Source organism: Coprococcus sp. AM11-30B, assembly GCF_027674365.1.
In the GTDB taxonomy this organism is placed as follows: Bacteria; Bacillota; Clostridia; order Lachnospirales; family Lachnospiraceae; genus Allocoprococcus; species Allocoprococcus comes.
In genome coordinates, this window is record NZ_JAQDVB010000010.1 from 1 (window position 1) to 54606 (window position 54606).

Here is a 54606-nt window from a genome sequence, read left to right on the forward strand (position 1 = left end):
AGATGGATAATTCCTTACTGGATGTAAGGGGATTATCCATAAATATATTGTAGTAGAATGAGGGAAAAGGAAAATGGATAAAGAGAAAAATACAGAAGCAGTGAGTGAGGAAAATATTTACTGTCTGAATGGAAGAGTGCCGGTAAAAAAGGCGATTCCGTTCGGACTCCAGCATGTTCTGGCAATGTTTGTGTCGAATCTGGCACCGGTGCTGATCGTGTGCAGTGCGGCATTTGTGAGAGGATCGGAGAATCACTTAAGTGCTGCGGAAATTACGCAGCTTCTGCAGTGTGCGATGTTTGCAGCGGGGATCGGGACCTGTCTGCAGCTTTACCCGGTATGGAAGATTGGCTCCAGGCTTCCGATCGTTATGGGAGTCAGTTTTACCTTTCTTGGCAGTCTGCTGATGATCTGTACCAATCCGGAACTTGGATATGAAGGAATGGTTGGTGCGGTGATCGCCGGAGGTATTTTTGAGGGACTGGTAGGAATGAGTGCCAAATATTGGAAACGGTTCCTGACGCCGGTAGTATCGGCATGTGTGGTGATTGCGATTGGGCTTTCCCTTTTGTCGGTAGGAATGGATTCCTGGGGCGGTGGAAACAGGGCAGAAGATTTTGGGGCGTGGTATCATCTTCTGGTCGGATTTTTCACACTGGTTGTGTGTCTGGCTGCCCGCTATCTGTTAAAAGGTGTATACAAGAACCTGAACGTACTGGTTGGTCTGTGGGTATCTTCTGTCCATTGTATTTACTGTGGCGGGGATTGCACCGATGGTCGATTTTTCAGGAATTACAAAGACGATCGAGCAGGTCGGTGTATTCAGCCTTCCAAAGCTTGTATTTTTTACTTCCCATAAACCGGTTTTTGATCTGGGAGCATTCTTTACTATTGCAATTGTCTTTCTGGTATCGGCAGCAGAGACAACAGGTGCAACTACTGCAGTGTGTACCGGTGCGTTGGGGCGGGATATCAAGATGGAGGAACTGCAGGGGTCTCTTGCTGTGGATGGATTCTCCAGTGCGATTTCAGGATGCTTTGGCTGTCTGCCGCTTACTTCTTTCAGTCAGAATATCGGGCTCGTCACTATGACAGGAGTTATCAATCGTTTTACTATTCTGATGGGGGCTTTGATTTTGATCCTTGCTTCTCTGTTCCCGCCGCTTGGAGCTTTTTTCAATTCGCTTCCGCAGGCGGTACTTGGAGGATGTACGGTTATGATGTTCGGATCGATCATGTATGAAGGGATCAAGATGCTCAAAGAGTGTGTGTTTAATGACAGAACCATGATCATCGTTTCGCTGGCATTCTGTATCGGTGTCGGACTGACACAGACTTCCGGAAATTTCTTTTCTGCATTTCCGAAGGAGGTAGGAGATATTTTTAATGGAAATGCAGTTGCAGGGGTGTTTGTGGTGTCATTGATCCTCAGTCTCTGCCTTCCGAAGAAAAAAACAACAGATTTGTAAAATGTGCTAAAAATAAATCAATCAGAAGGAAGAGAGGAACGAGGATGAGACCAAAAAGAAAGATCGAAGCGCAGGCGTCTGAACAATTATAATCGAAAATTGTTGAGCAAATAAGGGACTGGCGGCACGATAAAAAGTGTCGCTAGTTCTTTTTTAGTGTTTCGCTGCGAGGGATAGTACCTCCAGACTGGTTTCTCTGGTAGAAAAATCGATGATGACTTGACCGGATCCGCACCGAATGTTCAGTAAGCTATGATTCCAATTGTAAGAATTAAAAAAGCATGCTATACTTACGGCAGATGAAAAACTGACAGGATAAGACAACAAAGGAGAGGCACATGAATTCTAATTTTGAATATTATAAAGTTTTTTATTATGTGGCGAAGTATGAGAACCTTACAAAGGCATCCAGCGTTCTGAAGACGAGCCAGCCGGCGGTGACGAGAACGATACACAACCTGGAAAATGAACTGGGATGCCGGTTATTTACCAGAAGCAAATCCGGCATGAAGCTGACACCGGAGGGAAGAACCTTTTACAGCTATGTATCGGCAGGGTGTGCCCAGTTTTTTAAAGGGGAAAATGATCTGAGCAATCTGATCAGTCTGGAGAACGGGACAATCTATATCAGTGCGACTGAGACAGCCTTACACTGCTTCCTGTTCCGGGCAATGGGAGAATTCAACAGCATTTATCCGAACGTACATTTCAAAATCTTAAATAACAGTACCATGGACTCGGTCAACGCGGTAAAAGAAGGAAAGGTAGACCTTGCATTTGTGTCAACGGATCTGCAAGTAAATAAGCCGCTCAGGATGAAGAAACTGCGGGAGTACCATGAGGTGCTGATCGGCGGCAGTCGTTACATAGAATTAAAAGGAAGAAAGATTTCATTGGAGGAGCTTTCGGCTTATCCTTGGATCAGCCTGACTTCGGAGGCACTGACAAGAAAATTCCTGAATAATTATTTTGCAGATCATGGTCTGCAGTTTTTGCCGGATATGGAGCTTGCGACGACAGACCTGATCTTGCCGGCAGTCCGTCACAATCTTGGAATTGGATTTGTCCCGGAAGAATTTGCCGAAGAAGAGAAGAAGGCGGAAAATGTATTTGAAATCGAAGTGGAAGAGAAGCTTCCGACCAGAAATATTATTCTGATCTATGATACTGAGTATCCTCAGAGTATTGCATCGAAGGAGTTTCAGAAGTTTCTGAGCAGTCAGAAGAACTAAAGAAGAAATAGATTTTCAAAGTGGATTGTACAAATCGGTATCCTTTGTAGCCGGGATGTGTATCTGCAAAGAAAAATATAAGGAGAATGCCCCGGAATTTTTTATGTGTGGATCATAAAGTTCCGGAGCATTTTTATATTTGTAAGTATAAAGTTATAAAGTAGAATTTTGGATTAGAAAACGATTGATATTATTTATGCCATTCCCAGTTTCTGATTTCTTCCAGATCCTGTCCGTATTCAGCGATGTACTGCTTGTGCTCAACCAGTTTGTCGTTCATCTTCTGAATCAGGAATGATCCCTTATTGCCAAGCTGTGGCAGATGCATGATTGCATCTTTTACAAGGTTGAAACGGTCGATCTGGTTCTGTACACGCATGTCAAATGGAGTAGTGATCGTACCTTCTTCCTGATATCCATGAACAGAAATGTTGTGGTTGTGACGTTCGTATGTCAGCTCATGAATCAGTGTCGGATATCCGTGGAATGCAAAGATAACCGGTTTATCTTTTGTGAAGATTGCATCGTATTCTGCATCACTTAATCCGTGTGGATGTTTGTGGTCTGATTCCAGTTTGAACAGGTCAACTACATTGACAACGCGGATCTTGAGCTCTGGCATTTCATCACGAAGGATAGTAACAGCAGCCATAACTTCAAGAGTAGGAGTGTCACCGCAGCAAGCCATAACAACATCTGGTTCTTCACCGCAGTCATTACTTGCCCATTCCCAGATACCGATACCCTGTGTACAATGCTTTACAGCCTGTTCCATAGTCAGCCACTGGCAGCTTGGATGTTTAGACGCTACGATTGCATTGACATAGTTCTTACTCTTGATGCAGTGGTCGAAGCATGAGAGTAAGCAGTTTGTATCCGGTGGTAAATACATGCGGACAACGTCTGCCTTTTTATTGGCAATGTGATCCAGAAATCCTGGATCCTGATGTGTAAATCCGTTATGATCCTGTTGCCATACATTAGATGTCAGGATAAAGTTCAGCGAAGCAATCGGCTGTCTCCATGAAAGCTGGTTGCAGACCTTCAGCCATTTTGCATGCTGTGCTGCCATAGAGTCAACGATACGGATGAATGCTTCATAGCTTGCAAAGAATCCATGACGTCCTGTCAGAAGATATCCTTCCAGCCATCCTTCACACATATGTTCACTTAACATACCGTCCATGATACGTCCGTCTCTTGCAAGGCAGTCATCAGTGTCAAGCAAGTCTGCCTGCCAGTCACGTTTCTGTTCTTCAAATACTTTGTACAGACGGTTGGACATACTTTCATCTGGTCCGAAGATACGGAAGTTCTTACTGTCTTCATTTAATTTGAAGATGTCGCGGATGTATCCGCCAAGTTCGATCATATCCTGAGCTTTTGTCTTGCCAGGTTCTACTTCGATTCCGTATGAGCGGAAATCCGGAAGACGAAGGTCTTTCAGAAGAAGTCCGCCATTTGCATGCGGGTTTGCACCAAGACGGGCATCTCCCTTTGGAGCAAGTTCTGCAAGTTCCGGAATCAGATGTCCTTTTTCATCGAAGAGTTCTTCTGCATGGTAGCTTTCCAACCATTCTTTCAGAAGGTCAAGATGTTCTGGTGATTCCATAGAAAGCGGTACCTGATGTGCACGGAAAGATCCTTCAATCTGAAGTCCGTCAACAACCTTTGGTCCTGTCCATCCCTTTGGAGTACGAAGAACGATCATTGGCCAGAACGGACGGGTAGGATCATTGTTTTCACGGGCATTTTTCTGGATTGCTTTGATTTCTTCGATGCAGGCATCCATAGTCTCAGCCATTTTTCTGTGCATAGTCATCGGATCGTCACCTTCTACGAAGTAAGGTTTCCATCCGCAGCCCTTGAAGAAGTTTTCCACTTCCTCATGAGAAATACGTGAGAAAATGGTCGGGTTACTGATCTTGTATCCGTTCAGATGAAGGATTGGAAGAACAGCACCGTCTGTGATCGGGTTCAGGAATTTGTTGGACTGCCATGAAGTAGCAAGCGGTCCTGTTTCAGCTTCACCGTCACCGACAACAACTGTAGCGATAAGATCTGGGTTGTCCAGAACAGCACCAAAGCCGTGAGCAATTGAATATCCAAGTTCTCCACCCTCATTGATAGAACCTGGTGTTTCAGGAGCACAGTGACTCGGAACTCCGCATGGGAATGAGAACTGCTTGAACATTTTCTTCATGCCTTCCTCATCCTGGCTGATGTTTGGATAAACTTCACTATAGGAACCTTCCAGGTAAGTGTTGGCGATCAGGAAGTTTCCGCCATGTCCCGGACCGGAAAGAAGAATCATATCCAGATCATAACGTTTGATGACACGGTTGCAGTGTACATAGATGAAGTTTTGTCCAGGTACGGTTCCCCAGTGTCCGACGATTTTTTTCTTGATCTGATCCATGGTCAATGGCTTTTTCAGAAGCGGATTATCAAGAAGGTATAACTGACCGGCTGACAGGTAGTTGGCAGCACGCCAGTAGGCATTCATTTTGTTGAGCAGTTCATCAGATAATGGCTGCTTTTCAAGACATAATTTATTGTCTTCCATTTTAGTACCTCTCTCTTTCTCTAATTCATTTTTGTTATTTTTTTAACTGGGTTCATCATATCATGAGTAAAAGATAACGTAAAATAGCAATAATGAATTATATTCATATCAAAATGTTATGGATAGGAAGAGGGGAGTTCCTTAATTTCGTAATAGGTGGTAGACATTGTGAAAAAATTGAAGTATAATTACGAATAGCTGTTTTTATGTAAGATTTTTGAATAAAGCGTTTAAAATGTAATGTTTTGACGGAGAAAAACAGTGTATATAATGTAGATTGACAGTTTTTTAGTGAGGGAGAATTTATTATGAAGACTACTCTGATTATTATGGCAGCAGGAATCGGTTCAAGATTTGGAACAGGAATCAAGCAGCTCGCCAAGATGTCTCCGAATGGGGAGATCATTATGGATTACTCTATTTATGATGCAAAAGAAGCTGGTTTTGACAAGGTTGTATTTATTATCAGAAAAGATATTGAAGAAGAATTCCGTTCTGTAATCGGAAATCGTATCGGAGATCAGATCGAGGTGGAATATGTATATCAGGATCTTGCAGATATTCCAGCTGGTTTTGAAGTTCCGGAGGGACGTACCAAACCTTGGGGAACCGGTCAGGCAGTCCTGTGTTGTAAAGATGTAGTAAAAGAACCGTTTGTGATCATCAATGCAGATGATTATTATGGAAAGGAAGCGTTTAAGCTTCTCCATGATTACTTGATTGCGCACGCAGAGACAGCAGATAAGATGCAGATGGGCATGGCTGGATTTATTCTGAAAAATACGGTCAGTGAGAATGGAACAGTTACCCGTGGCGTATGCGTGGTAGATGAAAATGGAATGCTTGAACAGATTCATGAGACAACCGGAATCAGTATCCAGGCTGACGGGGTTCACTGCGACAGCGAAGAGGTTCAGAAGTGGATCACACCAGATTCTAATGTATCTATGAATATGTGGGCTGGTTATCCGGATTTCATTCAGGTTCTGGATGAGAGATTTGCAGAATTTTTAAAAGATGAAGCAGGAGATCCTTTGAAAAAAGAATATCTTCTTCCAAATATTGTAGGAGATCTTTTAAAAGAAGGAAATGTGGATGTAAAGGTTCTGGAAACACACGATAAATGGATCGGTATTACTTATAAAGAAGATACAGAACTTGCACAGGCCGGATTCAAGAAAATGACAGAGGATGGCGTTTATCCGAAAAAATTGTGGAATTAAACGGATCCTGGAAGTAAAAAACAGAAGAGGAAAGAAAAATATGAATGAATTAAAACAGTTAGAGGCACAGAGAGATGACGAGATCGAGATTGATCTTGGCGAGATCTTTCATTTATTGCTGAATAAATTATGGGTGATTATTCTGTGCTTTATCGTAGGTGGAGTGATTGCGTTTAGTGGGACAAAACTCTTCCTTACTCCGAAATATTCAGCTTCATCAATGATTTATATTTTAACGAAGACAACCAGTGTGACATCTCTTGCAGATATCCAGATGGGATCGCAGCTTACAGCTGATTTTGAAATTCTTGCGACGAGCCGCCCAGTTATAGAAGAGGTGATTGAAAAGTTAAAATTGAAATATTCGTATGATGAGCTTGTGGCAATGATTCAGACAGATAATCAGTCTGATACACGAATTTTGCGCTTTACGGTAATTGATGAGAATGCAAAAGAGGCAAAGGCAATTGCAAATGAACTTGCAGAAGTGACAGCAGAACGAGTAGCGTATGTTATGTCTAGTGATAAACCTAAGATTGTGGAGGAAGCGGTGGTACCTAAAAAAGCTTCATCACCGAATACGATGAAAAATACAATAATGGGAGCGTTGGCGGTTGCATTTTTGGCTATAGGAATTATTGTGATTAAATATTTGGTTAACGATACAGTCCAAAATGAAGATGATATTAAAAAATATCTTGGACTTCATATGCTTGCAGCGATTCCGACAGAAAAGAGGGAATCGATTTGAAAGACAGGACAAGAAAGATTATTGTTGCGGTGTTGCTTGTGATAGCAGTCTGCTGTGCAGGTTATCTGATTTGGTATTACGCCACGGCGGCAAAGACGAAGCAGTCGTATGATGATGCAAAAAAGCTGGCAACGGAAAATGTGAAACCGTCAAAAACAGATAGTGATGACGGAGAGCAGACAAAGCCGGAGATACCGGTTGATTTTACTGTTCTTCAGGAAAAAAATCCGGACATTTACGCATGGATTAAGATTGATGGAACAACCGTTGATTATCCGGTTTGCCAGAATAATGAGGATGATAATTATTATCTATCTCATACCTGGGAACGGGTAGAAGCGGCGGATGGTGCTATTTTTACACAGGCATGCAACAGTAAGAATTTTACAGATTTCAATACGGTTATTTACGGACATCAGATGGGTGAGGGTGTAGATACCATGTTTCATACACTGGATCGTTATCTGGAAGAAGGATATATTGAAAAATATCCAAATGTGATCATTTATACACCAGATCATGTTCTGACTTACCGGATTTTTGCGGCAGTTATTTATGACGACCGTCATCTGATCAACTCTTTCAATTATGTAATGGATGACCAGAGACAGGCTTTCCTGGATTCACTTCAGGATTCCAGAGACCTGAGAAGCCGTTACAGTGATATCGAAAGCGTAGGAACAGAAGACCGGATCCTGTCGCTCAGTACCTGTGTGACGGGAGAATCAAACCATAGACTTCTTGTGGAGGCGGTTCTGACAAATGAAGAATAGAAATCTGGTAATCGTGATACTTGCAGTTATCTGCGCAGGGCTGTTGGCAGGTGTCGTTTATACGGTTACAAAAGGGAAAAGCGGTACGCAGAAAAAACAGGAGGCATCGGCAGAAGCGGGTGCAGACGAAACGGAATCACAGTCCGGAATCATCGAAGAAGACGGAAAGAAATACAAACTCAACCCGGATATCAAGACCGTTCTGTTCATGGGTGTTGACAAGGAAGAAAAAGCAGATCTTGGTAATAACCCGGGAGAAAACGGACAGAGCGACAGCCTGAATCTTCTGGTCCTTAATAAAGAAGAGAAGACGGCACAGATCATTCAGATTTCCAGAGATTCTATGGTGGGAATCGATATTTATGATGTGACAGGTAACAGGCTGATGACGGAAAATGGGCAGATCGCACTTCAGTACGCATATGGGGACGGGGTAGAAGAGAGCTGCCGTCTGACATCCGAGAAGGTATCAGAACTGATGTATGGCGTGAATGTGGATTCTTATTTTTCACTGACGCTGGAGGGGCTGGTTGCAGCAACCGATGCGGTTGGAGGAATTACTCTTACCGTGCCAGAAGATTATACAGCTGTTGATCCTGCATTTGAAAAAGGTGCAGAAGTTACTCTTAATGGGGAACTTGCTGAAAAATATGTCCGTAAAAGAGATATTGAAGTCCTTGACAGTAACAATCAGCGCATGGAACGTCAGTCACAGTTTATGGATGCTCTGATCGAGAAGATGCAGAATATTCAAAGCAAAACAGAGTATCTTTCTCTGTACCAGAAATTGGAGGATTACATGACAACAAATATGACTGCGGATGAGATGGAAGAGCTGGCAGATTATAAGATTGCAGAGGACACCGTGAAAGTTCCGGGTGAGATTATTGAGAAAGACGGACATGCGCAGTATCTGGTAGACAATAAAGAATTAAAAAAAATAATATTAAAAATGTTTTACAAAATAATGTAATTGTAGTATAGTATAGCTTGATATAGCGAATATCAAATAAACTATGTGAGGAGGTCAAAGAAAATGAAGTCAAGAATCTTAAAGACAGTTGGTCTTATTGCAGCTATGGTATCTTGCATTGGAATGACGGCATTTGCAGCACCAAGCCCGGCAGCTTCTACAGTTGTTACAGCTGTAAGCAGCGCGACAGATGCAGACGGTAATGCAGTGAATGTCTCTATCACATCTGAAATCTCGGCAGAATATACACAGGCAGTTGCAGACATTAAGACTGAAGCAAAACTGAAAGAAGTACTTGGGAGCGATTTTAATGCGAATATGACAGTTGCTGATGTTAAGGAAGTTACAGCGCCGGAAGGAGCTAAATTCCCACTTAAGATCACATTCGCAATGAAAGGCGTAACAGCTTCTTCTAAAGTTCAGATCCTGCATTACAATGGATCAGCTTGGGAGAAGATTGACACAACTGTTGCAGATGGAACAGTAACAGGTACATTTAGTTCACTGTCACCGGTTGCATTTGTTGTTGACAAGACAACTCTTACATCCGCTACAGGAACAGCTACTTCACCGGCTACAAGCGCAACAGCTGTATCAGCAGTTGCAGTACTTGGACTGGCAGCAGTAGCAGCAGCATTCGGTCTTAAAAAGAAAGCTGTTAGATAATTTACAAACATATGTTGAAAGCGCTTCTTTATGGCGGTAGTCACCGTGAGGGGCGTTTTCTTTTTGACAGGAGAAATACGTTTTGATGTTAGTAGATATTCATTGTCATATTCTTCCGGGAGTGGATGATGGAGCACCGGATATGGAGACTTCCAGAGCAATGATACGGGATGCCTATGAGCAGGGAGTACGTTATATCATTGCGACTCCGCATTACAGACCAGAGATGTTTGAGCCTTCCATGAAAAAGGTGATCCGGGTATACCATGAACTTCGCGATTATGCTGAAGAAGTTGGAATTGGACTGAGGCTTGGCTGTGAGTATTACCGGAATGAGCAGATGCTCCGGCATCTTGATAAGAAGCTTCGGCCGACGATGCTTGGAAGCAGATATGTTTTGACAGAGTTTTCAACTAATGACAGTTTTGTCACGGTCCGTAATTACATTTATGAGCTGATCACCAAGGGATATCGACCGATCGTTGCACATGTTGAAAGGTATTTTTGCTGTCAGGAACCGGAGAGAATCCAGGAACTGAAAAAACTTGGAGCACAGATTCAGATAAATGCAGATTCCGTATTGGGATATGAAGGACATACGATTAAAAAGTTCTGTGCCGGTCTGATGAAAGATGATCTTGTGGATTTTATAGGATCAGATGCACACAATCTGGAGGGGCGGAAGATGAACCTCGGGAAGTGTGCCGCTTACGTCAGAAAAAAGATGGGACAGGATTATGCGGAAGAGATTTTTATAGATAATCCAAGACGGATATGGAAGAGCAGATAAAGAGATTCAGATAGCCCCGCGTGGGGAAGAAAGCAGGTGTTTTGGTGAAAAAGGTTAATTTATCGATTGAAAAGAAAAGCTACGGGGTGCGTGAATCAATCCGGACATTGCGTACCAATCTGCAGTTTTGCGGAGATGATAAAAGAGTCATTCTTGTAACAAGCTGTGTGCCGGGAGAGGGGAAAAGCTCTGTTTCTGTTGCGCTGGCAGAATCAATTGCAGACATGGGAAAATCTGTTATTCTTGTTGATGCGGATATCAGGAATTCTGTTATGGCATCGAAACTTCAGATTACCGGCGCAGATAAAGGGCTGTCACACTTCCTCTCCGGACAGTGTGTGCTTGCAGATGTGATTATGGCGACAAATATTCCGAAATTTCATATTCTTCTTTCCGGACCGGAGGCTCCGAATCCGACAGAGCTTCTGGAATCCAAACGTTTTACCGGTATGCTGGAGTCCATGAAGAATGTCTATGATTATATTATCATTGACTGTCCGCCGCTTGGTCTTGTTATTGATGCGGCAATCATCGGACATCAGAGTGATGGCGCGATCATTGTTGTCGAAGCAGGTAAGACCAAATACCGTCTGGTGCAGAATGTAAAAGACCAGCTGGAAAATTCGGGAGTGTCCGTTCTTGGTGTTGTCCTTAACAAGGTAGAGCGTAAGAACCAGAAGGGATATTATAACAAATATTATGGCTCACAGAAGTATGAGGGCTATTATGGACACAATGAAGAAACAAAAAATGCATAAAAGTGAAAATAACACTTGCAATTGTTAAAAGTTTCTGTTAAAATGACTATTGTTGTGAGTCTGTAAGATTTGTAAACAGACATTTCAGATCGTTAGGAGGTGCAATCATGGCTAAATGTGCTATTTGTGAAAAGGGTGCTCATTTCGGAAATAACGTAAGTCACTCTCATAGAAGATCATCTAAGATGTGGAAATCTAACGTAAAATCCGTTAGAGTTAAAACGGAAAACGGCGGAACACAGAAAATGTACGTATGTACAAGCTGCCTGAAATCCGGACGCGTTGAAAGAGCTTAATCTGAGCGGAATGATGAGAACCGAAGCTTTTAAGCTTCGGTTTTTTGCGTATACGATGAGCCAAATACGGAGCTGTCCAGATTTGTGCTCGCACAAAAATCTGATTGGATCTGTATTTAGCGAATGTACGACAGTGAACTGTTAAGTGAGCTGCCGTATAATCAGGCAGGTGTCAGCATGCCTGATTATACGGCTGCATTGGTTGTAAAAGCATTGGAAATAGAGTATAATATTTTCAACGTTTAAAAATAGATTTATTGATATGAATTTTGAGAATTGGAGGATGGCATATGAAGGGAAGTATGAGTACTGATTTAGGAATCATCACGATCGATCCGGAAGTGATCGCAAAATATGCAGGATCTGTAGCAGTTGAATGTTTTGGAATTGTCGGTATGGCAGCTGTCAGCATGAAAGATGGTCTGGTAAAACTTTTGAAAAAAGAAAGCCTTACAAAGGGAATCCAGGTCGGAATCTCTGATGAGAATAAGATTACACTTAATTTTCATGTGGTCGTAGCTTACGGAGTAAGTATTTCAGCAGTAACAGACAATCTGATCAGCAACGTGAAGTATAAAGTTGAAGAATTTACAGGTATGAGCGTCGATAAGATCAATATCTATATCGAAGGCGTCCGCGTGATCGATTAATTAAGGAGGAACTTGTTGTGGCAACAAAGAGTATCGATGTAGAACTGCTTGCGAAGATGTTTCTTGCAGGCGCACAGAATATAGAAGCAAAAAAGGAATATATCAATGAACTGAACGTGTTCCCTGTACCGGATGGTGATACAGGAACCAATATGTCTATGACAATTATGGCGGCAGCGAAAGAAGTAACTGCACTGGAAGGCATGGATATGGCTTCTCTTGCGAAGGCAATTTCATCCGGTTCTCTCCGTGGTGCAAGAGGTAACTCCGGTGTTATTCTTTCTCAGCTGCTTCGTGGCTTCACAAAATCCATCAAGACGGAAAGTGAAATTGATGTACCTGCACTTGCAAGAGCAGCTGTACGTGCAAAAGAGACAGCATATAAGGCTGTTATGAAGCCGAAGGAAGGTACGATTCTTACCGTTGCAAAAGGAGTGGCTGAAAAGGCTCAGACACTTGCAGAAGAGACAGATGATCTGGAAGAATTTCTCCCGAAGCTGATTGAAGAGGCAGAGACTGTTCTGGCAAAGACTCCGGATATGCTTCCTGTATTAAAGGAGGCAGGTGTTGTAGATTCCGGCGGACAGGGACTTCTGGAGGTGCTGCGCGGGGCATATGATGCATTCCTCGGCAAAGAGATTGACTATAGTGCACTTGCACCGGCTTCTCCGGCTGTTAATGCAACAAAGGTTGAAAATGAGAGTACAGTGGATATCAAATTTGGTTACTGTACCGAATTTATTATTCTCCTGGACAAAGAATTTACAGAAAAGGATGAAGTAGAATTTAAGGCTTATCTGGAATCGATTGGTGATTCTATCGTATGTGTAGCTGATGAAGACGTTGTTAAGATCCATGTTCATACGAATGATCCGGGACTTGCAATCCAGAAAGCACTTACTTATGGACAGTTATCCCGTATGAAGATTGACAATATGCGTGAAGAGCATCAGGAAAAGTTGATTAAAGATGCGGAAAAGCTTGCAGCAGCCCAGAAAGAGAAAGAAAAAGCCAAAGAGCCGCGTAAAAAAGTCGGATTTATTGCTGTTTCGATCGGAGAAGGATTAAATGAAATCTTCAAAGAACTTGGCGTGGATTATATTATCGAGGGTGGTCAGACCATGAACCCGAGTACGGAGGATATGCTGACAGCGATCGATCATGTAAATGCAGACTATATTTACATTCTTCCGAATAATAAGAATATCGTAATGGCTGCAAATCAGGCGCGTGATCTGACAGAAGACAAGGATATTATCGTAATTCCGACAAAGACCGTTCCGCAGGGAATCACAGCAGTTCTGAATTACAATGCAGAAGAAGATGTGGATACAAATGAAGAGACGATGCTGGAAGCGATCAAATGTGTAAAGACAGGTCAGGTGACTTATGCTGTCCGTGATACCCACATCGATGATAAAGAAATCCATGAAGGTGATATCATGGGAATTGGTGATGCAGGTATCCTTGCAGTTGGCAAGTCTGTCGATGGTACTACAAAGGACATGCTGGCACAGCTGGTAAATGATGATTCTGAACTGATCAGTCTCTATTATGGAGAAGAAGTTTCCGAAGAAGAAGCAGAAAAGCTGACAGCAGAGATTGAAGAATTATATCCGGATATGGACGTAGATGCACACATGGGCGGACAGCCGATTTATTACTATGTGTTGGCGGTAGAATAGGCTTATGAATGAGCAGTCAGAAATCCGTAACCTGAAAGGAATCGGGGCAAAAACCGAGGAACTGTTTCACAAGATGGGAATTTTTACCATCGGCGATCTGCTCCGTTATTATCCCAGAGGATATGATGTATATGAAGAGCCGGTAAGCGTAGGAGAGCTGGAAGAAGGAAAGATCAGCACGGTAAAAGGTGTGATATACGGAAGGGTACAGGTTGGAGGAGGAAAGCGTATGCAGATTACGACAGCATACGTAAAAGATCTGACTGGTACTTTGAAGGTGATCTGGTTTCGTATGCCGTTTCTGCGTAATACATTGAAGCAGGGAATGCCGGTTATCATAAGAGGACGGGTAGTTTCAAAAAAGGATCAGCTGATTATGGAGCATCCAGAGTTATTTTCACCACCGGATAGTTACGATAAAAAGTGTGGAACTCTTCAGCCAATTTATCCGTTAACTGCCGGTATGACGAACAATGCGGTAGCAAAAGCGGTTAAAGGTGCAATGGAATATCTGGATCTCGTCTCTGATGATCTACCGAAAGATCTGCGCCTTCGATATCATCTGGCTGAGTATAACTATGCGATCCGCGGGATACATTTTCCACTGGATAAGGCAGAATTCTACCATGCAAGAGAGAGACTTGTATTTGAAGAATTTTTAGTTTTCGTGCTTGCTCTTCGCAGGACGAGGGAGCGAAATGAGCGTGCCGAAAACGGATTTGTGATAAAAAGGCGGTCGGAAATCGACCGCTTTCTTGCAAATCTGCCATATGAACTGACCGGAGCACAGAAGAGAGTCTGGGAACAGATCCAGGAGGAGATGTGCGGAAAGCTAGTGATGTCACGCCTTATCCAGGGGGATGTTGGCTCTGGTAAGACAATAGTAGCGCTTCTGGCTCTTCTTCTGGCGGCACTGAACGGTTATCAGGGCGCAATGATGGCTCCGACAGAAGTTCTGGCCAAGCAGCATTACGAATCAATCATAGAGATGCTGGAAAAGTATCAGATTCCGGTGAAAACCGAGCTCTTGACCGGGTCGATGACAGCAAAGGAAAAAAGGGAAGCTTATCAGAGGATTGCTGCGGGAGAAGTGCAGATTGTTCTGGGAACCAATGCGCTGATCCAGGAGAAGGTGGAATACCAGAATCTGGCACTTGTTGTTACCGATGAACAGCATCGATTTGGTGTCCGTCAGAGAGAGGCACTTGCCGGGAAAGGACAAATTCCTCATATTCTTGTAATGAGTGCGACACCGATTCCTCGAACACTGGCAATCATTTTATATGGAGATCTGGATATTTCGGTGATTGATGAACTTCCGGCAAACCGTCTGCCAATCAAGAACTGTGTGGTGGATACCAGTTACCGACCGACTGCTTACCGCTTTATGCAGAAGCAGGTCGCCGAAGGAAGACAGTGCTATGTGATTTGTCCGATGGTAGAAGAGAGCGAGGCAATGGATGCAGAGAATGTTCTTGACTATGCGCAGCTTCTGCAAAGTGAGATGGGTGACAAGATCCGGATCGCTGCACTTCATGGGCGGATGAAACAGGCAGAAAAAGACGAGATCATGGGAGCATTTGCAAAGAATGAGATCCAGGTCCTGGTGTCGACAACAGTTATCGAGGTTGGTATCAATGTGCCGAATGCTACGGTGATCATGGTGGAGAATGCTGAGCGTTTTGGGCTGGCACAGCTTCATCAGCTCCGCGGGCGCGTAGGACGTGGCAGATACCAGTCCTATTGTATTTTTATGAGTGGTTCGAAGACGAAAGAGACAAAAAAACGACTTGAGATCCTGAACAAATCCAATGATGGATTTTTTATTGCGAATGAAGATCTGAAGCTTCGGGGACCAGGAGATCTTTTTGGAATCCGTCAAAGCGGATTAATGGATTTCCGGATCGGAGATGTGTTCCAGGATTCGGAGCTTCTGAAAAAAGCAGGAGAAGCATCGGGGGAAATCCTGAGGGAAGATCCACTGTTAGAAGGCGAAAAATATAAACTGCTTGGTGAAAAGCTTGCGGCATACATTTCGGGAAACAATCTGGAAACGACGTTGTAGATAAAAAGATAGTGGGCAAATTGTTCTGCCCACTATCTTTTTATTCATAAAACCAGTAAATAATAAATTTGTTAAGGGATGCTTCTTCACTGTATGAATAAGAAACCTGCCAAAGTCCATACAGCTCACCCAGGTATCCTGCACCTTCTTCCATGAGGGTTTCGTGCATTTCATCCACGATCTCCTGATAGACTGCATCATCTGACATTTTAAATATCGTATAAGCCTCCTGGCTCTCAATCGATCTGTCGATCACTTCTCGCAACATACCAGGCTCATAGGTATCATAATACATGCCGTTTAGCTGATAATAATTCAGATTTTCAGACTGACATGACGGATATACATAGTCCGTGCTGATCATATGTGTTTTTTCTAGCTCTTTTTCACTGCAGCAGAGATAATCGTAAGCAATCAGGTTCGGTATCTGATAGCCATTATCTTCGCCGAGAAAAATCGGATCTCCCCAGGTTGCATCTACATAATAATACTGACCATTGCACTGAACAATATTCCATGCATGGTCTGCGACGCCTCCATTTGGATCTGTAGTCTGTCCGGTTACATAGATACAGTAAATACCCAGTTGTTGCAGCAGATACTGGCAGCTTTTTGCATAGCCGGCACAAACCGATCTTTTTCCGACAAGAGCACTGTAAATATTTTGGTTATCCGGTGCATCAAGATCATAATCTACGTTATCTATGAGATAGGTGTAAATGTATTTTATCTTTTCGTATTCATCTGAAAGGTCTGAAATGCCAGAAAGACAGGCGGTTCTTGCCGATTCAATCTCCTGATTCCGTTGTTCTTTTTCTTCTCCCTCATAAAGATAATTGGGCTCTATTACTACATATCGGCTCTGTCCTTCAGACTGAGAATATTCTGTGGAAGTTGCATTTCCATCACACCAGAAAATTTCCGGTCTGTCATTTAACACATTCTGAAATACTTCATTTGCAGTATTCGCGTTGCTGCAATGCAGATAAATTTCTTTTTTATTTTCCTGGATACCCTGAAGAATTTCCCGGTAAACCGTTTGCTCTTCATCAGAAAGCTGTTCATAGTAGAATTCTCCGGTAACCTCTGCATCCGTAATTTTTTCCTGTTCATAAGGAACTTCTTCCGGCGCGGAACTCTCTGCTTTCGGAGTGGCTGACATTTGTCTGCCGATCAGGATTCCTCCGGATATAAGACAGAGACAGCCAAGTCCCAAAAGAATGAACGAAAAAAATTTCCCTGTTTGATGCATCTTTTTTCGCATAATCTATTTAATTCCTCCAAATACTCATCTGTATGTTTCATCATAACATACCCTTCATTTTTGCACAACACGGACATTTTTTACATATAATGTTTCTGACAGTATAAAAAGCCTTGAGGATATCAGATATGAGATTTTTGAAAGCCATGCAGACTTCTGATCGGGGAAATTTGCAGATACAGATTACTTCGTCTATTGATTCTTTTCCTGTTCCAGATGCGTCAATCCGTATTTCCTATACAGGTATTCCTGAAAACACACTGGAAGAACTGACAACCGATAGCTCCGGACAAAGTGAAACCATTGAGCTTGACGCACCGCCTGTGGAGTATAGCCTGGATGCAACAAATGAAGAACAGCCATATGCGGAATATACCCTGGAAGTAAACGCTCCGGGATTCGAGCCGGTCAACATCGCAGGAACGGAAATACTGGCCGGTGTGACGGCAATTCAGAAGATTCGTCTGCGTCCACTTGTCACGGAAGACCAGACCCCGGAAATCTTTGTGATTCCTGCACATACTCTGTACGGTGTGTATCCGCCGAAAATCCCGGAAAACGAGATCAAGCCGGTAAACGAAACCGGTGAGATTGTACTAAGCAGAGTTGTCGTGCCGGAATACATTGTTGTTCACAATGGCTCACCACGCGATTCTACCGCACAGAATTATTATGTAAAATATAAAGATTATATCAAAAATGTTGCTTCCAGTGAAATCTATGCAACCTGGCCGGAAAATACGATCCGGGCAAATGTACTGGCAATCATGTCTTTTACGCTGAACCGGGTTTACACCGAATGGTCACTTCGTATATGGTCACTCAGGGTTGCAGAAGTATATTTCTTAATGAATTAGTCATTCAGTTGAGAGAATGTGGGACATGTTAGTTTTTCGGGGCATTCATTTTTGTTTGATAGTTGGATAAAGCATCAAAGACTTTGTGATAGATAACCTGATTTGGATAATATCTGTAGTCTGCGAAAACAGAAATTCCTGTTTTGTAGAAATATTCAAGAATGGCAGCAGCACAGCCAGAACTTCTGCTTTCCCCATATTCGCATTGACAGATAATATCCAGTCCGTCATTTTTAGCTTTGAAGATAAATTCTGCTAACTGGTCAGCTTCAGGAAAATAGGTTTCATAGCTCAAGTTGAATTTAGGCAGAACGGATAAATCTATATCATGTACGGCAACGTAAAAAATCCGCTCTGTCTTATTTTTATAATCAACAGGGGTAGAGTTTTTATTGTGATAATTATCGGGTGGGTCAAGAAAACTGATAACTGCTGAATTTTTAGGGAAATCCCCTTTGATAAGCGTTTCAATTGCCTGTCTGGAATAAATACTTACCTGCATGAAAATAACCTCTCTTTCGTGGAATTAACTAGGTGCGACACCATTTATAATGTTAATCTTGTTCTTCAATAATCTTCAAATACTTATATACCGTTGGGAGTGAAAGAGAACAAAGTCGTGCTAACTCAGATTTGTTAATTTTCTTGTTCTTGTATTGAGGGTAATAATGATAAAAAATAGATGGAATATTATCAGTAGTTGTTACGGGTCTTCCGATTGCCTTTCCTTTTGCCTTTGCATTTTCCATTCCGCTTTTTACACGTTGGCTTATCATGTTACGTTCCAGTTCCGCAAATACACCCATCATTTTTAACATTCCCTCAGTCATTGGGTCAAGTTCTTTGCTACAGTCTACTTCAAAAGTTCCAAGAACCAGTTTGATATGATTCTTTTTAACAAATTCTATGATTTCGCATAACTGTAAAGTACTTCTTGTAAATCGGCTGACCTCAGTGGCAATAATTGTATCTCCTGATTGTACGATATTTAAGAGCTTATCTAATTCTGCACGATTGGTTTTCGTTCCACTTTCATACTCTTTGTAGATTGTTTTATCAGTAGCACCTTGTTGTTTTAGTTCTCTTACTTGTCGTTCAATATCCTGTAAATTCTCATTTGTAGAACATCTTGCGTATCCGTATATCATTTGCAATCACTCCTCGAAAGTTCTTTGAATATATATTTCTTCACTATTTCCAGTATCGCTCAAGTAATCGTAACATATTTTCTCTTCCAACAGGGTTCATTGTATGAATGCGAACAGGATAAAAACGACCTGTTTCAGCAAGCCAATCCAATAATTTTATTCCGTCTCCACCGTCATATGCGAAATCGCCTAAATCATGGTCACAGTCAATCAATGAAATGGGTTCGTTTGCATGTTCGATTACTCGTTTTGCATCATTAACGCTTTTACAACAGACATACCCATTAGGTGCAGGGCGTATATCATCTAACCATATTTTCATATTTCCTCCAATCAGCGGTTTTCCCTTATGTGTGTAAATCTTGTACCGGCAACCTCGCAAAATGCCTGAAACCACCAATCAACAGGGTCAGCATAGGAGGATTCTGTTATAGTCTTTCGTAATGTTGTCTGATATTCTATATATTCTGGAAACTCCCATTCTTCAAAAGGTAATACTTTTTCAATATTGTAGTAACCCATATGATAGCGGTTGGTTACATCTTCAAGCGGTGCACATTTCAAATGTAATACATGTTTGTAAGTGTCTCTTCTGTAAGCAGTAGCCATTTGTAATGTATATGTTTCTACTGGTACATGGAAAAATCTTCTTGCAGAATTTATATCCCAGTATCCTGTTTGGAGATTGGATTCAATTACTATCAGATGAATAAGTGTCTGATTGATTAGTCTTTGAGCAATACCATATGACCATTTGCATATTCCAGCGTATATATGAATGAGTGTATTACATAAAGCATAATGTGTTTTATCAAAATCCTGTTGGGTTTCTGATTCAAACAAACGTGGCAGATTTTCAGAAAGAAAAGATTCCGATTTGTACTCGTTTTTGGTATCCTGATTAAACACATTCTTGCCATGAAAGTGTATCTGTCGCCAAAAGTCACGATAAGAACGATTAACTGCATGGAAAATAATTTGCGAATCTGTGAAAGTTTCTTTTATTCCATAATGGTTATAAAGCAAAAATAAGTTCTCATTCATAGAAATCATCTCCTTTGTGTTTTTTCTTTCGACGTCGATTGATTATTTATATTGTAAGATGATACTATGTTACATTCAACCCCTCTGAAATCCGTTAATAATTTCGTAATAATTTGCTGTTCAACCTAAACCATAAAAGAAACGGTGGGTTGAATTTCTTTTATGATATATGCAAAAAATATCCATAATCACATTGGATTACAGATATTTTTTGAATGGAAATAACCATAAAGGAAAAGAGATGTTTTCTTTTATGGGAATATACTATTGTTTTGCTTTTTTAAGTGCCTGCTGTCTTTTTTGATATCTATGCTCGTTAATAAGTATATCTGCTTTCTGCCAGTTATTGATACTTCTTAAAAGTTTATTTCCATGTTCTTGAATATCAAGTACCTGTTCATTAAGATAAGTGGCATAATGCTGATTTTGCAGAACATCGTTCAATATTTGAGTTTGAGTACGCATAGCGTTCAACTGTTGATTTGCAATATCAACTTGCTGTTGTTGATAACGATGCGATACGTCCTGATCATATCTTTCTATTGCAAATTTTAAGTCATAATCAGAAGTTCCCATAAAAGTTGCTAAATATGCAACTGACCCAATCCCACGATATTGTGCAGGAATAATATTTTTCTTATATACTTCCTCTAATGTTTCATGGGTTTGAGTTATCACATTCTTAAGTTTTTCCTTTTTGCTATTATATGTAGCCATGGTATAGGTCTGATAATGATCATAGTCCTTTTTATACTGTTCCAACTTATCATTATAGACGTTGCATTCGCTGTCATATTGTTCATACATTTTCAGATATTCATCATGTACTCGATTGGATTCTGCCAACTGCCTTTTTTTATTTTCAGAATCTATTTCTTTACATTTTTTCTGATAATCAGCAGAATTTCTTATATTTTCAACAGCCTCTTTCTTCTGTTGTTTAACCCATGCACGGTCTTTAGAGAACAACCGAAGTGAGTATACAATACCACAAATGGTTATTACACTTCCTATAAGTTGTAATATAAAGGAATCATTTATTACGCCAATTATTATGCCAATAATGTAAAATGGAAGTCCTTTTTTCCAATTTGACGGTGTTTTTATCTGTGGCGGTTGAATTTGAGGATATTGTATTAGTTGTACTTTCTGTGGTTCCATTTCCATAGGTTCTGTTGGTTTCAAAGGCTGTTTAGGTGCTCTTGGCATATTACGGTTAAGTTCGTTTAACTCACGATTAAGAATTAAGAGTGTATCCTCTAAATAATATGCAGTTGTAAGATTTTCCAATTCTTCTTGTCTTGACATAATTTATTCAATCCCTCCATTAACTCAGTGGAAAATTAAAGTAATTGATAATTTCTCTGGTTTCGTCATTTTCTCCATAAACATTTATAAGCAATTCATATTCAGCCTGAGCAAATGGATATTTGGAAATCATGTCTGCAAGAAGCTGTCCTACTTTATCTTTCGGGAACATAGGATTTTTCAAATTATTTATCATCGTATTATATTCATTGCCAGTTTTAGTATATATTTGTTTTAATATTCCGTTGTCAGCAAGAAACTGAATCATTGAGAAGAATGTGCAAAGATAGTCATTATAAACTTCTTTAAAAAATACATCTTCTTTAAATTTAGAAAAAATTTGTGCTTTTTCTTCATCAGACATTTGTAACTGATGAGAGACAAATTTTCCAAGTGCACTCATTCCAAAGTTAAAAGTTTCTGCTTTTGCGATTCCTTTTGCAGCACCCTTTAATCCAAACCCACCACCTTGTAATCGAACAGAATTGCCTAATTTGTTTCCAAAGGAATCAGCGGATTGTTTCTTTTCTAATGTTATTCCCAACATAGTACTGTATGATGTGACAGCACGATTGTATGTATCTAATTGATAATTATAAAAAGTCTGTTTATCAACATTAAAGACACCAAAAACAAGAAATAGACTGTATGCACGTTCCAACATCGGAGCCAATCCTTCCATGTACATGTCTTCAAAATAATGTAATAGTGTATCATAATCTTTTACACACTGATGATATCTAAATTCAAAGCGATTTGCATAATATTGAGCGGATTGTTTGAATAAATCTTTATACTGGAAACAGGTATCTAATTCTTGTGACACGTTAATTATATTTCCATCCAACTCAAACTGCTTGCTATTTCCTGTAAGAGCAGTCCATTGTTCGGGTTCTTCAACAGTACAAGGTGGATAGCTTTCAAATGGTGGAAAAACTTTTGGCTCTTCGATTTTTTTGATTTCTCCAAAAACTTCTTTTCCAACTAATTTGTTTGCTTCTTTATTTAGTGCGTTCCCCATATCTGCGAATTTGTTAAATCCTTTTTCAAATAAACTTGCCATTTTAAATCGTCCTTTCTGAATTACAAATGTTTCTAATTACGCATATATCACATTTAGGATTCCTTACAGTACAAACTTCTCCATATCCGTTTGCACAATACATCCAGAGGAGATAGTCAACTTCTGCACAATGCTTTCCCATTTGTTCAGCTATTGACTGGATAATATCCATAGCTTCATATATTGGAACAGTTTCATATTTTGAACAGCCTAAGATTTTACTTCCGAGAATTCGTCGGATATGTCTGTCAGGTTTTGCAATATCATACCCAACATTTCTTAAATACTCCGCATTGAGTGCTTCTCCCATTTGATTCATTTTGAAAAAGGATTCTGGAGAAGACAGTTTTTCAATTAACCCTTTCAAAGTAGAATCTTCGGCTATGTATTTTTTATAACAAGAATCAATACTACCATACTGATTTTCAATCTTGGACAATAATGGAATATTGTTTTTAATTAAAGCCTCCATCTGCTTTCTTGTACTTTGTGTTGCTCCACAGATTTCCTTTATTCTTTCAGTAAAGAAATCAGATGAACTGGATAAAATATATTCCATGTTGTAATTATGAAACAGTTCATCTATAGGAGTGATTTTTCCGGTTGAATCATCGATCCCATCAACAACTCTGCCCCATTTAGCACCTGAACTTAACATGGAATAAACCATTCCACGAATATGGTCTTCAATAGTGAAATTTTTCTGATATTCTCGCCTGTCAATCTGCTTCTTGATAAATGAATGTTCCCATAGCTTTGTTTCAGGCAATTTATTATTCAAATAGCTTTCTATTGTATCAACGGCATGAACTATCATTTGATTACTGTAAGACATTGCAATCCTCCTTTCTCTGTATATGTATAAGCTAAGTTTAAAACGCATTATGAGTATTGTCAACTCTATTTGCGTATTATAAGAAATAGAAAGAGTTCTTCATATAGTATTGGAATATGGAGGAAGAATACTATGAGTTTTGGAGATAACCTACGTGCTTTAATTGAAGAAAGAGACATTACCCAAAAAGAACTTGCAAAGAAATTAAACATTGCACCATCTACATTGGGGAGTTATGTCCAGAATGTGCGTGAACCTGATTTTGCCACATTGAAAATGTTTGCAAATTTTTTTGATGTTTCTACAGATTATCTGTTAGACCATTCAGTAAAAGAATGTTCTACCCGTCAGGAAAATGAGCTGTTGCGAGTATTCCGTTCTTTAAGCGAAGAACAACAGTATATCTGCATTGAACAGAGCAAAGTATTTATGTTGGTAAATCAAAAAAGAAAATAAGAAATATAGAAATCATGATACAGTTTAAATGATGTATAGGTTTTTGGAGAGGACAAAGGTCTTCTCCATTTCTTTTACCAGTCTATTGGTAAAATGGTGCAATGAACCAGTCAGCCACCTTAGATGTCAGATTTTCATAAATTTTCTGAAATACCTTCTATTTATATGATTGAGAATATAATCAATTTACATCAGGAAAGGAAGATGTTATTTATGAAAAGAGTCAAATCCAGGATTTATTCAACTCAGGAACTAGACAAAAGAAAAAAAGCTATATTTTCTACACAAGATATAGAACAGATTTTAGGGATTCTTTATGATACGACAGGGCATGATATGAGCTTTGAGAAACAAGAGGATGGAACGATGTCTGTAACCATTGATGGAACTGTGTATTCTGTTGATACGGTGCAATAAATAATGAGTGGTATGTTAATCAGATATCAGGCGGAGAGATTTTTGCTCTCCGCTTTTTTAGGGGGAAATTATATGCATTAGATAACAAAATTTGCAAAATCAATGGTAATTCTTTCTCTCACTATGGCTATTTTCCCATTCTGCCGTTTGTTAGTCTAATTTGTTTTATTATTTCTTTTCGTGGATTTTTTCTAGGCTTGCAGTTTAACATATTGTCAAATAGTTCATCGAAACTGATGGAATCCGTAAAAGCGTTGATATAGTTACAGTAATTTTCAATGTAATGCGATGGTTCATTTGGTTTCTCATGTGTTACTGTCTGAAAATGTTCATAAACCATTCGAGCATAAATTGCATTATAGCTTTCAATTCCACGAAATTTTGTGATATATCCGTCTATTTGGGAATTAACGGTATAAAGTCCACATGCACGTTTTAGAATACTCCCTTTTTTGATATTACTCAGAATGAATTCGTCATAATATTTTTTCGTATATTCTGGTAATTCACATAAACGAATATGGTCGATTTTTCCGTCATAAACCTCTACTGCTGTTATAATATTGGTGTTTTTATCAACATATATATCAATCTTTCCACGAAGCGGGCGATTTATTTGCTTCTTATCGTGTGTAAATAGTTCAGGTTTAATCGTCTTCATTATATTTAAACGAGTACGATTACTGCCTATTTCCAAATCTATATTTTTCAATTCTGTATTTAAACCAGAAGCTGTTGCAGAATTACCACATAAGCCGACATATTCAATTGCGGCAAACCACTGACGCATAGATAAATGTGTATGCTCAAAAACAGTTCCTGTAGTTATTGTTGACTGATATCCACATTGTTGACATTTGTATTTATATGGATCAAGTAGCCAATATTTTTTACATTCACATTTAGGGCAACAAAAGCCATCTGTCCATTTCTTTTTGAAAAGATAATTTCTACAACTTTCTTCCGTTGGAAAACGTTTATTAAATTCAGTCCAGTCCATATTATATCCTCAACTTTCTTTTGTAATTGCAGTAAACACTGATAAGTTCTTAAAGTGAATGATTTTCGCTTAATCTTTATAGAGTATATATAAAAAATAAATATCTTACAAAACACCAAAAAATATCCCTCAAGAGGGGCGGGGCAAATTATGCCTTAAAATATCCCAAATCCGATTGCCTGCACTTGCAGAACTTTTGGTAAGCCAACCATACATTGGCAGGTTTTTAAAGTGAATGATTTGTATTAAATCTTTATAGAGTAAAAAACAAATATCTTACAAAATATCCCCTAAGAGGGGCGGGGCAAACTATGTCTTAAAATATTCAAGCATCAGCCTGTTTGCATTTGCAAAACTCTTGATAATTGCATTATACATCAATTGGTTCTTAAAGTGAACAATTTTATCTCTCTGGTTATATATTACATGAGATACAAAAAACATCTCTTAAAAACTACAACTAAATATATCTCAAGCAAAGGGGGCGGAAAATTATGCCATAAAATGCTCAACCCGGATGCAGTTCCTAAAGTGAACAATTTTATCTCTCGGGTTATATATTACATGAGATACAAAAAACATCTCTTAAAAACTACAACTAAATATATCTCAAGCAAAGGGGGCGGAAAATTATGCCATAAAATGCTCAACCCAGATGCAAGTTCCTAAAGTGAACAATTTTATCTCAATGGTTATATTACATGAGATGTGAAAAACCATCTTATGAAATTACAGCTAAATATATCCCGAGCAAAGGAGGTGATAACTATACCATAAAATATTAAATCTCAGATTTTCGTACTTGTAGAACTTTTGAAAGGAGATAGCAAAATGAACGCTAAAACGTATGCTTCTACTAACAGGCCTACCTGTTGGAGTGAAATTGATTTCGCTTTTGCGGAAAAGTCAGTTAAAAAGCTGCAAAGACGAATTTACGTCGCTTATGTACAAGGCAACACCCGTAAATGGAAAACTTTGACCGAATTCATGTTTCACTCGTTCTATGCAAGAGCCTGTGCTGTCAAGCATGTATGTTCAAGAAAAGGCAAAAAAACAGCAGGTGTAGATAATGTCCTATGGCTGACGGATACTGATAAATTCAATGCAATTTTCAGCTTACGTTTACGAGGATATAAACCACGTCCATTGAAACGAGTTTATATCAAAAAGCCAAATGGAAAGTATCGAACTCTTGGAATTCCGACTTATAAAGATCGTGCAATGCAAGTTCTTTATAAATTCGCAATAGAGCCAATTGCTGAATTACATGCCGATGAACATTCATATGGTTTCCGAAAAGGACGTAGTGTTAAATGTGCAGTGTCAAAGCTAGAGGAGTATTTATCTGAAAATCCTGATTGTGAATATGTGTTGAAATCAGATATAGAATCTTGTTTCGATAACATTAGTCACGAATGGTTATTGGATAATTTTCCAATAAAGCCAGAACTTCTTCGGAAGTTTTTAAAATCAGGATTCATAAAGGATAAATCTTACCATACATCAGAGAAAGGAATACCGCAAGGTGGCAGTGTATCCAGTTGTTTATGCAATTGGACATTGGATGGTATTGAGGGTGTTTATCGGGAAAGTCTTCATCAATGGAAATATTTATGCGGCGTCAGTAACCGCAAAAACGCCCTTTCGGGCATTGATGTTCCTTTCGGCATAGATGTACCTTTCGGTGCAGATGTTGAGCCTATCGGTTCTGATGTACGAGGTATTCTTATACGCTATGCTGATGATTTACTCTTTCCAGCCGATGTATATACGACATTTGGTCTGCGAGAAGTGTTGCTTCCGAAAATTGATGATTTTCTTTCCGACAGAGGGTTGAAACTCTCAAAAGGAAAAACAACCCTGTGCAAAGTCACGGATGGATTTGATTTTCTGGGATGGAGAATCTGTAAACAAAATGGAAAAATAAAATGCTTTCCTACTCTTAAGGCGATTAATTCGCTGAAAGAAAAGACAAAAGACATTATATTGGACGAATCTATTTTTAGCAAAAAAGAAAAGATAGGAAAAATTGACCCGATGATAAGGGGGTGGTTGACGTTTTACTCACGGGCATCTTATCCGTTCTTTTTAGATGTGGAATACGAATTCAAGGAGTTTATAGATCAATTTTCAGGAAGTCAACAACAGCTTGCAAAAGAAATACAACAAATATTTTCAGATTGGAGTGAATGTGTATGAAAAGAATAATGTATATAGATGTTGAAATATGTCCCGTATGCGGAGCTTTAAACAAAGATTTTTTACTGGATGGTAATTATTTTTATCTTTGCCACTGCTGTGGACAGTTTTTTCGTAGCTTTTCTGATGGCAGAGAGCCAATTATTGGTATTACTTTTTATCCCAAAACCATTCGTTTTAATCGACAGCTAAATGCATTAAGACAAAATTGGTACAAATTACAGGAATTAAAAATAATGAAACATCATGAATATAAATTTTCAAAGGATGACTATGACGAGGTCGTTGACTACAGTTCAGACAGGAAAGATGTAAAGACTAGTCCGAATCCCGAAAATAATTTACTTGAATATTATGATACTGCTTTTAAACGTAAGAAAAAAACAAAGTGATTTCAGATGGATATATATTACAAGATTAAAAAATTCCGAATGGTATTCACTTTTACGATGATTCAAAAGATGAAGCGGATTATTCAGATTGTCTTTCTCCGCGAGGAAACTTTTCTCGAAAAATAAAGGCATCAACAATATGAATTTATTGGAGGTACCGATATGAAACAGGAAATTTCTAAATTCCCATCTTTTAATCACTCTGGGAAAGAACATATAATAAACACATTTACATCCAAGGAATGTGACAAGCCTGCTGAAAATAAAGATGTAACAAGTAATCTATTTATGGAGGCAAAATTGAAGAACGTGTCACGTAAATGTTTTGAAACAGAAGCAAATGGTTTTAAAGTTATATTAGATTTCCCTAAACAAAACAATTGCGAGATGGAAGAAACACAGTTGAAAGAAGTAAAACAAATTATGTTAACGCTTCTAAAGGAACAGACAACACAGAAAATGTAACAGATTTATAAAGAAATACAGATTACTGTACTCAGATATCTAAGGAGGATAATCAAATGAAAAATATGAAAGAAAACACTAAAAAAACAGCAAGAATTTTACTTCGTGCAAATTCAACCTATCAGTCAGAGATGGATGAAAGTTTATCTATTCAGCGTGAGCTTATTATAGAGGAGGTAAAGAAACATCAAAATTGGATTTTAGACTCAAAAGAATATATTGTAGGAAATAACGTGGGGGATAAAGATTCAGTAACCGACAGAAATGTTTTACAGGAAGCTTTGCGTGATGCAGAAAACAGAGAATATGATATTTTAGTGTCAGATAAAGATGACCAACTGGGGAGAAGAATGTTGGAGATTCCAATGAATATTATGTCTTTGAAACAGTTTGGAGTAGATGTGTATACCGTCAAAGATGGACTATTGACTCCTGACCTTGAAGATGTTATGGGGATGCTAAAGTTAGCCATGCAATATGGAATGGCAGAAAAAACAGTTTAGATACGGAGATGCATGTTAATACAACACAGAAAATGTAAGAGAGTTGTGAAGATAATACAAATGGTCGTATTTCAAGATCGAGGAGGAAAATCATATGACAGACGTAAAAGAAGATACCAAAAAGATAGTAAGAATTTTACTTCGTGTAAGTTCTGACCAACAGTTGGAAGCAAATGGAGATTTATCTATTCAGCGTAAGCTTGTTGTAGAGGAAGTGAAGAAACATGAGGAATGGATTTTAGATTCTAAAGAATATTTTGAGGGAAGTAACAGTGGCTATAAAAATTCAGTAGCCGATAGAGATGTTTTACAAGAAGCTTTACGTGATGCAGAAAATAGAGAATATGATATTCTGTTGGCATATAAAGATGACCGACTGGGGAGAAGAATGTTGGAGATTCCAATGTATATTATGTCTTTAAAACAGTTTGGAGTAGATGTGTATACCGTCAAAGATGGACTATTGACTCCTGACCTTGGAGATGTTATGGGGATGCTAAAGTTAGCCATGCAATATGGAATGGCAGAAAAAAGTAGTTCTGATACTGGTATGCGAGTAAAGGACACTGCGAAAAAACTTGTGCAACAAGGGAAATTTATGGGTGGTAAAGCTCCTTATGGATATAAACTAGAATATTCGGGAGAATATAGTAAGCATCAGAGGGCATTAAAACATTTAGTTATTGTTCCAGAACATGCAGAAGTAGTGAAATATATCTATAAACTTTCATTATATAAAGAGTATGGTTCAGGGAAAATAGCAACAACATTAAATTTAGATAATAGATATAAGAATTTAGCGCCCAATGATGTGTGGAAAAGTGGTACAATTACAAGTATTCTTACTAATCCGATTTATGCTGGATATACTGCATATGGAAGGAGACAACATACTGCTGGTAGATATCGTTCTCTATCACAAGAGGATTGGATTATTGCTGAAAAGCCAAATGATGAAATTACTATTATTGATCGTGATGTGTGGGAAAAAGTTCAAATCAGTCGTCAGAAACGAGGGACAAAGTATCAAAAACAGCCATGGAATGAAAAGGCAACTGTTATTTCACGAAATGACGGACAACTGGCTTTGATTGATGTCGCTTATTGTGGTTACTGTGGGCGAAAACTGACTAACGGTACAAAGTATGATTATTGGACAATTAAAGGAACAGGGGAACGCAGGAGTTCTCAGAAAAGTATTTATAAGTGTCAAAATGTATGGCAGGGTGTTCCACATGAAAAAATGAAGCAGATTCGTGCGGATAAAATAGAACCAATCGTATTTAAAAAATTATCTGAGTATGTCGGACGATTACAGGAAGATGAAAATATATTTGAACAGATTTTAGAAAATCAGTCTTTTGAAAAGAGTCAACAGGAACAGATTCTTGTACGTGAAAAAAGAAACTTACAGGAAATCGAAAAAAATATTGATATTCTGAATGATGCAATTCCAAATGCAATTACAGGTACATACCCATTGTCGTTGGAAGACCTTGCAAAGAGTATTGAAAGGCAAAAAGACAAAGCATCGAAACAGAAAACAGTTGTTGAGGAATTGGAAACAAATATAAAAAATCTTTCCGTTAGTCAGGAGGATTGGGAAAATTTATATCATAATTTGCCAACGTGGCAAGATATCTTTATGAATGCAGATGTTGCAACAAAACGGGTACTTGTAAATAAATTGATTGAACGGATTGATATCACAGATGATACAGTTGTAATTCATTTCAAAGTGGATTTAGACCACTTTTGTCCCCAACCCAGAATGACCAATTACGATGGGGTATCGCAATCAGGGCTATGATTTCACAATTACATCTTCTACGGCTTTTGATCACAAATGGATTCCGGAACGGAATGTTTTTGACTCCATTTCTACAGTGGTGGACGAACTGTTTGCAAATTATCTTTCCAGACCGAATGTAAGGCAGCCGATTCTGACACAATACTGTGACGGAAGGCAGGTTCAGTGTCCGAACTGGATGACCAAATTGCCACAACCTATAAAGTAGCCGGAAAGCCCGTAAATACGTGGGTTTCCGGCATTATGAGTGGTATAAAAAGAAATGAATTTTCAGAGTATCGGATTCCCGATCGTAAACAATCTTATCTATAATCTGCTTTAAAGCTTCATTTTTCTGGACAAGAGAGTAAGAATCAGAAACCAGAATATCATGGACGGAGCTTACCCGATCCAGCATTTTAGGAGTAGGATCATCCGGAATCTTATCCGGCGTATTTTCTTCCAGCTCTGCAAGCTGCCGTTCCAGAGAGTCTCTTTCTTTGGCAATCAGAGCTTTATTTTCTTTATATTCTTCCAGTGTATCAATACCCTCTCTGTATGACGCACGTATCCTGTCCTCTTTGCCTTTCAAACTGACAAGGCGTTCACTTATAAGGGTACGCTCATTAGAAAGCTCCTGTGGGCGAATTTCGCGCATTTCATAAACAATCGAATTGGAACCAAGAGCTTCTTCTAATGCTTTCAGGACTTCCTTTTCGATCACCAGAGAGCTTACACCGTGTGGTTTATCACATTTTCCTTTGCTGTATCCGTAGCAGGAGAAGTACGCATATTTTTCCCCGTTGGCTCGCTCCATGGTCGTAGCGGTCAGTGTGCGCCCACATACCGGACATTTCAGCAGTCCGGACAGCCAGTGCTTATATGTAGAAGAGGGGCGCTTTCCAACCGGTTTATAGATCTTTTTCAGGCGTTCCTGGGCGGCATCGAAGAGTTCTTTACTTATAATCGCCTCCTGCATTCCGTCAGCAATGATCCATTCGTCCTGGTCTTTGATCCGGTTGGTGGCGTTTTCCATCCGGTTCCAACGGATCATCCCACAGTAGGACGGATTCTGGATGATATACTCGATACTGCGCCGTTCAAAAGCTTTCCCATGGGACGTTTTCAGTCCGAGAGAGTTCAGATGTCGGGCAATATCAAAGAAACTCATTTTCCCGTTTACATATTTATCAAAGATCATACGGACAATCGCAGCTTCTTCCGGAACAATAACCGGAGGCTTGCCACGCTCTATAACCTGATAACCAAGTGGCGGCCTTGCCTGGTATGCACCGCGGGTAGCGTTTTCTTTCATGCCACGGAATACCTCACCGGATAAGCGAATCGAATAGTATTCGTCCATCCATTCGATGATACGCTCGATCAGAGAGCCGAACGGACCGTCTGCCAGTGGTTCAGAGATACTGATCACATCTACATTATGTTGCTTCTTTAAAAGAGATTTATACACAATGGATTCTTCCTGATTCCGGGCAAACCGGCTGAACTTCCATACCAGGATGCAGTCAACAGGATGATCGGGACCTTTGGCGAGACTGATCATTTCTTGGAATCCTGGACGTTTATCTGCTTTTCTTCCGGAAATACCGAGATCCGTGAAAATCTTCAGGATTACAATATTATTCTTGGCTGCATAATCCCGGAGGAGGTGCTCCTGAGAATCTGGAGAGATTTCTTCCTGATCGTGCGTGGATACACGGATATATCCGTATGCATATTTTAGGCTCATTGTATCAGCTCCTTTGTATTTTATGTAAAAAAGGGTACAAAAATAACAGCCAGAGAACTTTTGTTCTCTTGCGCGGCTGCTCCGGAGATGATACAATATTATTCGGAAATCAGTGTATCTCTTCGGAGTACTGAAAGAAACATATTGGCGTATGTTTCGTCCTATGACCGTTCCTGTTGGCGCAGGAGCGGTTTTGCTATATATTTATGAAAAAATAATTGAGTTCGGTATTAAATAAGGAGTAAGACCAGCAGCTGTCATAAGCGCAGCGAGAGTCGCACGTAAATGGGGAACTAACTGTGCCAAAATTGTATCGTGAATATTTTCATATGTTAGATTTTCAGCAGGTTCGTTACATGTAAAAGTACCTGAAATAACAACCTTTGCTAAAAAAGTAGTATCCATCATATCTATGTCAAGTTCGTCAGCCAAACGTAATTCTGCGCTACAAATCCCGATATACTTATCAGGATTTTCTGGATCCTGTATGTGTCTTCGAGCAACGGTAATTTTCATAGGATCTCCGTTTAACGCCTGTTTGTTGATAATAAAGGCTTCTTTGGTAGTTACAGAATTCAAATCCATATTAAGTAAAGTAGTCATTACATTTCCTCCAGTTCTTCATCGATATTTGCATAAACAGCTGTGACTTGTGAAGGGAATTTTATAATTTTTGCAGTAGATTCCGAAATGGTATCAAAAGAATCAAAATGTGTTTGTGCTGGATGCTCTATGGTAATGTTGACATCAAGATTTAATTTTGAAGCAATTTCGGCAATCTTGTTAATTGAAAAATTATAATCTCCCTGCTCCCAACGGGAAACTAAAGACTGAGTTGCATTGATGTAGGAAGCAAAATCTTTTTGTGTTAAATTTAGATTCAATCGTTCCTTTGTGATCGCGCTGGATACTTGCCCCATTAGTTTTGCGGCAAGCACATCCGCCGGTGATAATGTATCAGCGAATAATGCGAATAAATCGTCAACAGTATAAGTTTTATTTTTGGTCATTATAGATTACCTCCGAAGTAATTCAAACGTTCCTGCATAACCAAAGTGTATGCAGAATAGTCGGTCTTTCTTTTTCCAGATCTCTCGTTAAATGCACATAAAAAATAAGGAGTATCGTTATCGGCAATGTATATCAGCAATCGGACATTAAATTGTGATTGTTGTAAATGTATAGAGTAATAATGTCCATCGGCACCATGCAGTATTTCATTACTATCAACCGTATAAATTGATTTGCCAAAAGTTTTTATGTTATTGAGCTGGGTAGAAAGTATTTTAAAGAAACGAGCTTCTTTTCCTTTTAAATCCTTTTTTAGAAGAAAACTAAGTTCTTGTATAAAAAGTGGATGAAAAGAAAAGGAACTAAATAGTTCGGCTAGTTCAGCCAACATATCTTTAGTGTTCATTCTTCCTCCTTATAATATTACATATATGCGATAATTTCAATATAATCACATTTTTTAGTTGTTAGTAAAAGCGGTTTTTATTTAAGCTATAAAAATGATATATTATAGGCTGTTTAATTCGCGCCAATTTGCCGGAAATCCCATTTCATTAAGTATTTCATCTATTGTTAATACATTCAATTTCTTTTCTAAAGTACCGATTGCTCTATATATTTCCTTGCTCATTCGCTTGTAATCGTTATGAGACAACAAACGTTTCAAGGCAATCATGCCGGCAAACAAGTCCCGTTTTCCTTGTACGTATTCACCATTACTGTTTTGCCTGATATTTAAAGATGAATGGTAAGTAGTAGACGAAAGAGGTTTTTTGGTTCTAAAACAATATAAACGATTGCCGTGAGCGCAGAAATTTCTGATGGTAGAAATATATTGTAATGCATTTTCTAATTCATTATCCATCATGCCAAAGTTACGGGATACACTTTGACGTTCTTGCGGAAGCATAAGGCTGTAAAATTTACTTATTGTACCGAGCGTTAAGATATTATTTAACACCCATAAAGGAATATAACCATGAGCATTAAGGTAATGAGATATACTCGGATCAGAACTTCTACCAGCTACTTGTCTTTGGATCTCAGCAATTAACTCAGTTATCTTTGACTCAGAGTTCCGAAGGGCTGTATTGAAGTTGGTGTATATTAAGTAGTTTTTATGCCCGTGTGCTTCAGAAAAGTAGTAAGAGATTAAACTTTTCACATTTACTTCTACTTCAAGTATATATCTAAAAAATATATTTCTAAGAACACGATCAAATTGATATAGCGCATGTATTTCGTGCAAAGTAGTATTAGCGCGATAAGTAATATCTGGATTATTCACATCGGGGGTATCTAGTAAAAAAAGCTTATTATACCCGTTTATCAGATTGTAATATCCATTTTTTTCTAAAACCCTTTTGGCATAATCATAGTCGGAAGGATTATCTATTTTAATTCCCCGTTTAATAAGGAGATTAACAAGTTCATCTAGTGTTTTAAAAACTTTTTCCTCCATAATTACCTCCGTAAAATAAAAAGACCCCGGGCCCGAAGGACACCGGAGTACGTTCCATAATAATATACACTTCATAGAAGAAAATATTCCTTTTTTGAAGTGATTAAATCATAGCATGATAAAATCCGTGTGTCAACATTTTTTTGAAAAAACATTTGACAAGTACATGAACAAGTGATAAAATAGGCAAACTGTCATAAGAAAATATGAAAAAAAATCACTAAAAAATTTCTGATTTAACAACATCTTTCTTGTATAAAAGTCATTATAATCGCATATGCGGTTATACCAATTTCATCACCGATAACTGTGGTATAAAATACACCACATAATTATCCACCTGTTTACAGATTCCGTACTTATTCCGGTAACATTCAATGCAATCCTCAAGATATTCTTCCGTCACTTCCAAGTATTCCGCAATCTCATATTTATCCTGACATCCATGCTCGTAGGCATTTACAAGTCCGATCAGCCCGATCAGGCGGTTATACCCATGCAGTCTTGCCTGACGTTCCTGTTTCCGGTTGACAGCAGATGTCATATCGAGGATATTTCCGACAGATGTTTCGTGGTGTCCGAGCTCCTCGGCAAGAGCACAGGTCTTTTCTGGAATAGTCATGTCTTCTCGGATGGCTACAACACCATCACAGTACAGTCCTTTTATGTTATTGCTTTCAAATGGATAGTCAATCACATCAACATCATCATTTGAAGCTTCGTCCTGCAACTTTTCATATGGATTCACGTCAGCACCTCCCATCCATCGGTAAAAGAAAATTGACAAATATTTCAGTGTGGACATATAATATATTTAACAAGAGAACCGTTGGTCAGTGCACACCTGACCGTAGGATAAGTAATTTTCTAAAAATAGCGTCTTTACCAGAGCAGGGGCGCTATTTTTTGTGCAGTTCCCTTGGTAAATATATTATATTGTCAAAGTACATTTCTGGATTATCTGCCATTTATTTCCTTTTATTTTTAACAAATGCAGCAAACTGACGGATTTCATCAAGTTCGTCTTCTGTATATTCGTTTCCATCAAAGTGAGCAGCAAGAGTGGTAGGCTGTTCATTTTCTTCAAGAGAATTATATCCAAAAGTTCCTAATACATCATTTATACCATAAGCTTTACACATTATTAATAAAGCGCTTGGTGTCGGTTGACTGTTTCCATTTTCCCAACTGTATATTGTAGATTCAGAAGCTTTAAATCCTTTTTCAGTTAAAACTTCAGATATTTTTTTTACAGATATGCCAGCTTTGTTTCTATAAAGCTTTAATGTTTTTCCGATATCGTGTGGCATAAGAGCACCTCCTTGTATGTTTTGAGAATATCACAAGATTTTTAACACGTCAATAAAAAATCACAAGAATCTCATAAAAAACATTGACATCACAAGAAACTCGTGATATTTTATACATGTCACGAGAAACTTATGAAAAGAGGTGATGAATATGGATAAACCTACAAGAAACTTAGGAGAATACATTAGAAATAAAGGATTTAATCTTTCTGAAATTTCTAGAAAAACAAAAATTCCGTATATGACGTTGTACGACAGTCTTTCTAATGAGAATAGGGATAGGGATTTAAGAGCAGAAGAATTTTTAGCTCTATGCAAACATTTAGAGTTGGATCCAATGGAGTTTTATCCAACCGATACGGAAAATCGGTGAACAATCAATGTAAGTAGAAGTAAAAACAAAAATACTGATGGAACCGCTATTTCCACCAGCATTTTGCCAAATTTGTTTACTCTATGTATTTTGCAGGTTTTTACCACATCCGATAGCGGCAAATGTTTCTATGAAATACTTTGTCACTTTCGCAGTTTTGGTTCTGCAACATGCCTGATCGCTGACAAATGATAAGGAGCACTTGATACGGTGAAGCATTTTTAAGAGTGCCGTCTCGCGCGTTTTTGACTCCTTCTCTGAGTTACGTAACGCCGTATCAGTAATCTACATTAAACCCAATTTTAGAGTGCGTTGGTGCCACTATTGCGACCTTATCTTAAGAGAGCAGGCAAAGTCAAAAGTTTGGTCAAAAGACCACGCTCCTTTCAATGCCTAACGGCATAAATGAATTTTAACATATTGCAAAAGAAAATTCAATATTTGCAACAGATGAACAGGAGGATGATTAAGTGGAAGAGATGAAAAAAGAAATAGAGAAAATGAAAGACCAGATAAAATCATTGAGATTATTTTACCGGGTCCTTAGCATTTGCTTTATTGTGGTAACTATTAGTTTTTTGATTTTTTATTTTCGAGTTCAGAAATCTCTTTCTGGAGTGTATCAACTGTTTCCTTTAATGCATCGAGTTGTTCAGATGTTGTAGCGTTAGAAGCTTTCGTGTTTTCCAAAATTTCTGAAAGTATTTGAACTTCGGTGCGCTGTAAAGCAAGCTGTTCTTGTTCTGTTGCTGAAGGTCGTAGAGCAACGACCAGAGCGATGATTGCAATAACTGTGTTAAGCAGACTTAAAAATCTATCAAAAGTTATTTTTGAATGTTTAGAGTCAATAGGAAAAGTATCAGTTGCATTATCGAAGTCGGAAATGATGGAGTTATCAATTATTACATATTCAGTATCAGAAGTAGATTCTGGTTGAACTTCAGTTCTGATAGCCAGTATTTCTTTGACAGCATTCTTCCCAGCAGAAATTGTAGTGGAAGAGACTGATGAACCAATGGATGAAATCAGTGAGTCTAATGCTTTTTGAAGTTCAGGGGTGATTGTAATGTCAGAAGCCAACTGTGATATAGCAGATAAAGAGGACTGAAAAATATCCAATGAGTTTTTCAGGGAATTTGCGCCGAGGCTTTGCAATTGGGCAGCGGCAAATTCGGATACTAATTTGGATAATGCAGAATCTAAACCAGATAACTTCAGGTAAGAATCGGCCAGAGAAGTATTATTCATGATAAAACCTTCTTTCGTAATTTATGAAAGAATTTTATCATATCGGGAAATGAAGTTCAATATTTACAACAGACGAACAGGAGGATGAATAAGAAAATGAACAACTTACAGATTTTTAATTCATTGGAATCATCATCGGAAAGATTATTTACGAGATCTATAAGGAAAAAAATGACATCAAAGAAATTGGAATTGAGAAAGGAGAGTGATAGCTGTGAAAAAGTTTGATGCATTAAAGATGGTCACAGACGAACAGAAGTTTTCAGAACTGGTATTTGACATGGTTTCGGAATGCAAAACAGCCGAAAAGCTTACGGATCTTCTGAGGGAAGAACTGCCAGAAAAAGAGCTACAGACAATGAAGTCCATAACTCAATCGGGTTATCCGTTATCTTTCGGCAATAACAACGTATGTAATGTCTAAGATATGAAAAGAGGTGATTGAATGGCATTGCTGATTAGCATTGTAGTCGCGATTCTGTTTGCGTTGAAATGGTTTACAGAGAGAATTCGCTTTACAGCCATTATCTATTATATCGTTGAAAAAGGCTACACTCCACCAAGCAGGGACGAACTGATGGAGTGCATCAAAATAGTTTCACGGAAAATGGTAGAAGAACGGTTTAAAAGTTAAATTTTGAAATCTCAGCGGGGAGATATTTGTCAACCAAAGCGGTAGTTACTCCTTCCGCGATGGAAGAAATAACTTTTAAGCTTGCGTCTCCTACTTTATTAAGAATTGATTGCGTATGTTTCCATTTTTCTTCGGTTCTGGTGTTTGCAAGAAAATCATGACCGAAAGGCTCGAGGCAACAATTAAAGCTGATATGTCCCCATGCTTTAGTAGTACTTACATCTGCTAAGAGGCCTGCTTTTATACAGTATTGGACATGATATAAAATCTGTTCGATATCGCAAAAATCTAAGTAGTCTTTGTAGTAACTATGCATTTCCTCGTCAAATGATACTGGTTCGTAAATAGTTTCATATTTTTCGACAGTAAGAAGAATGGAACGGACACAAGAGATATTTAATTCCATGAGAATCTCCTTTCTTTCAGACTCGGCATGGCAGTGCCTGTAGTTAAAAGTATAGGAGAAACAAAAATTATTTGCAACAGATGAAGAGGGAGCGCAGATTACTTCGGCGTAACCGTGGATTATTTTCTGGAAGAGTAAGGAGGGATGAGATGGAAATAGTGGTTGTCCTGTATATTGTTGGAATTGCTTTAATAATGGGATACCTGATAAACAGATATCCCAGAGAAAGAGTAGCTATTATATTCCTTTGCGCAATCGTTGTATTACAAGTTATCCAAAAATGTCTTCATCAAAAATAAAAAGAACAATGCATATGTAACAGCTAAAAGACGTGGAGATGCGAAACCGAGTAATAGGCTAAAAAATGCAATTGCTGGTAGTTCAATCCATATAAGAGCGAATATCATACGAATTTTTGAACGATATTGCCTGTAGTTAATCCGATAAGAAATACTGCGAACAGGGAGATGAGCTTGTTTACATAATTTGTCATATGTTTTGGAAATCTGATCGCAAATTCGGAACCATTGATTATAGCCATATTTATCCTCTTGCAGAGCAGATGGTTTTTCAAGCCAGCGAATCTCTTGACGTAAAACAGGATCAATAAGAAGAGAATGTGAGTTTTCTAATTCATAGTATTTAGAAAGAAAAGCATTTATGTCGTTAAGAGATACTTTTTTGTATAAAAAAGGTTCGATTTCTAAAAAGAGTGGATGGTATACCTTATCTAGTCTTTCACGAGCTAAAGTAGATAAATTAGAGTTTCGACTAATTAGTAATGTAAAGATGCCAAGAGTAAGAGTGACAGATGGCTCTAATAAAATATTTACAATTTTTTCTAAATCGATATTTGATACAAACGAAAGCATGATGATTATCCTTTCATAATTTGATACGGAAATTATACCAGACAGTAGTAGGACAAATCAACAAGTACAATCAGTATCGCATAGTTTAAAGAGAGGTGGTGGATTTGCAACATATTTTTATTGCAGAAATTGATGGAAAAGAAATTGACATGGCAGCCATGATGCCGGAAGAAAAGCAGAAGGCAATCATGGAAATGACCAGAAAGTTTGTAGAACATTTAGGATACCAGCAGGAGAAAACCGCGTAAGCGGTACCAGTTGGACAAGCAAAGGAGGGATGAAAAAATGTTTTATAAGATCGCAAAGATACTCAGCGTAACGGCAAGTATTATCGGAATCTTAATGATGGCTGGTGCGTGCTCAGTGAAAAGTCAGGAGCTGTTTTATTTATATGCAGCACTTGGAATCACAACACTTACTACTGGAGCATTTGCACTGGAATATTTCCGGATACGGGAATGGCATTACCGGAAAAGGAAAATAAGGGAGGCGAGGGAGCATGCCAGAAGAGAAGCAGCGTAAGAGCATGAGAACGTCAGAGCTTGATAAGATGATCAACAAACTGCAGTCGCTGGAAAGGGTTGACGGTACATCCGAGTATTACAAGAATAATGCGATCGCATACTTGTCGGATCTGGCAAATTATCTGGATAGGATAGGCGTAAAAACAATAAAAGTGAAAGGATAAAGGAGGACAAGCAGTGAAAACAGTAAAAGTAACACCGGATAACATTATATCAGTAATTGATGTAAACTTTGATGATTTCCGTGATCTGCAGAAAGCAGTAGGCGGGCATTTTGAAATCGTAAGCACGAAAACCTTATTTGAGACATTTAAGATGCCTATGATCCTGCTAGTGGATGAGGACGGAAGAATGAAACAGAAAGAAGTCAACCGCCTTGGATCGTACTTTTATGATGCAGATAGGCACGGATGGCCAATCTTAGGAGACGTTGTATTTGCAATCGCAGCCGGAGAGGATATCGAGGCACCATCAGATGCAGAAGCCTTAAAGATATTCCTGAAAATGAATTTTTCATATTTAGAAGAATAAAAAACGCTTGCGAAAAGAAATATCGCAAGCGCCGCAACCATAAAGGTACACGAATAATCTAAGCACTTATAGTGTACCTTTTAGCGGCTGGAAAGTCAAGTATTTACAGGGCGACTGCCCTTTTTAATAACTTGATAAGACTATTAAAGTTATGAGGACACGCTATGAGAATCAGACGAGTGACATACGATTTGGGAAACGTAATAGAGAGACAGGAATATCTGGACGGAAGGTATGGAGCACCGGGAGAGAAGAGAGCCAAAAAGAAGAAAGCCACACCGGAGGAAGTGGAGCAGGTCAACCAATGGACCAGGGAAAGGAAAGCACGTCACAGACTCCGGATGTATTTCAAAGTGAATGATTACTTCTTCACTCTCACATATCCGAAAGAAGAACGTCCGGCGGACATGAAGCAAGCGGTAAAAGATTTTGAAGATTTTTATAAATATTGCAAGAAAGAATACCGGAAACGTGGCGAGGAACTCCGGTGGCTCCGGAATATTGAATGCACGCCGTCTGGCAACCGGCATGTCCATGTAGTTCTGAACCGAATCCAGGATACCGATCTGATCATAGCTGCAGCCTGGAAGCATGGGAAGGTTCGGAATAAGCAGTTGCTATACGAAAAAGGAGAGTTCCGGAAACTCGCCCAGTACATCACAAAAAATGAGAAAACACAGAAAAAATATGTGGAGGACGGTGTTCTGGATCACAAGATCAAAGAAGCGAGTTTTTCAAGATCCAGAAATATGCCGCTTCCGGAACCGGAGACGGATATTCTGTACCGGTGGCAAAAAGAACCGAGACCGAAAAAAGGATACTACATAGTAAAGGACACCTATTTTGAAGGAATCAACAAAGCAACCGGATTTCCATATCGGCATTATGAAATGATCCGGATAAGGAGGACGGAAGATGAAGATAGAACTGTTCACGGAAGTAAACTTCCGGGGACCAACCGCAAAAAACGGAAAGTGTATCGCTCTGGTGGAATGCGAGACTAAGAAAGGACCGGCAGTGAAAGCACAGATCGAGACCGAACAGAACACGACCTACCACAGAATGAGCATGATTGCTATCCTTGTCGGCCTGAGAATGCTCCGACCGTGTGAAGTGACTGTCTACACGCCGGATCAGTTCCTGGTCACAACCATAAACGAAGGAAATATGGACAAATGGAAACGGGAAGAGTGGCGCAGACCACATGGAAAAGAGATAAAAAACAAAGAGCTCTGGCAGGAACTGTATGAGCAGACACAAAAACACCATGTAACCCTTGAATTTTCCGAGTCTACACGGTATTCCGATAGACTACAGTCCAAAATGAGATAAAAACAGGAGAAAACCTTGAAAACACCGAGAAAGAGAGGAATTTGGAATGACAACCAGTGGAATCACGAATATCAATGCGAAATTGATCCATCAGCATCCGGATAACCCACGAAAAGACCTGGGTGATTTATCAGAGCTGAGTGAGTCAATCAAGAAAAAAGGAATAATGCAGAACCTTACGGTGATTCCGGGATACTGGGATGAAAACCGGGCGCACCATGAAGAAGGATACACGCTGATCATCGGGCACCGCCGGTTCGCCGCCGGAAAAATGGCAGGCGTAACTATGTATCCATGCCGGATCGTAGAGGACATGAGCTATAAAGACCAGGTCGGAACCATGTTGGAAGAGAATATGCAGCGCATCGACCTGACACCATTGGAGCAGGCAGAAGGATTCCAGATGATGCTTGACCTTGGAGATACGGAAGAACAGATTGCAGAAAAGACCGGATTCTCCAGGACGACTGTGCGCCGGAGGCTGGAGATCGCGAAGCTTGACCGGGATCTGGTGAAGGAAAAGACGGATGAGAACGGGGCATATCAGCTAAATCTAAAAGACCTTGCCCAACTGTCGAGAATCGAGGATGTTGAAACCAGAAACCGAATCTTAAAAGATGCAACAGACTCCAGACAGATTCAGTGGAAAGTAGAAGCAGAGATTAAAAACAGGGAGAAGGAGAAGAATAAGAAGATTATAATCGAGCTCTTGGAGGCAGCAGGAATAAAGAAAGCCACAAAGGAGATAGAGAGAAAACGCTATACCGAAGAGGTAAAAGATAAAAAGAGTATTCCACTGGATAAAGAGCCGCCAAAGAGAATCAATATCCGCGGAAAAGAACTGTATTATCTGGATGGTTGGAATGGGATTGATGTAGTGGAAAAACTTCCGAAACAGAAACAGGTAGAAACGGAATATGACAGGCAGAAAAAGAAAACAGCCAAGCTAAGGTCTCTGCAGAAAAAAATGAATGAAAGAAAAAAAGAATTCATCCGGACAATAGCGGACGGAAAAATCGAACTGCTAAAAGATGAGGAACGCCAGAAAATCATTGAAAAGATGATTCGGAACATGATGGAGAAGTCCTGTTGGTTAGGAAATGGAATGGTTCTAAAATTTTTTACCGGGAAAAGCCTGTATGATGCGGATGAGAAAGAAAAGGAAGAAGCAGAAGAAAAAATACAAACACTGGATACGCAGGTGTTGCTCCTGATTGCAATGAACAACATGATGGATGATTATACCGGGGATTTAGTAGAGTATTCCGGAGAATACAAAGAGGATGCCGGAAAGAGATACCAGGAATGCTTCAAAATCTTAATGCGTTATGGCTGGAGTTATGAAAGAGAAGAGGCGGATTTGGTTTACGGCAACCATGAGCTATACAAAAAGGAGTCCTAAGATGGAGCAGTTAAGTGTAGAAGACTGGAAACCGGATGCCTGCCCGAAAAATATAACCGTAGAAGAATATCTGGCCACATTTCCCAAAATCAAATTAACCCGCCGGGAATATCTCCAGACAATTCCCTTGTATCATGCGGCTCTGTACCTTGCAGAGACAACCCAAAAAGTACACAGTTCACAGGAATGGTATCTGTATTTAAACGAAAAAGTAGATCAAAACGGGGAGGTGTTATCTGGTGAATATGATGTTTCCGAAACCAACCAAGAAGAAACGTAAGAAGCACAAAAAAAGCATTATGCAGCCAAAAGGCGATCGTCGGTGTTATCTGTGCATGTTACTGGATGGAGATTTTACATACAAGCCATATCTGGAAGAGCATCATGTTTTGTTTGGTAATACCCATGCATTTGCAGAGGCGGAAGGGTTAAAAGTAAATCTCTGCCTGGAACATCACCGAAACGGACCGGCAGCAGTCCATAACAATGCCAAGAACGCACGGATCCTGATGGCGAAAGCCCAGGAGGTTTACGAAAGAACCCATACAAGGGAAGAATGGATGAAAAACGCCGGAAAGAATTATTTATAGGCACCACAGGAAGTTAATATATCACAATTTCGCAGAGTGCATGGCTGCCCGGTGCGGCAGCCAGAAAGGAGCGACATGAAGAAAGAATTAGTGGAGATCAAAAGGACATTAACAATAGACAGGTACAATATCACAAGGATAACCGGATATATCGTAGATAATGACCGGAACTGCAGGTTGGAATTTGTCAAAAACTTTTTAAACCTCGAAGAGACGGAAATGTTCAAATACTTGGATATCTTCAAAAAGGTTTTATCCGGAAAGCCTGGAAGAAATATGTTTCAGCTGGAGTTTAAGGAGGAAACAAGAAAGCAGCATCTGACCACGATTGTAAAAACAGGATTAGAAGACAATGATGTACGTCAGATCTTCCTGGAAGAGATTGCAGAGTCTATTGGCATATTGAATAAAGAGTATTCTTTGATTCTAATTGCCAGTGGAATCTACGACATTCCGGGAATTGCCACGGACGGAGCGGATCTGGATGAAAGTGAAGAGGTTTATGAGTACATGATCGGATGTATCTGCCCGGTAAGTTTATCGGCAGCAGGATTATCTTATAAACCAGAACTGGCAGATATTCAGGAACGTACAAGAGACTGGGTAGTAAGTATGCCGACACAAGGATTTTTATATCCGGCATTTACAGACCGCCACGGAGATCCGGAGCATATCTGGTACTACAGCAAAGTTCCGGATAAACCGGACGCGGGCCTGATCACACAGACACTCCGATGTGGGATGCCATCCACACCAAAAGAGCAGAAAGAAGCTTTTTGGGAAGGGTTAAATGCAGCAGATGGAAAAGTAAGTTTGGAACAGGCGAAAGATATTTATCATTACCTTGGAAGAATCCGTGAAATAAAAGCAGAATCCAACAACCGGATATTAAAAGGCGCGGAGCTGGAAAACGTATTAAAAAGCATCGGGATAGATCCGGAACTGGCAGCAAAAAAAACAAAAGACTGTGACGCGGCTGAAATCGATGCGGACAACACAGTGAGCACGAAGTCGTTTGAGATTGGTCTTCCGGATGCACATGTAACAGTAAGCGCAGACAGAACAGACCTCGTTACCTTAGAAGTGATTAACGGGGAGAAATACATTCTGGTAAAAGCGGACGGAGATATAAATGCAAACGGAATCATTTTAGAGAATCGGGAGGAAAAGAAAGATGAAGAGGAAGACGACTAAACCCGGCAATATGAGGGCGTTCATATACCCGGTAAGCAAGAAAATGCGCAAGGTAAGACAGAAAGGAACAAAAAAATGAAAGTTGGAGACAAAGTACAGTTAAGGCGCAGGATCTCCCAGAAGGGAGGAAAGACCAGACTTGCCACGGAAAAGGTCACGATCCTTGGAATCTATCCGCATCATATACAGGTCAGAAACCAGAAAGGGATTGTGAGGAGCTATATAAACTGGGAGTGGCAGCAGTTGACCAGCAAAGAAGGAATGGAAGGCGTAGAATCATGGCGCAGGAAGGGGTAAATAATGACTGAAAAAGAAGTATGCCTGATGTGCGAAAACTATTCTGAAGACACAAAATGTGATCAGCATGATAGCTGTAAGCTCATGGCGGTGCTAAAAGAGAATCGGGCACTAAAGAAAAAAGTAAGCCAGTTGAAACGCCAATTGGATGAATCAGAACTGAAACGATCATACATGGTAAATCCAAGTGCAATTGGATACCGTAATGATATGGGGTGGTAAAGGAGAAAAAAATGGGAAAATTGTCAAGAAGAGATATGGAAGAGTTAAGAGAAGCCTGCAGCTACGATTGCGGATATACCGATACAGAAGAGGTTGTAAAAGATATCACAGCACAGATTCTTGAAGAATTGGATTCGGATACAACATATGGAGATGAGGTTGGTCTGGTAGACAGCGACAGAGGCGAAGAATTTACAACACTGGATGACTTTGTGAGAATCTTCTGGGATAAGGCAGTAGAAAAGATCCTGAATGTTGTGGAGTCACAGGGGAGGTAAGCACATGGAAAATAGAGAATTAAAAGCGTGTCCATTTTGCGGTGAAGAGCCAACCATGACAACAGTAGGCAACACATCAAGTAATTATGATGTGGGCTTTGATTTTTATGTAAAATGTTATGGATGCGGAATTAGTCTTCCAAGACGATATGAAGTAAGAATGACACTTGAAAATGGTGAGCTGAGAATAACAAAAGACGAAAGAAACAAAGCGATTGAGGAATGGAACAAGAGAGGAAAAAAGACCAATGAAACTGATATAGAGTAGCAGAGAAGGTGATGAAACATTGTATAAAAACCAGGAAGGATATTGTGATCCAACAGCAGGCAAAGCCATCCAAGATGCAAGCCGCATCCCACATCATGTAAAGGAAGCACATAAAGCATTAAAGGATATAGCAAGTCTGCTTGGATTCGAGGTCTTAGTATTAAGAGATAGGAAGACAGGGAGGGTATACCGATGGAAACAGTGAAAGAAGAGAATGAGAAGAAAAAGGAATACCTGAAACAGTACGGCAAAGCATTACACCAGGAGAAGCGGATCGAGGAAGAGTTGGAACGCCTAAAGCTGGATAGGATGCTTCCGGGAGCACTGGCAGCAGATGGGCTGCCAAAAAGCAGCAACCTTTCTGATCTGTCGGATTATATGGCAGAAGTAGACGAACAGGAACGGAAACTGGTGGAACAGAGGAAGAAAAGAGTCAGGATCCGGACTGAGATCAGGGAAAGAATTGAGCAGATGGAAGATGAGACAGAGAAAGATGTACTGACTTACTGCTACATAGATCTTATGAGGTGGAAGGATATCTGCAGAAAGACAGGATATGAGTGGGCACAAGTACACCGGAAACATTCAGAAGCACTAAAAAACTTCAAGATGATATAGAATGATACACTTGGTCTGTGGTATAGTGTATTCAGGTAAAGAGATGAACAGGGCAGCAGTCGAAAGATTGTTGCCTTTTTCTTTGCCGTGAATTCCGGAAAGAGGTTTGGCGGTTTACTCTGGAAAGAATTTATTCATACATCAGTACATTTGTTTGTTGCAATTACTTTTTTAGAACTCCTTATTACAGATACAGAAACCGTCAGAGGAAAAGATATGAATGAACAACGGAACCCAAGAAGCGCCAACGGGAATCTGAGAAGAAAACACCGGGCGAGGTTTAAAGCAATAGGTGGAGAATGCGGGATATGTAAAGGCAGGCTTGGGCCCATACATTACAATGAACCAAGCGATAGCAAACATCCGTTGTCTTTTGTTATAGATGAAATCAAACCGGTGTCAAGGTGGCGTGAGTTTGGATATAACTCACGTGAAGCAGCGGCACAGGACTGGAACAACCTGCAACCGGCGCATTACTGTTGCAACGCAGCGAAAAGCAATAAAACGTTGAATGAAATGCAGAGGAGCCAGCAAAAGCCCAAAATGAACGTTACAGATGGGGAATGGTGAGAACTGCAAACAGAGGGTGGGGAGGGTACCCCGCCACGCGGCGGCGGCGACCACCGCTGTCCAGCGCCGATTTACACACAGGAAAATTTTTGAAAGGTGAATTTAGATGGGAAGAGCTAAGAAAATGGCAACTGTAACAAGCGAGGGAAGCCGCTTGGAACGCTTGGAAAATTTAGCACTGATTCTCGCAAAACAGATTGATATATGCGCGAAAGATGCTGTTGATGGTCCAAAGACAATGCCGCAGCTCTCCAGGCAATACAGAGAAACAATCAAAGAAATTGAAGAAATAAAAGGAATGGAGAAAGACGATGACAAAATTGGAGAAATCCTGTCGGCACGAAAAGCTGATGGGAAGCCAGACACCGTCCGATAGAATTGTTCCGGATTACGCTTATACGGATGGCCCCGATGCGGTAAAAGTGCTTGCGGTCGGGAAATTGATTGTGGATCCGTGGCAGAGTGAAGTGCTGAATGATTGGATGGGGCGTACAGAGGATGATGTTTGGTCAGCGCCGACATGTGGCTTATCTGTTCCAAGACAGAACGGGAAAACACTGGATACTTCCGGGCGGATTGCATCCGGAATGATTCTGTATGCAGAATGGGTTATATACACAGCTCATCTGCAGAAAACTGCAACAGAAACCTTTATGGAATTGCGCGGCTTGTTTGAAAGCAGAGGACTCCGTAAGTATGTAAAAGAAATTAAGGCGGCACTCGGAAGAGAACAGATTATTCTAAAAAATGGTGGAAGAGTAGTATTTGTTGCCAGAACAAGGAATGGTGGTCGAGGACTGCATGGCGACTGTCTTGTGTTTGATGAAGCACAGGAATTGACAAGCGAGCAGCAGGCATCTTTTTTGCCGGCAATATCAGCGTCAAGGAATCCACAGACGATTTATCTTGGAACACCACCGGATGAAAATTGTACCGGCACAGTATTCCGGAAGATAAGAAAACGGGCAACGGAAGGTGAGAGCAAATCCACAGCCTGGACAGAATATTCTGTGAAAGAGATTGGAGATATTACTGATCGTCAGAGATGGGCGGATTGTAATCCGGCATTGGGGCGAAGAATGACAGAAACAACCATAGCTGCAGAGTGCGAACAGATGGATGTGGACACGTTTGCAAGAGAGCGTCTTGGCTGGTGGTCGCCAATCAACAATGATCAGGACTATGCAATTGATAAGAAGAAATGGGAAGAATGTGCTTCGGAAAAAGAAAAACCAGAAGGGAAAACTGCTTACGGTGTAAAGTTTTCGCTTGACGGTTCGGCGGTAGCATTATGCGGAGCTGTCTGTCCAGAGGTAGGGGAAGCGAGAATTTCACTGATCGAGCTTAAAACAACGGACAGAGGAATCCAGTGGCTTGCGGACTGGCTAAATCAGAGATACAAGATGGCAAGCTGTGTGGTGATCGATGGAAGAAATGGAGTTGACTTCCTGATAGAGAAGATAACACCGGTGTGGAAATATAAGCAGTCAATTGTTCGACCGGCAGCAAAAGAAGTGATAGCAGCGGCGAGTCAGCTATCACAGGAAATCAATGAACAGACTGTAACATGGTATAAATACCAAGAAATACTGAATGAATCAGCAATTACGTCTGTAAAAAGACCGATTTCCGGTGGCTGGGGATTTGGTGGAGAAAACTCAATCCCGATCGAAGCAGCAGCACTTGCACTTTGGGGATGCAGAACATCGAAACGAAATCCGAACAGAAAGATGAGGATAGGATAATGGAGTTAAATTTTGGAAGAGTAGAAGGATTACCACCGGAAGAACAACAGTGGCTTCAGGAATTGAAATACATATATGATTATCACAGAAGTGCAAATAGGAAAAAGCGCCGTTATTATAACGGAAAAGTCACACTGAATGAAGTGAATCTTGGGATTGCATTGCCAGCAGGTCTTGGAAAACTTGAGATTGGATGTGCCTGGGGAGCAAAAACCGTTGATGTACTTGCGGGAAGATCGATGTTTGATGGGTTTGTTACAGAAAATGGAACGAAGTCAGAAGATATGGATCAGATTATGAAAAGGAATCATTTGATAGCGGAATACAATAAAGCGGTCAAAGAAGAACTGAAATACGGTTGTGCATTTGCGGCGGTATCCGGAGAGGAAGATGATGCAAGAGTACGGTTTTACTCTCCACATTGTGCTGCAGCTTCGTGGAATGCACACGAAGGACGCATCCGATATGGATTTGCCTTTGAAGATGCGCGAAGAGACGAGTCGGATGTTACATGGTCTCCGGAACATGTAAATTTCTATACAGATACAGACATCTGGGAACTGGATCGGATTGGAGGTACATGGTATGCTACGCAGAATCCCCATGATTTCGGAGAACCCCTTATGGTGGCTCTGATCTGGGACGCAACAAACGATAAACCATTTGGTCAGTCAAGGCTAAAAGAGCCGGTCCGCAGACTAATCCAGGGATATGTAAGAACAGTCGCAAATGCAACGATTGGACTGGAATTTGCCACTTCTCCACAGAAATATCTGCTCGGGGTGTCAGATGAACAATATGATATGTTGATTGATAATAAATTCAAACAGTATGTTGGAAGTATTCTCTACAGTACCAATAATCCGGAGACTGGGGAAAAGCCGAATTTCGGGCAACTTTCGCAGGGAAATATTGAACCACATGTTCAGATGCTCCGGATGCTTGCTACACAGTATTCAGCGGCAACGGGGTTGGCGGTTACGGATGTTGGTGTGATAAATGATGCAAATCCGACTTCCAGTGAAGCAATTATTGCACAGTCACAGACCTTGATCCTTATGGCAGAACAGCTGAATAAATCAAATGGTGATGCATTGTATCGGATTGGACGGATGGCACTTGCAATTGAACTTGGAACGGTTCCGGATAAGCTTCCGGAAGACGCACATGAGCTGATTGCGCATTTTAAGAATCCGGCAATGCCAAGCGTGGCATCTACTACAGATGCAGCACTCAAAATTGCGACAGCGCGACAAGGATTTGCACAGACAGATATTTTCCTTGAAATGATTGGTTTTGATCAGGCAGATATCCGTAGAATCCGAACACAGGAACAAAGGGCAAAAGGTGACAGTATCTTGACGGAGGAATTTGGAAATGCAGATAACGGAGAAGGCGTGGGTGGAATACATAACGAAGATGTCACAGATTAGCCAGAAAGCAGCGGATCTGATGCAGTCCTGGGTTCAAAAGAATGGACTGGAAAATGATAAAGCACTTTTGGACTACGCCTATGCACTGTCACAACACTATGGACAGGCTATCGGTGCATTATCGTGTCAGATGTATGAAGCGACAGCTGCAGCACAGGGAGTAATAGTCCCTACGGCAGAAGTAGCAGATCTCCCGGACTATGGGGAAGTGGCAAAAGCAGTAAAAGGAACAAAAAAGCAGTCTCCGAACAATATTCCCGGAACGCTTGCAAGGCTTGTAAAACAGGTAGGTGCAGATACGACACTGAAAAATGCAGAGCGTGACGGGGCACAGTTTGCCTGGGTGCCACATGGGGACACCTGTGCTTTCTGCATTACGCTTGCATCAAGAGGATGGCAGTATATGTCAAAAAAGGCGTTACGGAACGGACATGCTGAACACATTCATGCACATTGTGATTGTGAGTATGCGGTCCGGTTTGATGGAAAAAGCACAGTGGCAGGCTATGATCCGGATAAATATCTGGAAGAATATTACGATGCCAACGGGGATATCAATGAAATGCGGAGAAAGCGATATGCACAGAATAAAGATGTGATCAATGCGAGAAAACGAGAATTATACGCAAGCAAAAAAGCGGAAAAACTTGAAAAATTGAGGCGGTCTGATATACTGATATCAGGAGCGAGAATCACAGATCTGAATAGTGCAGAAGCTGATGAATTTGCGGAGATGTACTATGAAGAGATTAGACATTTTTCAACTGATTCAAAGAAAATAGCAGATAATCTCGGTAAGGAAGAATCTGACATAAGAAAAATTAAGGCATATTTATTTGAAGATGATTCTTTGATAGATCCGGATACGGGAGAAAGCAGGCAGTTTGATCCAGATTGCGCGATTGCACAGAGCTGGCAACGCTTGATGAATGGAAAAGACATTAAACTTCATGACAAAACTTTGATAGAGCATGAGTTGTTGGAAATGAAAATTAAGCAAGAAAATCCGGGCATAGATCATGTAAAAGCACATGAATTGGCATCGGAAAAATATAATTATCCGAAGGAGGCGCTGGAATATTATGGTAATCTTAAAAAACATAAAAAAAGTCAGTGATAGTATTTCGGCAAATTACTATCCAGAAGGAAAAGAGCCGGCAGGTTTTATGAAAATACGAATTCCGGATGGAGAGATTGTGGAACATGAAAATGCAAGCATGTTTGCAGCACCACACGTGAGGCGAGAACTGAAACGGATTGCGAAGATGGATAATCCACCAAAAGAAAAAACGGTAATATGGTATTAAAAGCCACTGATCGGAAACGGTTGGTGGTATTTTTATACTCATTTTTAAGAAAGGAAGAAAGAACATGAGATTTGACGAGGCATTTAAAATAATGAAGCAGGGTAGCAAAGTGAAAATTCCATCTTGGAGCGGTTATTGGTTTTGGTCAAAAGAGAAACAGACTATTATCATGCACACAAAAGATGGCGAAGAGTTGGATATCAGAGAGACAAAGATTCCAGATTATACATTTGGAAATATCTGTTCTGATGAATGGGTACTGGCAGACGGAGAAAATTGTCCGGAACTGGGCGGAGAAGCTCTGTTTTCATTTGGAGAAGCAATTAAATATCTGAAACGTGGAATGAAAGTGGCACGTAAAGGCTGGAATGGAAAGGGACAGTACATCCAGCTTGCAACCGGAATTTCATATAAAACAGAAGATGGGGATATTGTAAATTGTGAGCATGATGCAATCGGAAACATGGCTATTGCATTCTGCGGAACATCTGGTGTTCAGATGGGATGGTTAGCGTCTCAGGCTGATATGCTGTCAGAGGATTGGAAATTTGCAGAATAGGAAAGGCGGTGATCCAGATATCTCCCTTTAAGGCGCAGGGTTACGCGTCTTATTTTTATGGCAACACGTGCCTTAAACGTGGCAACTAAAAACACTCAAATCAGGAGGGAAACAAGATGGCAGATGACAAAACATTCACTCAGGCAGAAATGGATTCAATCATAGAGGGACGCCTTGCGAGAGAAAGACAGAAATATGCAGATTATGATGACCTGAAAGAAAAGGCAAGTAAGTACGATGAGTACCAGGCGCAGAATAAAACGGAACTTCAGAAGGAAAAAGAAAAGTCCGATGCGCTTCAGGCAAAATTAAGCGCACTTGAAAAGAAAGACACTGTGAGACAGGTAAGAGAAAAAACAGCAAAAGACACTGGTGTACCGGTAGAATTACTGACAGGGGAAGATGAGGAAACTTGTAAAAAACAGGCAGAAGCGATTATGAAATTTGCGAAGCCAAAGAGTTATCCGGGAACTAAGGGAAACAGGAAAAAGACAACAGAGTATAACACAACGGATGATGCAATGAGAGAATTTGCACATCAGATTTTTGGTAAAGGAGAATAAAAAATATGGCAGCACTCATTAGTTCAGATTTTGAAATTCCGGCAGAGATTTCGCAGGGGATTTTTGAAAAAGCACAGAAAGGATCTACTCTGGCGCAGTTATCCGGAGCAAGACCGCAGAAATTTGGAAAGCAGCAGGTGTGGGTACTTACATCGCCACCGAAAGCAGAACTCGTAGGAGAGGCAGGGCAGAAATCGCCAACCCCAACTGCATATGCTTCTAAAACAGTAAATCCGTTCAAACTGCAGGTTACCATGAGATTTTCGCAGGAAGTACAGTGGGCAGACGAAGATGTACAGATCGGCGTACTGCAGGATCTGGCGTCAAATGCGTCAATCGCACTGGGAAGAGCATTGGATCTTGTTGGAATTCACAAAATCAATCCGCTTACAGGAACGGTATCAAGCCTTGTAAAAGAAGGGCTGGTTGACACGAAACAGAGCGTGCAGCTTGCAGGCACAAAGTATGATGAAACAATCGAGGCGGCAGCAGGAATGATCATCTCATCTGGATATGTACCGAGTGGTATTGCAATGGATCCAACACTTTCCTTTGGCCTTTCCACTATGAGGGATGCGGATGGAAGAAAGATTTATCCGGAAATTGGATTCGGACAGAATCTTACAAATTTTTCTGGAATGACTGCGGCAGTATCTGATACAGTTTCGGCAAAAAATGAAATCACACCAGATACGAAGTTACTTGGAATCGTAGGACAGTTTGATGCGTTTAGATGGGGAGTACAGAGATCCATTGGCGCTCACTTGATCGAATACGGTGATCCGGATGGACTTGGAGATCTGCAGAGACAGAATCAGATCGCAATTCGTGCAGAAATTGTATATGGAATTGGAATCATGGATCAGGCAGCATTTACAAAGATCGTGAAGGCGGAAGGGTAATATGAAATATTTATACAAACAAACTGGAATTGTAGTGGAGTCTGACGATGTGTTAGACTCCACAATGTTTAAGCCGATTATTGAAGAAAAAACCGAGGATTTGATCGAGGATAGCGAAACAGAAACAGGAGTTGCAGAAGCTGAAAATACAGAAGAACCTGTGGAAGAGCTCGAAGAACCGACAGAAGACTCAGAGATTCCAGATATAGAAGAACCAGTCGAAGCAAAGAAAGAGGCATCAGCTAAGAACACCAGAAAGAGAACGCAAATAGCGAAAAAGTAGGTGATACAATGATATACGCATCAATCGAGGATATTTGGAGGCGAAAAGGAACAGATATTTCGGATACAGATTATGTAACGGCACTCTTAGAGGATGCAGCGATCATCATTGATGCATATAACCGCAATGCTACAGACGAGGCAAAGAAATTAGTGTCGTGCAACATGGTTATTCGGACGCTCGGAAGCAGAGAAGAAGGTGTACCTATTGGAACGACACAGACAACTACGACAGCAATGGTATATTCGCAGACTTGGACAAATGCAAATGGAAGCGGCGAATTGT

69 protein-coding genes and 3 pseudogenes (1 of these 72 only partly in view) are annotated in these 54606 nt (G+C 40.0%); 52 read left to right on the plus strand and 20 right to left on the minus strand.

Annotation, left to right across the window (positions count from 1 at the left end; genetic code table 11):
* The first annotated feature begins 73 nt into the window (after positions 1-73).
* Together PGU50_RS07950 and PGU50_RS07955 are read left to right on the plus strand one after the other, a co-directional pair.
* Positions 74-1469 (plus strand): annotated as a pseudogene (locus PGU50_RS07950) (uracil-xanthine permease family protein).
* A gap of 338 nt (positions 1470-1807) precedes the next feature.
* Entirely contained in the window at positions 1808-2701 is an 894-nt protein-coding gene (locus PGU50_RS07955) for a LysR family transcriptional regulator (protein WP_055157867.1), read from the plus strand.
* 190 nt (positions 2702-2891) lie between these two features.
* On the opposite strand, the gene PGU50_RS07960 is transcribed toward PGU50_RS07955, so the two are convergent.
* A complete protein-coding gene (locus PGU50_RS07960; RefSeq protein WP_055157865.1) occupies positions 2892-5267 on the minus strand; it encodes a phosphoketolase family protein in 2376 nt (791 codons plus the stop codon).
* 308 nt (positions 5268-5575) lie between these two features.
* Here PGU50_RS07960 and PGU50_RS07965 point away from each other — a divergent pair, with 308 nt between their 5' ends.
* The 12 genes from PGU50_RS07965 to recG all read left to right on the plus strand — a co-directional run bounded on the left by PGU50_RS07965 (position 5576) and on the right by recG (position 15897).
* The gene (locus PGU50_RS07965) at positions 5576-6490 is read left to right on the plus strand and encodes a nucleotidyltransferase family protein (protein WP_118198327.1); all 915 of its coding nucleotides are present in this window, start codon (positions 5576-5578) and stop codon (positions 6488-6490) included.
* A gap of 40 nt (positions 6491-6530) precedes the next feature.
* Positions 6531-7241: a YveK family protein gene (locus PGU50_RS07970; RefSeq protein WP_270246614.1), complete on the plus strand. Its 711-nt coding sequence runs from the start codon at positions 6531-6533 to the stop codon at positions 7239-7241.
* Entirely contained in the window at positions 7238-8014 is a 777-nt protein-coding gene (locus PGU50_RS07975) for a class B sortase (RefSeq protein WP_270203175.1), read from the plus strand. Before PGU50_RS07970 ends, PGU50_RS07975 begins: the two co-directional genes overlap by 4 nt.
* Positions 8004-8987, plus strand: a complete 984-nt coding sequence (locus PGU50_RS07980; protein WP_270246615.1) for an LCP family protein — start codon at positions 8004-8006, stop codon at positions 8985-8987. The genes PGU50_RS07975 and PGU50_RS07980 overlap by 11 nt, the downstream gene beginning before the upstream one ends.
* A gap of 63 nt (positions 8988-9050) precedes the next feature.
* Entirely contained in the window at positions 9051-9653 is a 603-nt protein-coding gene (locus PGU50_RS07985; RefSeq protein ID WP_270246616.1) for a hypothetical protein, read from the plus strand.
* A gap of 85 nt (positions 9654-9738) precedes the next feature.
* Positions 9739-10443, plus strand: a complete 705-nt coding sequence (locus PGU50_RS07990; protein ID WP_270203178.1) for a CpsB/CapC family capsule biosynthesis tyrosine phosphatase — start codon at positions 9739-9741, stop codon at positions 10441-10443.
* A gap of 44 nt (positions 10444-10487) precedes the next feature.
* Positions 10488-11201 (plus strand): CpsD/CapB family tyrosine-protein kinase, encoded by a 714-nt coding sequence (locus PGU50_RS07995; protein WP_270203179.1) that lies wholly within the window; start codon positions 10488-10490, stop codon positions 11199-11201.
* Positions 11202-11308: 107 nt separating this feature from the next.
* A complete protein-coding gene (rpmB, locus tag PGU50_RS08000; protein ID WP_022219990.1) occupies positions 11309-11497 on the plus strand; it encodes a 50S ribosomal protein L28 in 189 nt (62 codons plus the stop codon).
* Between the two features lie 123 nt (positions 11498-11620).
* Entirely contained in the window at positions 11621-11743 is a 123-nt protein-coding gene (locus PGU50_RS08005; protein WP_270246617.1) for a hypothetical protein, read from the plus strand.
* A 44-nt stretch (positions 11744-11787) separates the two neighbouring features.
* A complete protein-coding gene (locus PGU50_RS08010; protein WP_008375262.1) occupies positions 11788-12147 on the plus strand; it encodes an Asp23/Gls24 family envelope stress response protein in 360 nt (119 codons plus the stop codon).
* A gap of 17 nt (positions 12148-12164) precedes the next feature.
* Complete coding sequence (locus PGU50_RS08015; RefSeq protein WP_117558252.1) at positions 12165-13832, plus strand: DAK2 domain-containing protein; 1668 nt, start codon at positions 12165-12167, stop codon at positions 13830-13832.
* A 4-nt stretch (positions 13833-13836) separates the two neighbouring features.
* Entirely contained in the window at positions 13837-15897 is a 2061-nt protein-coding gene (gene recG / locus PGU50_RS08020; protein WP_270246618.1) for an ATP-dependent DNA helicase RecG, read from the plus strand.
* A gap of 40 nt (positions 15898-15937) precedes the next feature.
* Here recG and PGU50_RS08025 read toward each other — a convergent pair whose 3' ends face one another.
* Entirely contained in the window at positions 15938-17161 is a 1224-nt protein-coding gene (locus PGU50_RS08025; RefSeq protein WP_270246619.1) for a transglutaminase domain-containing protein, read from the minus strand.
* 128 nt (positions 17162-17289) lie between these two features.
* Between PGU50_RS08025 and PGU50_RS08030 the strand changes: the two are divergent.
* Positions 17290-17964: pseudogene (locus tag PGU50_RS08030) on the plus strand (carboxypeptidase-like regulatory domain-containing protein); the annotation flags it as partial.
* Positions 17965-18046: 82 nt separating this feature from the next.
* Here the strand turns inward: PGU50_RS08030 and PGU50_RS08035 are convergent.
* From PGU50_RS08035 to PGU50_RS08065, 7 genes are all read right to left on the minus strand, one after another.
* Positions 18047-18520, minus strand: coding sequence for a hypothetical protein (locus tag PGU50_RS08035; RefSeq protein ID WP_270246620.1), 474 nt, complete (start codon positions 18518-18520; stop codon positions 18047-18049).
* A 52-nt stretch (positions 18521-18572) separates the two neighbouring features.
* Positions 18573-19166: a recombinase family protein gene (locus PGU50_RS08040; protein ID WP_270246621.1), complete on the minus strand. Its 594-nt coding sequence runs from the start codon at positions 19164-19166 to the stop codon at positions 18573-18575.
* 43 nt (positions 19167-19209) lie between these two features.
* Positions 19210-19488, minus strand: coding sequence for a cyclic-phosphate processing receiver domain-containing protein (locus PGU50_RS08045; RefSeq protein ID WP_178830894.1), 279 nt, complete (start codon positions 19486-19488; stop codon positions 19210-19212).
* An 11-nt stretch (positions 19489-19499) separates the two neighbouring features.
* A complete protein-coding gene (locus PGU50_RS08050; protein WP_178830896.1) occupies positions 19500-20210 on the minus strand; it encodes a hypothetical protein in 711 nt (236 codons plus the stop codon).
* A gap of 264 nt (positions 20211-20474) precedes the next feature.
* Complete coding sequence (locus tag PGU50_RS08055) at positions 20475-21518, minus strand: hypothetical protein (RefSeq protein WP_270246623.1); 1044 nt, start codon at positions 21516-21518, stop codon at positions 20475-20477.
* Positions 21519-21537: 19 nt separating this feature from the next.
* Complete coding sequence (locus PGU50_RS08060) at positions 21538-22581, minus strand: hypothetical protein (protein ID WP_178830900.1); 1044 nt, start codon at positions 22579-22581, stop codon at positions 21538-21540.
* 1 nt (position 22582) lies between these two features.
* On the minus strand, positions 22583-23416 hold the full coding sequence (locus PGU50_RS08065; protein ID WP_178830902.1) for a hypothetical protein: 834 nt from the start codon (positions 23414-23416) through the stop codon (positions 22583-22585).
* Between the two features lie 132 nt (positions 23417-23548).
* Between PGU50_RS08065 and PGU50_RS08070 the strand changes: the two genes are divergently transcribed.
* Positions 23549-23872, plus strand: a complete 324-nt coding sequence (locus PGU50_RS08070) for a helix-turn-helix domain-containing protein (RefSeq protein ID WP_178830904.1) — start codon at positions 23549-23551, stop codon at positions 23870-23872.
* 213 nt (positions 23873-24085) lie between these two features.
* On the plus strand, positions 24086-24289 hold the full coding sequence (locus PGU50_RS08075; RefSeq protein WP_178830906.1) for a hypothetical protein: 204 nt from the start codon (positions 24086-24088) through the stop codon (positions 24287-24289).
* 127 nt (positions 24290-24416) lie between these two features.
* On the opposite strand, the gene PGU50_RS08080 is transcribed toward PGU50_RS08075, so the two are convergent.
* A complete protein-coding gene (locus PGU50_RS08080; RefSeq protein WP_270246625.1) occupies positions 24417-25289 on the minus strand; it encodes a transposase in 873 nt (290 codons plus the stop codon).
* Positions 25290-26120: 831 nt separating this feature from the next.
* Here PGU50_RS08080 and PGU50_RS08085 point away from each other — a divergent pair.
* The 6 genes and pseudogenes from PGU50_RS08085 to PGU50_RS08110 form a co-directional block, all read left to right on the plus strand.
* Positions 26121-27488 (plus strand): reverse transcriptase domain-containing protein, encoded by a 1368-nt coding sequence (locus PGU50_RS08085; RefSeq protein WP_270246626.1) that lies wholly within the window; start codon positions 26121-26123, stop codon positions 27486-27488.
* Positions 27485-27880 (plus strand): hypothetical protein, encoded by a 396-nt coding sequence (locus PGU50_RS08090; protein ID WP_270246627.1) that lies wholly within the window; start codon positions 27485-27487, stop codon positions 27878-27880. Before PGU50_RS08085 ends, PGU50_RS08090 begins: the two co-directional genes overlap by 4 nt.
* A gap of 162 nt (positions 27881-28042) precedes the next feature.
* Positions 28043-28345 (plus strand): hypothetical protein, encoded by a 303-nt coding sequence (locus PGU50_RS08095; protein WP_270246628.1) that lies wholly within the window; start codon positions 28043-28045, stop codon positions 28343-28345.
* Positions 28346-28401: 56 nt separating this feature from the next.
* Positions 28402-28848, plus strand: a complete 447-nt coding sequence (locus PGU50_RS08100) for a recombinase family protein (protein WP_270246629.1) — start codon at positions 28402-28404, stop codon at positions 28846-28848.
* Between the two features lie 94 nt (positions 28849-28942).
* Complete coding sequence (locus PGU50_RS08105; RefSeq protein ID WP_270246630.1) at positions 28943-30658, plus strand: recombinase family protein; 1716 nt, start codon at positions 28943-28945, stop codon at positions 30656-30658.
* A pseudogene (locus tag PGU50_RS08110) lies at positions 30630-30866 on the plus strand (hypothetical protein); the annotation flags it as partial. The gene PGU50_RS08105 and the pseudogene PGU50_RS08110, both read left to right, overlap by 29 nt.
* 33 nt (positions 30867-30899) lie before the next feature.
* On the opposite strand, the gene PGU50_RS08115 reads toward PGU50_RS08110, so the two are convergent.
* The 7 genes from PGU50_RS08115 to PGU50_RS08145 all read right to left on the minus strand — a co-directional run bounded on the left by PGU50_RS08115 (position 30900) and on the right by PGU50_RS08145 (position 36170).
* Entirely contained in the window at positions 30900-32387 is a 1488-nt protein-coding gene (locus PGU50_RS08115; RefSeq protein WP_270246632.1) for a recombinase family protein, read from the minus strand.
* A gap of 204 nt (positions 32388-32591) precedes the next feature.
* Positions 32592-32990, minus strand: coding sequence for a hypothetical protein (locus PGU50_RS08120; protein WP_270246633.1), 399 nt, complete (start codon positions 32988-32990; stop codon positions 32592-32594).
* Positions 32990-33397, minus strand: coding sequence for a helix-turn-helix domain-containing protein (locus tag PGU50_RS08125; RefSeq protein ID WP_270246634.1), 408 nt, complete (start codon positions 33395-33397; stop codon positions 32990-32992). The genes PGU50_RS08120 and PGU50_RS08125 overlap by 1 nt, the downstream gene beginning before the upstream one ends.
* Positions 33397-33804, minus strand: a complete 408-nt coding sequence (locus PGU50_RS08130; RefSeq protein ID WP_270246635.1) for a hypothetical protein — start codon at positions 33802-33804, stop codon at positions 33397-33399. Before PGU50_RS08130 ends, PGU50_RS08125 begins: the two co-directional genes overlap by 1 nt.
* Before the next feature lie 102 nt (positions 33805-33906).
* The gene (locus PGU50_RS08135; RefSeq protein WP_270246636.1) at positions 33907-34860 is read right to left on the minus strand and encodes an Abi family protein; all 954 of its coding nucleotides are present in this window, start codon (positions 34858-34860) and stop codon (positions 33907-33909) included.
* Between the two features lie 283 nt (positions 34861-35143).
* Positions 35144-35608 carry an ImmA/IrrE family metallo-endopeptidase gene (locus PGU50_RS08140; RefSeq protein ID WP_270246637.1) on the minus strand — a complete coding sequence of 155 codons (465 nt, stop codon included), beginning with the start codon at positions 35606-35608 and terminating at the stop codon, positions 35144-35146.
* A 220-nt stretch (positions 35609-35828) separates the two neighbouring features.
* Positions 35829-36170: a helix-turn-helix domain-containing protein gene (locus PGU50_RS08145; RefSeq protein WP_270246638.1), complete on the minus strand. Its 342-nt coding sequence runs from the start codon at positions 36168-36170 to the stop codon at positions 35829-35831.
* A gap of 151 nt (positions 36171-36321) precedes the next feature.
* On the opposite strand from PGU50_RS08145, the gene PGU50_RS08150 reads away from it, so the two are divergent.
* Positions 36322-36543, plus strand: a complete 222-nt coding sequence (locus tag PGU50_RS08150; protein WP_270246640.1) for a hypothetical protein — start codon at positions 36322-36324, stop codon at positions 36541-36543.
* 570 nt (positions 36544-37113) lie between these two features.
* On the opposite strand, the gene PGU50_RS08155 is transcribed toward PGU50_RS08150, so the two are convergent.
* Positions 37114-37791, minus strand: coding sequence for a hypothetical protein (locus PGU50_RS08155; protein ID WP_270246641.1), 678 nt, complete (start codon positions 37789-37791; stop codon positions 37114-37116).
* Positions 37792-38005: 214 nt separating this feature from the next.
* Here PGU50_RS08155 and PGU50_RS08160 point away from each other — a divergent pair, with 214 nt between their 5' ends.
* Complete coding sequence (locus PGU50_RS08160) at positions 38006-38215, plus strand: hypothetical protein (protein ID WP_270246643.1); 210 nt, start codon at positions 38006-38008, stop codon at positions 38213-38215.
* A gap of 21 nt (positions 38216-38236) precedes the next feature.
* Complete coding sequence (locus PGU50_RS08165; RefSeq protein WP_270246644.1) at positions 38237-38425, plus strand: hypothetical protein; 189 nt, start codon at positions 38237-38239, stop codon at positions 38423-38425.
* Here PGU50_RS08165 and PGU50_RS08170 read toward each other — a convergent pair.
* Together PGU50_RS08170 and PGU50_RS08175 are read right to left on the minus strand one after the other, a co-directional pair.
* Positions 38415-38831, minus strand: a complete 417-nt coding sequence (locus tag PGU50_RS08170) for a DUF2513 domain-containing protein (protein ID WP_173689400.1) — start codon at positions 38829-38831, stop codon at positions 38415-38417. The two genes, PGU50_RS08165 and PGU50_RS08170, sit on opposite strands and share 11 nt — an antisense overlap.
* Before the next feature lie 263 nt (positions 38832-39094).
* Positions 39095-39703: a hypothetical protein gene (locus PGU50_RS08175; protein ID WP_270246645.1), complete on the minus strand. Its 609-nt coding sequence runs from the start codon at positions 39701-39703 to the stop codon at positions 39095-39097.
* 104 nt (positions 39704-39807) lie between these two features.
* Here PGU50_RS08175 and PGU50_RS08180 point away from each other — a divergent pair, with 104 nt between their 5' ends.
* From PGU50_RS08180 to PGU50_RS08305, 26 genes are all read left to right on the plus strand, one after another.
* On the plus strand, positions 39808-39951 hold the full coding sequence (locus PGU50_RS08180) for a hypothetical protein (RefSeq protein WP_156330621.1): 144 nt from the start codon (positions 39808-39810) through the stop codon (positions 39949-39951).
* Between the two features lie 37 nt (positions 39952-39988).
* Positions 39989-40225, plus strand: a complete 237-nt coding sequence (locus PGU50_RS08185) for a hypothetical protein (RefSeq protein ID WP_270246646.1) — start codon at positions 39989-39991, stop codon at positions 40223-40225.
* Positions 40203-40391: a hypothetical protein gene (locus PGU50_RS08190; RefSeq protein ID WP_270246647.1), complete on the plus strand. Its 189-nt coding sequence runs from the start codon at positions 40203-40205 to the stop codon at positions 40389-40391. The genes PGU50_RS08185 and PGU50_RS08190 overlap by 23 nt, the downstream gene beginning before the upstream one ends.
* A gap of 13 nt (positions 40392-40404) precedes the next feature.
* Positions 40405-40758, plus strand: coding sequence for a DUF3846 domain-containing protein (locus PGU50_RS08195; RefSeq protein WP_270246648.1), 354 nt, complete (start codon positions 40405-40407; stop codon positions 40756-40758).
* 164 nt (positions 40759-40922) lie between these two features.
* A complete protein-coding gene (locus tag PGU50_RS08200; RefSeq protein WP_270246650.1) occupies positions 40923-41762 on the plus strand; it encodes a rolling circle replication-associated protein in 840 nt (279 codons plus the stop codon).
* Positions 41674-42090 (plus strand): RNase H family protein, encoded by a 417-nt coding sequence (locus PGU50_RS08205; protein ID WP_270246651.1) that lies wholly within the window; start codon positions 41674-41676, stop codon positions 42088-42090. The genes PGU50_RS08200 and PGU50_RS08205 overlap by 89 nt, the downstream gene beginning before the upstream one ends.
* Before the next feature lie 46 nt (positions 42091-42136).
* A complete protein-coding gene (locus PGU50_RS08210) occupies positions 42137-43492 on the plus strand; it encodes a ParB/RepB/Spo0J family partition protein (RefSeq protein WP_270246652.1) in 1356 nt (451 codons plus the stop codon).
* A 1-nt stretch (position 43493) separates the two neighbouring features.
* Entirely contained in the window at positions 43494-43772 is a 279-nt protein-coding gene (locus PGU50_RS08215; RefSeq protein WP_270246653.1) for a hypothetical protein, read from the plus strand.
* Entirely contained in the window at positions 43738-44082 is a 345-nt protein-coding gene (locus tag PGU50_RS08220; protein WP_117558818.1) for a hypothetical protein, read from the plus strand. Before PGU50_RS08215 ends, PGU50_RS08220 begins: the two co-directional genes overlap by 35 nt.
* A 75-nt stretch (positions 44083-44157) precedes the next feature.
* Positions 44158-45276: a DUF4317 family protein gene (locus PGU50_RS08225; protein ID WP_270246654.1), complete on the plus strand. Its 1119-nt coding sequence runs from the start codon at positions 44158-44160 to the stop codon at positions 45274-45276.
* A 75-nt stretch (positions 45277-45351) separates the two neighbouring features.
* Positions 45352-45573 carry a hypothetical protein gene (locus PGU50_RS08230; RefSeq protein WP_270246656.1) on the plus strand — a complete coding sequence of 74 codons (222 nt, stop codon included), beginning with the start codon at positions 45352-45354 and terminating at the stop codon, positions 45571-45573.
* Between the two features lie 3 nt (positions 45574-45576).
* Positions 45577-45795, plus strand: a complete 219-nt coding sequence (locus tag PGU50_RS08235; RefSeq protein WP_178024565.1) for a hypothetical protein — start codon at positions 45577-45579, stop codon at positions 45793-45795.
* Positions 45796-45806: 11 nt separating this feature from the next.
* Positions 45807-46073 carry a hypothetical protein gene (locus PGU50_RS08240; protein ID WP_270246657.1) on the plus strand — a complete coding sequence of 89 codons (267 nt, stop codon included), beginning with the start codon at positions 45807-45809 and terminating at the stop codon, positions 46071-46073.
* 4 nt (positions 46074-46077) lie between these two features.
* Positions 46078-46341 carry a Lar family restriction alleviation protein gene (locus PGU50_RS08245; RefSeq protein WP_270246658.1) on the plus strand — a complete coding sequence of 88 codons (264 nt, stop codon included), beginning with the start codon at positions 46078-46080 and terminating at the stop codon, positions 46339-46341.
* A gap of 192 nt (positions 46342-46533) precedes the next feature.
* Complete coding sequence (locus PGU50_RS08250) at positions 46534-46959, plus strand: DUF1492 domain-containing protein (RefSeq protein ID WP_270246659.1); 426 nt, start codon at positions 46534-46536, stop codon at positions 46957-46959.
* Between the two features lie 216 nt (positions 46960-47175).
* Positions 47176-47529, plus strand: a complete 354-nt coding sequence (locus PGU50_RS08255) for a hypothetical protein (protein ID WP_270246660.1) — start codon at positions 47176-47178, stop codon at positions 47527-47529.
* 106 nt (positions 47530-47635) lie between these two features.
* Positions 47636-47905: a hypothetical protein gene (locus PGU50_RS08260; RefSeq protein ID WP_270246662.1), complete on the plus strand. Its 270-nt coding sequence runs from the start codon at positions 47636-47638 to the stop codon at positions 47903-47905.
* Complete coding sequence (locus PGU50_RS08265; protein ID WP_270246663.1) at positions 47841-49274, plus strand: hypothetical protein; 1434 nt, start codon at positions 47841-47843, stop codon at positions 49272-49274. The genes PGU50_RS08260 and PGU50_RS08265 overlap by 65 nt, the downstream gene beginning before the upstream one ends.
* Positions 49274-50707 (plus strand): phage portal protein, encoded by a 1434-nt coding sequence (locus PGU50_RS08270; RefSeq protein WP_270246665.1) that lies wholly within the window; start codon positions 49274-49276, stop codon positions 50705-50707. The genes PGU50_RS08265 and PGU50_RS08270 overlap by 1 nt, the downstream gene beginning before the upstream one ends.
* Positions 50652-51824, plus strand: coding sequence for a VG15 protein (locus tag PGU50_RS08275; RefSeq protein WP_270246666.1), 1173 nt, complete (start codon positions 50652-50654; stop codon positions 51822-51824). Before PGU50_RS08270 ends, PGU50_RS08275 begins: the two co-directional genes overlap by 56 nt.
* Complete coding sequence (locus tag PGU50_RS08280) at positions 51790-52014, plus strand: hypothetical protein (protein ID WP_117558848.1); 225 nt, start codon at positions 51790-51792, stop codon at positions 52012-52014. The genes PGU50_RS08275 and PGU50_RS08280 overlap by 35 nt, the downstream gene beginning before the upstream one ends.
* A gap of 64 nt (positions 52015-52078) precedes the next feature.
* Complete coding sequence (locus tag PGU50_RS08285; protein WP_117558849.1) at positions 52079-52573, plus strand: DUF2829 domain-containing protein; 495 nt, start codon at positions 52079-52081, stop codon at positions 52571-52573.
* A gap of 116 nt (positions 52574-52689) precedes the next feature.
* Entirely contained in the window at positions 52690-53136 is a 447-nt protein-coding gene (locus PGU50_RS08290) for a DUF4355 domain-containing protein (RefSeq protein ID WP_055144565.1), read from the plus strand.
* A 5-nt stretch (positions 53137-53141) separates the two neighbouring features.
* Positions 53142-54038, plus strand: a complete 897-nt coding sequence (locus tag PGU50_RS08295; RefSeq protein WP_270246668.1) for a phage major capsid protein — start codon at positions 53142-53144, stop codon at positions 54036-54038.
* 1 nt (position 54039) lies between these two features.
* Positions 54040-54321 (plus strand): hypothetical protein, encoded by a 282-nt coding sequence (locus tag PGU50_RS08300; protein WP_270246669.1) that lies wholly within the window; start codon positions 54040-54042, stop codon positions 54319-54321.
* A gap of 8 nt (positions 54322-54329) precedes the next feature.
* Positions 54330-54606: the 5' portion of a Gp19/Gp15/Gp42 family protein gene (locus PGU50_RS08305; protein WP_270246670.1), read on the plus strand. Its footprint extends 101 nt past the window's final position; 277 of the gene's 378 nt are visible here — the first part of the coding sequence; its start codon is at positions 54330-54332; its stop codon lies beyond the right edge, outside the window.

Bases quoted from the DNA above. Each gene is read 5' to 3' on its own strand.
- PGU50_RS08170 (WP_173689400.1), bottom strand. From the start codon at position 38,831: ATGGAATTAAATATCTCTTGTGTCCGTTCCATTCTTCTTACTGTCGAA.
- PGU50_RS08005 (WP_270246617.1), top strand. From the start codon at position 11,621: ATGTACGACAGTGAACTGTTAAGTGAGCTGCCGTATAATCAGGCAGGT.
- PGU50_RS08085 (WP_270246626.1), top strand. From the start codon at position 26,121: ATGAACGCTAAAACGTATGCTTCTACTAACAGGCCTACCTGTTGGAGT.
- PGU50_RS08190 (WP_270246647.1), top strand. From the start codon at position 40,203: ATGCCAGAAGAGAAGCAGCGTAAGAGCATGAGAACGTCAGAGCTTGAT.
- rpmB (WP_022219990.1), top strand. From the start codon at position 11,309: ATGGCTAAATGTGCTATTTGTGAAAAGGGTGCTCATTTCGGAAATAAC.
- PGU50_RS08060 (WP_178830900.1), bottom strand. From the start codon at position 22,581: ATGGCAAGTTTATTTGAAAAAGGATTTAACAAATTCGCAGATATGGGG.
- PGU50_RS08220 (WP_117558818.1), top strand. From the start codon at position 43,738: ATGATGTTTCCGAAACCAACCAAGAAGAAACGTAAGAAGCACAAAAAA.
- PGU50_RS08035 (WP_270246620.1), bottom strand. From the start codon at position 18,520: ATGCAGGTAAGTATTTATTCCAGACAGGCAATTGAAACGCTTATCAAA.
- PGU50_RS08090 (WP_270246627.1), top strand. From the start codon at position 27,485: ATGAAAAGAATAATGTATATAGATGTTGAAATATGTCCCGTATGCGGA.
- PGU50_RS07960 (WP_055157865.1), bottom strand. From the start codon at position 5,267: ATGGAAGACAATAAATTATGTCTTGAAAAGCAGCCATTATCTGATGAA.
- PGU50_RS08130 (WP_270246635.1), bottom strand. From the start codon at position 33,804: ATGAACACTAAAGATATGTTGGCTGAACTAGCCGAACTATTTAGTTCC.
- PGU50_RS08225 (WP_270246654.1), top strand. From the start codon at position 44,158: ATGAAGAAAGAATTAGTGGAGATCAAAAGGACATTAACAATAGACAGG.
- PGU50_RS08010 (WP_008375262.1), top strand. From the start codon at position 11,788: ATGAAGGGAAGTATGAGTACTGATTTAGGAATCATCACGATCGATCCG.
- PGU50_RS08255 (WP_270246660.1), top strand. From the start codon at position 47,176: ATGAATGAACAACGGAACCCAAGAAGCGCCAACGGGAATCTGAGAAGA.
- PGU50_RS07985 (WP_270246616.1), top strand. From the start codon at position 9,051: ATGAAGTCAAGAATCTTAAAGACAGTTGGTCTTATTGCAGCTATGGTA.
- PGU50_RS07990 (WP_270203178.1), top strand. From the start codon at position 9,739: ATGTTAGTAGATATTCATTGTCATATTCTTCCGGGAGTGGATGATGGA.
- PGU50_RS08105 (WP_270246630.1), top strand. From the start codon at position 28,943: ATGACAGACGTAAAAGAAGATACCAAAAAGATAGTAAGAATTTTACTT.
- PGU50_RS08095 (WP_270246628.1), top strand. From the start codon at position 28,043: ATGAAACAGGAAATTTCTAAATTCCCATCTTTTAATCACTCTGGGAAA.
- PGU50_RS08235 (WP_178024565.1), top strand. From the start codon at position 45,577: ATGACTGAAAAAGAAGTATGCCTGATGTGCGAAAACTATTCTGAAGAC.
- recG (WP_270246618.1), top strand. From the start codon at position 13,837: ATGAATGAGCAGTCAGAAATCCGTAACCTGAAAGGAATCGGGGCAAAA.
- PGU50_RS08100 (WP_270246629.1), top strand. From the start codon at position 28,402: ATGAAAAATATGAAAGAAAACACTAAAAAAACAGCAAGAATTTTACTT.
- PGU50_RS08245 (WP_270246658.1), top strand. From the start codon at position 46,078: ATGGAAAATAGAGAATTAAAAGCGTGTCCATTTTGCGGTGAAGAGCCA.
- PGU50_RS08040 (WP_270246621.1), bottom strand. From the start codon at position 19,166: ATGATATACGGATACGCAAGATGTTCTACAAATGAGAATTTACAGGAT.
- PGU50_RS08300 (WP_270246669.1), top strand. From the start codon at position 54,040: ATGAAATATTTATACAAACAAACTGGAATTGTAGTGGAGTCTGACGAT.
- PGU50_RS08125 (WP_270246634.1), bottom strand. From the start codon at position 33,397: ATGACCAAAAATAAAACTTATACTGTTGACGATTTATTCGCATTATTC.
- PGU50_RS08115 (WP_270246632.1), bottom strand. From the start codon at position 32,387: ATGAGCCTAAAATATGCATACGGATATATCCGTGTATCCACGCACGAT.
- PGU50_RS08050 (WP_178830896.1), bottom strand. From the start codon at position 20,210: ATGAATGAGAACTTATTTTTGCTTTATAACCATTATGGAATAAAAGAA.
- PGU50_RS08270 (WP_270246665.1), top strand. From the start codon at position 49,274: ATGGAGTTAAATTTTGGAAGAGTAGAAGGATTACCACCGGAAGAACAA.
- PGU50_RS07970 (WP_270246614.1), top strand. From the start codon at position 6,531: ATGAATGAATTAAAACAGTTAGAGGCACAGAGAGATGACGAGATCGAG.
- PGU50_RS08295 (WP_270246668.1), top strand. From the start codon at position 53,142: ATGGCAGCACTCATTAGTTCAGATTTTGAAATTCCGGCAGAGATTTCG.
- PGU50_RS08150 (WP_270246640.1), top strand. From the start codon at position 36,322: ATGGATAAACCTACAAGAAACTTAGGAGAATACATTAGAAATAAAGGA.
- PGU50_RS07955 (WP_055157867.1), top strand. From the start codon at position 1,808: ATGAATTCTAATTTTGAATATTATAAAGTTTTTTATTATGTGGCGAAG.
- PGU50_RS08070 (WP_178830904.1), top strand. From the start codon at position 23,549: ATGAGTTTTGGAGATAACCTACGTGCTTTAATTGAAGAAAGAGACATT.
- PGU50_RS08230 (WP_270246656.1), top strand. From the start codon at position 45,352: ATGAAAGTTGGAGACAAAGTACAGTTAAGGCGCAGGATCTCCCAGAAG.
- PGU50_RS08290 (WP_055144565.1), top strand. From the start codon at position 52,690: ATGGCAGATGACAAAACATTCACTCAGGCAGAAATGGATTCAATCATA.
- PGU50_RS08250 (WP_270246659.1), top strand. From the start codon at position 46,534: ATGGAAACAGTGAAAGAAGAGAATGAGAAGAAAAAGGAATACCTGAAA.
- PGU50_RS07965 (WP_118198327.1), top strand. From the start codon at position 5,576: ATGAAGACTACTCTGATTATTATGGCAGCAGGAATCGGTTCAAGATTT.
- PGU50_RS08280 (WP_117558848.1), top strand. From the start codon at position 51,790: ATGGTAATCTTAAAAAACATAAAAAAAGTCAGTGATAGTATTTCGGCA.
- PGU50_RS07980 (WP_270246615.1), top strand. From the start codon at position 8,004: ATGAAGAATAGAAATCTGGTAATCGTGATACTTGCAGTTATCTGCGCA.
- PGU50_RS08215 (WP_270246653.1), top strand. From the start codon at position 43,494: ATGGAGCAGTTAAGTGTAGAAGACTGGAAACCGGATGCCTGCCCGAAA.
- PGU50_RS08260 (WP_270246662.1), top strand. From the start codon at position 47,636: ATGGGAAGAGCTAAGAAAATGGCAACTGTAACAAGCGAGGGAAGCCGC.
- PGU50_RS08210 (WP_270246652.1), top strand. From the start codon at position 42,137: ATGACAACCAGTGGAATCACGAATATCAATGCGAAATTGATCCATCAG.
- PGU50_RS08080 (WP_270246625.1), bottom strand. From the start codon at position 25,289: ATGGACTGGACTGAATTTAATAAACGTTTTCCAACGGAAGAAAGTTGT.
- PGU50_RS08165 (WP_270246644.1), top strand. From the start codon at position 38,237: ATGGCATTGCTGATTAGCATTGTAGTCGCGATTCTGTTTGCGTTGAAA.
- PGU50_RS08065 (WP_178830902.1), bottom strand. From the start codon at position 23,416: ATGTCTTACAGTAATCAAATGATAGTTCATGCCGTTGATACAATAGAA.
- PGU50_RS08025 (WP_270246619.1), bottom strand. From the start codon at position 17,161: ATGCGAAAAAAGATGCATCAAACAGGGAAATTTTTTTCGTTCATTCTT.
- PGU50_RS08055 (WP_270246623.1), bottom strand. From the start codon at position 21,518: ATGTCAAGACAAGAAGAATTGGAAAATCTTACAACTGCATATTATTTA.
- PGU50_RS08275 (WP_270246666.1), top strand. From the start codon at position 50,652: ATGCAGATAACGGAGAAGGCGTGGGTGGAATACATAACGAAGATGTCA.
- PGU50_RS08205 (WP_270246651.1), top strand. From the start codon at position 41,674: ATGAAGATAGAACTGTTCACGGAAGTAAACTTCCGGGGACCAACCGCA.
- PGU50_RS08265 (WP_270246663.1), top strand. From the start codon at position 47,841: ATGACAAAATTGGAGAAATCCTGTCGGCACGAAAAGCTGATGGGAAGC.
- PGU50_RS08045 (WP_178830894.1), bottom strand. From the start codon at position 19,488: ATGAAAATATGGTTAGATGATATACGCCCTGCACCTAATGGGTATGTC.
- PGU50_RS08155 (WP_270246641.1), bottom strand. From the start codon at position 37,791: ATGAATAATACTTCTCTGGCCGATTCTTACCTGAAGTTATCTGGTTTA.
- PGU50_RS08145 (WP_270246638.1), bottom strand. From the start codon at position 36,170: ATGCCACACGATATCGGAAAAACATTAAAGCTTTATAGAAACAAAGCT.
- PGU50_RS08135 (WP_270246636.1), bottom strand. From the start codon at position 34,860: ATGGAGGAAAAAGTTTTTAAAACACTAGATGAACTTGTTAATCTCCTT.
- PGU50_RS08120 (WP_270246633.1), bottom strand. From the start codon at position 32,990: ATGACTACTTTACTTAATATGGATTTGAATTCTGTAACTACCAAAGAA.
- PGU50_RS08200 (WP_270246650.1), top strand. From the start codon at position 40,923: ATGAGAATCAGACGAGTGACATACGATTTGGGAAACGTAATAGAGAGA.
- PGU50_RS08185 (WP_270246646.1), top strand. From the start codon at position 39,989: ATGTTTTATAAGATCGCAAAGATACTCAGCGTAACGGCAAGTATTATC.
- PGU50_RS08075 (WP_178830906.1), top strand. From the start codon at position 24,086: ATGAAAAGAGTCAAATCCAGGATTTATTCAACTCAGGAACTAGACAAA.
- PGU50_RS08175 (WP_270246645.1), bottom strand. From the start codon at position 39,703: ATGCTTTCGTTTGTATCAAATATCGATTTAGAAAAAATTGTAAATATT.
- PGU50_RS08285 (WP_117558849.1), top strand. From the start codon at position 52,079: ATGAGATTTGACGAGGCATTTAAAATAATGAAGCAGGGTAGCAAAGTG.
- PGU50_RS08240 (WP_270246657.1), top strand. From the start codon at position 45,807: ATGGGAAAATTGTCAAGAAGAGATATGGAAGAGTTAAGAGAAGCCTGC.